A 43303-nucleotide genomic window follows, 5' to 3' on the forward strand; every position below is an offset into this window, starting at 1 on the left:
TTTATATATTTGTTATTGCTATTATTCTAGGTTTTTTAATTGGTTTAGTGATGGCCTTGTTACGGCTCGCACCTCTTAAAATTTTGAATTGGATTGCAAAGGTGTATGTTGATGCGATTCGAGGAACTCCATTTATTGTACAATTGTTTTTTATATATTTTGGAGTGAATTCGCTGCATTTGATTTCCTTAAACAGTACAACAGCGGGTATTATCACTGTTGCGATTAATGCGGGGGCATATTTTGCAGAAATTATCAGAGCCGGAATTCAATCAATTGATAAAGGACAAACAGAAGCCGCTAGATCGATTGGTTTTACAGGAGCACAAACAATGCGTTACGTGGTCCTGCCTCAGGCTTTTAGAAGAATGCTTCCTACGATTACGAACCAATCCATTATTAGTTTAAAAGACACTTCGCTGTTATCCGTTATCGGTATTGCAGATTTAACACAGCAGGGTCAAATTCAGGCTTCAGCAACTTTTGAAGCATTTAAGATTTGGCTGGCTGTAGGTGTCATTTATTTTATCATTATTTATTTGTTAACCCTTCTTGCTAATTTTGTTGAAAGGAGGATTCAGGTTCGATGAGCATTATAACAGTAAAAAACTTAAGCAAATCATTTGGGAAACTAGAGGTTTTAAAAGATATTAACGCTGAAGTGCAAGAAAAAGAAGTAATATGTGTAATAGGCCCTTCTGGATCAGGAAAGAGTACATTCCTTAGGTGCCTAAATCGCCTGGAAGAAATCTCAGGTGGTGAGGTAGTGATTAACGGACATAATATAACGGACCCAAAAATTAATATCAACAAAGTTAGACAAGATGTTGGAATGGTATTTCAACAATTTAATCTATTCCCTCATAAAACCGTTTTAGAAAATATCACTTTAGGTCCTATTAAAATTCTTTCTATTAGTAAAGAGGCGGCTGAAAAAATGGCCCTTGAGTTACTTGATAAGGTAGGACTGAAAGAAAAAGCTAGCAGTTATCCGGGAGAATTATCTGGTGGACAGAAACAGCGGGTTGCTATAGCAAGGGCCTTGGCTATGAATCCTAAAATCATGCTGTTTGACGAACCGACTTCTGCACTTGACCCGGAAATGGTCGGTGATGTATTAGAGGTTATGAAGCAGCTTGCTAAAGAAGGAATGACAATGGTCGTTGTTACACATGAAATGGGATTTGCTCGGGAAGTTGGCGATCGTGTTATTTTCATGGATGGAGGGTATATTGTAGAAGAAAATGAACCGAATCAGTTATTCGGAAGCCCTCAGCATGAGAGAACAAAGGCTTTCTTAAGTAAGGTGCTATAAACAGTTCCTAACCTCTTAAAAAGATGATCTCGCAATTACAATACGGACATGTGGTGTGAGGAGACACTAAAATGGTGTCCTAAGATATATTTAGGAAAAGTCAACCTGATTCCTTGAAAGTCGGGCTGACGTTAAGAGCGCAAAGTAACAACCTTAAATGGTCATTACTTTGCGCTCTTATTTTGATTTTGATTCTGGTATTTTCCTTAAAAGAGGGAATTTCATTTTATAACAGAGAATTGAACATTTTGTTTTTATTTTGATTGACAATGGCAAGAGTCTGTGAGAATATAATTTCATGAATTCGTTTTCAATATTTAGAAAATTCGCTCTAAAAAGAAATTGAGCAGCTTCTGTCCCCCCACATTCAATCTTAATTGTGGAAATAATGATTTCTAATTTTTTTGGTGTTAAGAATTGAGGAAATTGTAACAGTATAGGAATAATAAAATTTATGTTAGATTATCTTACCTGTTACTAGTTTTCTATTTTACATTAGGATATTCTTTACATAGAGTAATTGAATATTTTTACGGTTGATTGTATTGGGAGAGAGTGACGAATGTCGCCGCCGAAGGAGCAAATTCCATAAAATCCTTGGAATAAATCTCTCAGGTAAAGAGAACCATTACATGACGTAACTCTGGAGAGTGCATATTTCTTAATATGCCACCAAAGGGGATCTGCTTTTTTGCAGGATAAACTTTCAGGTAAAAGGACAGAGAAGGTAGAAACATTACCTTCTTCTGTCCTTTTTTTGTTGCCAAAGGGTTGTCCTGTAATTAATAAACCCAACATCAGCATAAAAAGTGACACATTTCTTTAATGCTGATAGGAAAATAATTATTTAGGAGGAGTAAAATTTGAGTAAGGAAACATTGTTAGATTGGATTAGTAAAAATGAAGAAAGATTTACAGATGTTGCGCAAAAAATCTGGGAAAATCCACAGGTTGGCTATCAAGAGATCTTCGCATCTCAATTACAAAAAAGGATTTTAAAGGAAGCGGGCTTTACGATAAAATCGAATATTGGAGGAATACCAACAGCTTTTATTGCAGAATATGGATCAAATAGACCAGTAATTGGTATTCTGGGTGAATTTGATGCACTGCCAGGCTTGTCACAACAAATAAGTTCTGAACGTAACCCAGTAGTCCAGAATGGACCTGGTCATGGCTGCGGACACAATTTATTAGGAACGGCAGGAGTGGAAGCTGTGATGGCTCTTAAGGAGCAAATGGATGAAGAAATGCTGCCTGGAACGATACGATATTATGGTTGTCCAGCTGAAGAACTACTCTCCGGGAAAACGTTTATGGCTCGCGTTGGGGTATTTGATGATTTGGATTGCTCGCTGACATGGCATCCGGGAACGAACAATGTGACGGCGAATTTCAGTATGCAGGCATTAACGGCGATTGAATTTTTCTTTTCTGGTCGAACTTCCCATGCTGGAGCAGCTCCACATCTTGGACGCAGTGCTTTAGATGCTGTCGAGTTAATGAATGTAGGTGCCAACTATTTACGTGAACATGTACCAGATGGTTCTCGGATCCATTATCAGATTACAAACGGGGGCATGGCTCCTAATATAGTGCCTGATGCTGCAAGTGTTTATTATTTCTTACGCGGTGAGAATCGTGAGCAGGTGGATGAATTAACGGAGAGATTAATAAAAGTGGCGCAGGGAGCGACTTTAATGACCGAGACTTCCGTAAAATGGGAAATCAAATCTGGTTGCTACGATACATTGCCAAATGAAACTCTAAATGATCTCATGTATCAGCAAGCTGAATCAATTGGCTCAATCGTCTATACGCAAGAAGAAGAGGCATTTGCTCAAGAGCTCTGCCAAAAAGTTGATCCATCTGTGTTGGCCGCTGCTAAACACCAAGCCATTGGTGCAGATGATAAAATACTTGATCCTGGATTTTATAATGATAAGAAGGATTTTGGTAAAACCATGGGTGGATCATCGGACATAGGAGATGTCTCATGGATTACACCGCTCGGACAAGTTATGACAACGTGCGCACCTCTAGGAGTCCAGCTCCATACATGGCAGGCAACAGCTTCTTTTGGATCATCCATTGGCATGAAAGGAATGCATTATGCAGCTAAACTAATGGCATCTTCTGCTTACGAATTATTACTGAATAAAGATGGTATTCTTGAAAAAGCAAAAGCAGAATTTACAGCTAGTACTAAAGGTGAGGCTTACAAGCCAGGTATTCCGGATAAGATTAAACCACCTGTGAAACATAGTGAGCTTTTTTCAGTGACAGTAATATAAGATTGAATTATCACTATAATATAAACATTAATTGTAACAGAATTATTAAACAATGTAATTTACATGTAAAGGAACTCTATTAAAAATAAATGATGATTTCAAGGTATAAGGGGTAGGTAGAATGGCATGGAAAAAATAATGATTCCAATACAACGACCCATTCTACCTAAAATATCTTGGACATCTAGTATATCGAGTAAATGTATAGTAGAAGAGTTATGAAAAGGAGCGTGTTGTAATGGTTGAAAAAAATAGGGCCTCGAATAGCAAGATAATATTGTCAGTTCTCTTTTTTGGCTGGATCGTATCGTACATTGATCGAACAGTTATAAGTCTTTCACTTGTGCAAATTAGCGAAGATTTATCGCTTGATGCGTCAAAATTGGGAATAATTCTAAGTGCCTTTTTTATGGGTTATGCTTTGATGCAAATTCCGGGTGGATGGCTTGCAGATCGCTTCGGATCAAGGAGGGTTATCACAACTGCTATTTTATTCTGGTCCATATTTACAGCACTTACTGGCATAGCCTGGTCACTAACCTCGTTAATTCTGATTCGCTTCCTTTTTGGAATTGGGGAAGGAGGATATCCTTCGGCTAGCACCAAAGCCATATCTGATTATTTTCCGGTTGCTAAAAGGACGAAAGCTCAATCAACCATGATGTCTTCAAATGCGCTGGGTGGTGCACTTGCCCCTATTATTTGTGCTCCTTTACTAGCTTTGTTGGGGTGGCGTCATGTATTTTGGGTTGTATCACTTCTTGGTATTATTGTAGTTGTCTGTTTCCTTCTAGCTACTAGAACTAAAGGTGAATACACTGGTTCGGATACCGCGCATAAGCCTAATAAAGAAGAATATAAACAGCTTCTTCGAAATTCCTATTTGTGGAAGGTTCTATTTGTTTTCTTCTTTATTAATATTACAAACTGGGGTCTCTCTTCATGGATGCCTACCTACTTAATGCAGGTTCTGGGAATTGATCTCAAATCAGTAGGACTTATCAGCGCCATACCTAGCTTGTTCATGGCAGTAGGAATGGTGATTAGTGGAAGAATCATCAATAAGTTTGGTTCTTATGCCAAGTATGGAGTCATCGTTGGGATTTTTATAATGGGAGTATTTCTTTATCTGATGACGCTAGCTACTAGTATTAGCCAGGTGATTATCTATCAGTGTATTACTTTTATTTTTACTTCTTTTATCATGAGCTTTATCTTCACGCTGCCCCACCGTGTTATGGAACAGAAGGTAGTAGGTACTGCCTTTGGTATCATAAATTTCGGAGGTCAAGCAGCAGGTATCTTTTCCCCGATGATCATGGGAGCTCTGATTGCTTCGTCAGGAGGATCTTACAAAAGTGCATTCTTATTCTTAACCATTTGCTGCTTAATCGCAGGAGTCATTGCATTTTCACTGCCGTCCAGTAAAAATAACCCTAAAGTAACTGAGCAACCAACGGTAAATACAGTAAGTTAAGAGCCAAAAAAAACCATTAAAACGTGGGAATTTTGGGAAAATTAATTGATTTGAGCATTAAAAGTGTGAAAGTAGGTTAATTACTAATAAGAAATAAATTTTATTATGTTAAAAAGTTATTAAATAAAAGATTTGTCTGTTATGAATTTTTTGATTATTCTGATTAGAAATTAAATATCGTGCGGAAGACGGTTGTGGTAGAGTGCAATTTTTACCCCACCGAAAGAGCAAGTTCCAAAAGGACCCTTGGAATAAATCTTCAGGCAGATGTACAGAGAACGGTAGTAGGAATTCAATACATGATAAAGTAGTTCAGTTTGGCTAAAAATATGATTGAGCCAAATTGAACTACTATTTTTATAGGAAAAAAGAATGGACAAAGGCTCCAGAAAGAAAAACATATCGACAAATAGTAGTATCGGAAAATCAATGATAGAATAGTAATAATTACCAATATATCATAGAGCATATCCCCAAGGTTATTTAGAGAAACTTTTGACAGAATAACGTAAACATCAGAATGATGAATAAGTAGACTATAATGATATTATGTAAACCGTACGAAAAAAAGCAGCTAGTGTGGCAAAAAAGAAGCATAATACAAATAACACCCCAAGAAGGAAACTCTATAATCGTAGAGATTGTCTTCAGAATGCTAAAAAATGGGCTGAACAAAACAACGGTAATAACCTTGCAAAGAGATATAGTAATTGGTTTGGAGTAGACCTATACTGTGCCATTATAGAACTAAAAATGTTGGTCTATAAATTTAAACAGTCATACAAAGAGCAGGTAAAGAAATCGCTTGAGGCAAGACAAAAACAGAAGAAGAAATGGAAGCTTGACAAAGAGCAGGTAGAAGATTTTGGGGAAGATATGTTTTACTTTGTAGCGGGATATACCGAAAACGGAGTGCCCTTTGGTTTAACAAGAGAGGAAATGGAAGAAGATTCTGAAACGTCGCCTATACTACAATCCAAAAAAAACAAAAATCACTTTAATATCAATGATGATGACTTACCATTCTGACTACCGTAAAGTGTGTAATCCTTAAAAGGGCTGAAAAACCCTATAATACCAATGTTTACACAGCTATAGAAGTATAATTCTGAATCCTTTTTTAGGGTACGAACAGGGGATTATCAAGACTGTTTTTAAAATGTTGTACTTAATCAATTGATTGACAGCTACTATGTAAAATATTAGGGGATGAAAATAAGGAAATTGGATTTTGTTACTTTGAGTAAGTATTTTACAAATAAAATGGATACCTAAATAAATAATTTAAACAGAGACTTTAAGTACCCGTTATTCATAGAACCGGCTTTTTATAACAATCAGTTTTAATTACTTTTTTTGGAATTTAAGATCGCGAGGTTCAAGTTATCAAACATAGTCGTTAGCTCGTGGAGTTTTATTAAGCTCGGGAGTTTAGTTTAACACTGAAATTATATTAAACGACAAAAAAGCGAGGTACTCCCCCGCCTAGTTTTATATTTTTGGTACATATTGATCATGGTGCCGCAGTCCGCGATCATCCTGTCGACCTTTCGGCACCAGATCGAGAAACTGATATGTTATATTCATCATGTCAATGCCACGCGCATAAGTCGAGTATGTATGATATATATTTCCACCTTCATTTTTGTAAAAAACACTTACGCCTTCCCTGTCGGTACTCATAGGATTCTGCATTGTATAATTGTAAAATGCTTGTTCCTTTTCTACTTCTTCTTCGGTAAAAGATGCTTGAAAATCATAATTAAAATCTGTTTGCCCAGATGAATACCAAGGAAATGTCCAACCCATACGTTTTTTGAATGCTTCCAACTTTTCTAAGGGTGCACGGGAAATACAGACAAAAGAGACATCCTGGTGATTTAGGTGAGGAATCATCCCACTGTAGTGATCCGCCCAAAAAGAACAATGTTTGCAGCCTTGCTCCCAACTAGGATTGAACATGAAGTGGTATACTATCAGTTGACTTCTTCCATCAAATAAGTCTGCTAGTGACAACTTACCGTGAGGACCCTCAAATGTGTAAGACTTGCTGACAGCTTCCCACGGCAAATCTCGTCTCTGTTGCGTAAGTTCATCCCGCAACTTCGTAAATTCCTTTTCTTTCTGTAGAAGATCTTTTCTGGCTTCGTTCCATTCATTCTTTGGCAAAACTTTATGTTTCATAGCAACACCTCATCATCTCGTTTTTTCCCACTTATTCTAACCAATATAGAACCTAGTATGCTTTTTTAATCTCCCGTCAAAGCAGAAAGCGTACCTAAAAATGATTTATACTTGCGTGATGCAATGGAACATTTAGAAACTAAGCCTTAGATAGCGTATAGATGAAACAGTTTATTATTAAAACTATTTTCTGATATAATAAACATCTAAAAAGGCGAGCTCTTTTTTACATATAGCAATTTCAAAAATACATTAAACTACTATTTTCAGAAGGTGAACAACTTGAATACTAGCAGCATCGATAAAGAAACTTATGAAAAATTACAAGGCGCTTTAGAAGATCTAAGAGAAATGACGTGGAAGAATCAGCAGAAACGGGAATTAAAAATGTGGAGTGATATTTTTATCCCGTTAACATTAAACGATGTACTTACGAGATTTTCTAAAGATGAATTAAGTGCTATCAGGAAACGTTTAGAGATAAAAGGCGCTAGTCAGCTAAAAAAAGGGGAATTAATAGACGTATTAAGTATAAAGATTCCACTTTCGCTTGAAAAGATTTGCATGTATCTGGACCAAGAGCGTTTCAACTTAATCAAAAAATTAGTCCATCATGGCGGGTATATGGAAGCGCCAAAATTAACGGCAAATCAACTAAACTACTTTTTCAGCATTGGGATCATCTTCACAGGAACTTTCCAAGGCAAAAAAGTCATTGCAATACCTGAAGAATTGGGTCAGAATCCGTTTATCCGAGACAACCACAAGCCATTAATCACCATTAGCAGACGTAATACAGAATGGATCAAACTTACACAAGGATTGCTCTACTATTATGGTACTTTAACCCTCACTGAGCTGCATGATTTGCTAGAAAAATACATGAATGAACCTATCAGACTTTCCGATTATCTATCAGTCATCAATCATGCTATCTCCTACTACGAGCAAATAAGATTGGATCAGTTAGGCTTTTCCAATAGTCGAGTCTTGGATTCAGAAAAAGTAAGAGGTGAACACAAAGCCAGAAAAGATCTGGCATTTTTCCCATTCTCTAAAGAGCAATTACTTAGAGCGGGTGAACCCGGATATATCGAACGAAATGATAGCTATCTTCAATTTGTTCATTTCTTAATTCAAAACTATGAAATGAGCAGGCAAGAAGCAGAGGGAATGGTAGAAGAATGCGTTTATGCGACCAACATCGGGGAGAGCCCAAATCATATTCTTCAATTTCTGCAAAGCAGACTAGAATTCGAAAATATAGAAATCGCGAAGGCCTGCTTGGACAAAGTCGTAAATCTCATGAATAACACGAGGCAATGGTTCCTCAAAGGGTATTCACCAAGTGAGCTATCGAGGGCCTATGAGCAGCAAAAATTACAGCAATACCCAAATCCTAAAGCGAAGATTGTGGATTTCACAACCAGACAGAAAATCGGTCGGAATGACCCTTGTCCTTGTGGAAGTAACAAGAAATATAAAAAGTGTTGTGGGAGATAATATATCTCTGAATCATTAAGTCTGCCTTCAATCACGAGGCAGACTTTTACAATGGAACGTACTTGCACAAAATAAATAAAGGTACAGAAGAACATTCATCAACCAAAATATCGATGCGTAATTTGAGAGGATTTTTCCATGAATACATCATTAGAAATGCTGATCCATTTATTTGAACGAGCGGCCTTGCTGTTGATTTGTCTGTTTTTCATGATTCGGATTCCGAGATTTAAGGAATCTCTTCAAAAAGATCGTCATTCTCTGACAGAGCGGCTTGTGATTACCGTCTTGTTTTGCTTATTTGCTATTTTTGGGACCTATTCAGGGATCAATGTCGAAGGTTCACTGGTGAATACCAGGATCATCGCGGTTGTGTCTGGTGGTATTTTGTTTGGACCTTGGGTGGGTATCATTTCTGGCGTCGTTTCGGGTTTACATCGCTATTTAATTGATATTGGCGGGGTCACATCGGTCCCATGCTTAATCACAAGTATAATTGCGGGAATTGTTTCTGGTTACATTAACCGAAGAGTAAAGAGGTCCTTACGTTGGATCTATGGAATTGCGGCTGGGATGTTTTGTGAAGTATTAACCATGCTGTTGATTCTTGCATTGGCTGAACCATTTTCACTTGGTTTGGACATCGTTTCTAAGATAGCCTTCCCTATGATTGCCGGAGAATTAAACATCGGTCTGATTGTATTACTGGTCATGAGTGTGGAAGGTGAAAAGGAAACGATTGCGGCAAGACACGTCAAGCTTGCATTAGATATCGCTAATAAGACTCTGCCTTATTTTCGCTCCATCAATACGGATTCCTTAAGGCAAATCTGCAGTATTATAAAAAATGATATCAAGGCCGATGCGGTTGCCATTACAGATAATGAAACTGTACTCGCCTATGTTGGTTTCGGGGAAGAAAGATATGTGACTGGACAGGAAATCATTAGTGAATTGACAAAAGAAGCGATCCGAACGGGCAAATTCATCATTCGGAATCATATCGCGGATCACCATACGCCCCAAATTCACTCTCTGTTGATTGTTCCTTTTGAAGAACATGGAGAGGTGACAGGAACATTAAAAATTTACTATCGAAAAGCTTATAAGATGACTTATTCGCTTCAGACAATGGCGATCGGACTTTCTCAGATCATCTCTACACTTATGGAGGTTTCACGGATTGAACAGATAAAGGCAGAAGCAAATAAGGCAGAGTTGAAGGCACTTCAAACAAAGATTAATCCGCACTTTTTGTTTAATGCCCTTAATGCCATTGCCTCCACGACACGAAGGAATCCGGATAAGGCCCGTGAATTGATCATCAATCTATCTGGTTATATGCGCTATAATTTAGAGGTAAGTGATGAATTGATTGATATTCATAAAGAGTTGGAGCAAGTCCGTGATTATGTAGAAATTGAAAAGGCCCGTTTCGGCAGCCGTTTAACTGTAGAGTATGACATAGACGAAGTGAATGTAAACATACCAAGTCTTCTTATCCAGCCGTTAGTGGAGAATGCTATCATTCATGGCATCTTAAAGAAAAAAGGCCCTGGCGTGGTGACGATTGCAGTTAAAGATTTGGGAGAAAAAATAAGAGTTAGCGTGAAAGATACGGGTGCAGGAATTAGTGAAGATGTCATCCACCATGTGCAGCATGACACGGTACCGGCTAACAAAATCGGCTTGTATAACGTCCATCAGCGCGTCAAACTCATCTATGGAAATGGTCTGGTGATTCATCGGTTATCACCAGGAACAGAAGTTTTTTTTGATATGGTAAAGGAGAAAAAATGAGAGCGATTATTGTAGAAGACGAAATTCCAGCTCGTGAAGAATTGGAGTACTTAATTGAAGCTTATAGTGAAATTGAAGTCACTCATTTCTTTGATGATGGCTTAGATGTTTTAAAATTTCTGCAGGAGCAAGAAACAGATGTGATTTTTTTAGATATTAATATACCATCACTTGATGGGATGCTGCTGGCTAGCACCATTAGCAAATTTACGAAAAGGCCCTATATTGTCTTTACCACGGCCTATAAGGAACATGCTGCTCAAGCGTTTGAGCTTGAAGCCTTTGATTATATCCTCAAGCCATATGATGAAAAGCGGATGGCAACGATGTTAAGCAGGCTTGAGGCTGCTTATCAACGAGATCAGACACAGGGTAATTTCCTAAACAGTAGGCCTAATGCTCCAGTACAAGAAATGGAGGTCCATGCAAAGTCTTCAAACCGAATCAATTTAAAAAAGAACGATAAAATTATTGTGACGGATGTAAATGACATTTATTATGCGGAAGCAAGTGAAAAGGTGACATTGGTTTATACGTTGAATGAAGAGTATACGATGCAGATGAGTATAACGGAGTTTCATGCCCATCTACCAGAAGACATGTTCTTTCGCTGTCACCGATCGTATACAGTTAACTTAACAAAAATCCGTGAAATTGTGCCATGGTTTAATCAAACCTACCTACTGCGTCTTAAAGATCTGAATGCAGAAATCCCGGTAAGCAGAAGTAAAGTAAAAGCGTTCCGACAAATTATGCAGCTATAATATCCATTCATTCCAAATAATAAGCATTTCATTCTGAAAACGATTTCTGTCCTTTTTTCAATGGTATGATGATCACATCAACAAGGTAATTAAAAATTTCTAATTAGAAAATGATCATTTTTATTGGGAGAAAAGAGGAGATCATAATGAAAGCAAGCATGGATCGTCGTTGGTTAATTGTAATAGGAACGATTATCGTACAAATGGGATTAGGTACTATCTATACTTGGAGTCTTTTCAACCAGCCCTTAGTCGACCACTTTGGCTGGAAGTTAAATTCAGTTGCTTTGACTTTTTCGATTACCAGCTTAGCCTTAGCACTATCCACGTTGTTCGCTGGGAAGCTGCAAGATAAATGGGGCATTCGCCGCTTACTTATTTGCGCCGGCATTGTCCTTGGTGCAGGATTAATTATTAGTTCACAGGTATCATCCTTATGGATGCTTTATATCTTGGCAGGTGTCATTGTTGGGGCAGCTGATGGTACTGCTTATATCACATCTTTATCAAATTTAATTAAATGGTTTCCTGAAAGAAAAGGACTTATTTCTGGTATTTCGGTTGGAGCGTACGGTACTGGTAGTTTGATATTCAAGTTCATTAACGGGTCATTCATCCAGTCAGCTGGAGTTACCCAAGCCTTCTTTTTCTGGGGACTAATCGTCATGATTATGGTCGTAGGTGGTTCATTTCTAGTTCGGGAAGCTAAAGTAATTCATGAATCGAAAATTCAAAATGGCAGCATTCAAAAAGACTATACTGTGAAAGAAATGTTGAAAACGAAGGAAGCTTATCTCTTATTCGTGATCTTCTTTACAACATGCATGAGCGGATTATTCCTGATTGGAATTGTGAAGGATATCGGTGTTAAAATGGCAGGGCTTGATATTGCGACGGCAAGTAATGCGGTAGCGTTAGTAGCAATCTTTAATACAAGCGGACGTATCATTCTCGGAGCATTATCCGATAAAGTAGGCCGATTACGAGTGGTATCAGGTGCATTGCTTGTTACAGCGGCAGCGGTTACGGTATTAAGTTTTGTCCACCTGAATTATGGATTGTTCTTTGCTAGTGTGGCAGCGATTGCGTTTTGTTTTGGCGGGAATATTACAGTATTTCCAGCCATCGTAGCAGATTTCTTTGGTTTGAAAAATCAAAGTAAGAACTACGGAATCATTTATCAAGGCTTCGGTATTGGTGCCATCTCAGGATCATTTATTGCTTCTTCATTGGGTGGATTTATCCCTACCTTTAAGCTGATTGCGGTTTTAAGCATTGTATCTGTTGTCATCGCCATGATGATCAAGGCGCCAGGCAATGGGACACCTAAAGCGAAGCATAAAAGGAATACTGGTAAAATTCACAGTCTGTCACCGGATACACGAGCAAGTTAATAGCAGTTTTCAATTTTAAATAGTGAAAACATAATAAAAGGCAGGAGAATACTGCCTTTTTTCGATTGAATAGGTCAGTTCCCTTTTGACAATAAAATCTTGTATTTCGTTCATATTTGAAATCCTACGGATAAGCAGACATGATTGAAGGGCTTGAAATTCTGGGTTATTCTCCTTCTGGAGCGTTAAGCGATTATTTTCAATAGAAAAACTATACATAGTTATATTTATAAATTAATACTAAAAGTTTCAGTATTTAATATGAAATAAGCCATTTGTGACGTAATTAATTATCACAAATGGCTTTCTATTTTTATAACAAGCCTACTTCTCTTGCTGCTTCAAAACTATCTCTAGCAAACTTAAACGGATCTCCTACACGCTCCCAGTGCATATACATTAATCTTGGTTCTTCAAAAAGCCAATGATTATGAACAGCCGTAACTGTAATTCCTCTTCGGCGTAATGCAGTTAGGAAAGGATTAATTTCTCTTAATAGTTTGTTCATTAATGGAAGTTTGGAATAGGCATACTAAGATGGCCCAAAAAACTATTTTTGGGAAAATTTTTATTATAAGACATTTTTATAAAGTAATAAATTTACCAAGAAAAGCTTTCACCTATCCCAATAAAGGATGGAATACATTGATCCCACCCACAATTGTATGAAAATTAAAAATCTACATCTATATCAGTATTTTGATCTTGGTCGTTTTCTTGATCTTGTTCAGATCTTACACGTGCATTGCTTCTGCTATTTAAGGTAATATCTACACGGGAATTACCTGAGTTATTAATAGTTGCTCTAGCAACATTAGTATTTCTGTCAACATTGCGTACGTCTGCTTCTGCTTCTGACTCTGAACGATTTCGAATATCGTTTTCAATATCATTATTTACATCAATGTTTACATCTGTGTTGGTGTTATTACGTTGGTTTCTTCTTGCCATTTTTTCATCCCCTTAAAATTTAAATTACTATTTTAAAGCATTTAATAGTGAACATCTATAAGAAAACTCTTAAAAATCAAAATCCACATCGATGTCTTGGTTTTGTTCGTTGTCTTGTTCTTGGTCCGATCTAACACGTGCATTACTGTTGCTGTTTAGTCGAACATTAAAACGAGTATTTCCAGAGTTATCCATAGCCGCTCTAGACTCATTGTTATTGTTGTCATCATTGCGTACTTCAGCTTCTGCCTCGGATTCCGAAGAATTTCTCACTTCATTATCAAATTCATTATCAATGTCCACAGCAACATCGGTATTTATGTTACTGTTGTTGCTCCTTTTATTGTTGTTGTTTCTGCTCCTATTCCTATTCCTGTTATTGTCGTTGTCAATGTCATTGTTTTTTGCAGAACCTCTAAACACAGATTGATTTCCTTGATTATCAAATTCTCTGTTACTTCTACCCAATTGTTTCAACTCCCTTTCCTCTGTCTATTAAGCATCTTATTCTCTAGATGTGCAGTGGATTGGACAAGTTACCGAGGATAAAGACCCATTTTCTGTGAAATAGTATTAATTTTAAATGAAAATTGCTAAGGTTAAATACGAAAGAGATGAGTGAAATGCGTTAAAGGGAGAGTGTGCTTATGGCGAAGGTAGGAAAAGATGACTTTGTAAACGGTTTTGTACCACACCATAACCATGGTTCTGTTGATTATACTTCAATGGAAGCGAGTCATGTTCATCAGTGTTTAGATGTCACTTCACCACCAATACCAACGTCTACGAAAACACACACAGTATTTTACTAAACATCTGTGTGTGTTTTATTTTATGATGGTTTAGACTTGGTTCAAATACCATCAAATACTAATATTATTCTTACTAGAACAATGTTTTAAGGGCGAGCAAATTTGGACTTTCATGTTTTTTTGTGGTTTTGCTATAACAAAAAAGATGATGGTTTTCATCATCTGAGTCTAATTAAATAATTCAAAAATCAACTTGCCAATCCAAACGGCAAAAACTATCCAAATTAAAATAAAAAGAATACCAACTAGCCAATTCTTTTGCTTTCCATTCTTTCTCATGTCTTCCGCCTTCATTCGGTTTTCCTTGATAACATGGGGAGGAATCAATCTTAATGCAAGGGAGATTCCAAGAGGAACAATGATTAGGTCGTCAAGATAACCCAATACAGGTATAAAATCTGGGATTAAATCAATGGGACTAAATGCATAAGCCACTACACTGATAGCAACGATTTTGGCATACCATGGAACTCTATTATCTTTATATGACAGAAAAAGTACAAATAAATACTGTTTCAATTTTCTTGCATAGTTTTTTAATTTCGTTATTACATTTACTTTTTCCATTCGTGTTCAAAACCTCCATTCATTATGATTATAAATAAACTTTTTAAAGAAATTATTTTATTGATCTAAGTGATTGTCTATTCAATTTTATTATCCTATACATAACTTATATTTCACCAGTTGCATATCATATCCCTATCGAACCATATTAAACTAAATTGATCAATAAACTGATTTCTTAGAATAAAGAAAAATTATGTTATATCAAGGATATATTTAAAATAAGAAATTGGTTTTTTAAAATCATATTTTGTAATTAACTAATCCTTTGATTGAAAAATTAGAAACAATACACTACAATTTGTAATGAAGGGTAGGGTGTGTTAATTGACAATAAATAATTTTCGTGTTGATCAAGAAGGGCTTAATCGTTTTTTCGGTCCACTTGAATCCAAAATAATGAATATTCTTTGGAATGGGAATGAAAGTAGTATTAAGGAAGTCCAATTAATTTTAGAAAAAGAAAAACCTATAAACTTTAATACTGTTATGACAGTTATGAATCGTCTTGTTGATAAAAACATTCTTACAAAAAGATTGGAAGGACGTACATCTCTCTTTAAGCCTCTCACCACCAAAGAGGATTTTATTAATAACCAATCAAAAAAGCTAACAGAAAACCTTTTAGATGAATTTGGGGGATTAGTTGTTAACCATATGCTCGATTCATTAAAAGAGGTGGATGATAATTTACTGGAAAAACTGGAACAAAAACTGGAACAATTAAAAAGGGACAGAAAGTAAATGGTCTGGAAACAAAAGTCAGCCGCAGTGTTTGGATTAGCCCTCTTCTTTGCGATCATTTTGTTTGTTCAAATGGGTTTGTACATATTAAATATTTTTATTGGACCAATAGAGCTATTTAATATTTTTATTTTTTGCGTGAGTTTATTTAAACCAGGTACGTTTGGATATTTTGCAGTTGAGGTTATTGTAAATACCTATATTTTTTATACGGTTTTCATTATTAGTAAAAAGGTTATTGACCAGATTGTTTTATTACGTTCATTTCAACATCAGCTTCAACAACGTATTCATATATATAAATCTAGTGAATTGAATGAAACCTTTAACAGAAAAAATAATGACATTGTGGTTATTCAAGATAAGGAACTTTTAGCATTTACCTTTGGGTTTTGGAAACCAAAAATAGTGCTTTCAACTATTTTAATTGACATGTTAGATTCGAGAGAATTAGAAGCAGTAATATACCATGAGACGTCGCATCAAAAGTATTATGATGGATTGAAGGTTTTTGTTTTACAAATAATCTCAGAAATAATGTGGTATATCCCTCTTACGAAATGGTCCTATCAGAATTATAGGATCATGGTTGAACTAGTAGCGGATGAATTTGCGATTAAAAGAATGGGTTCTGAACTTGGTTTGGGAAGTGCTTTATTAAAGTTAATCAAGAATCAATTAAAAATTGCAAATCCTTCACCAGCTCTTGTACATTTTGCGGATGAAACAGTTGATTATCGGTTAAAACAGCTATTAAATCCACAACAGACCATACCAGTTAAGATGCAGGCACGGTCAGTCATTATCTCATTAAATATGTTCGTTATCATACTTTTCATTTTAGTAATAGCATAACCATTTTTATTTTTCTAAAGGATTGGATTCAAAATCCAATCCTTTGTTTATAACCTTTATCAAATACAAGGGAAAAATTAAAATCCTTGACCAATCGTTGTGAATTACACTACAATGAGTAGTGTGTTATTTATCGCAGACTTTTTTAAAAAGGGGTTAATCACGTTTCAACACTACTAAACGTAGTGTTGGTCGTGGTTTCCTACAAAATACGTTCAATGGGAGGAGTAAATGAAATGAAAAAAACAGAAATCGGTGTATTAATTTTAAGAGTATTTTTAGGGTTATCTTTCTTTGTCCATGGTCTATCTAAGTTTCAAAATGGAATTGACAATACTGCTGGGTGGTTTGAAAGCATAGGAATTCCAGGCTTTATGGGGTACATAGTTGCGATTATTGAGTTAATTGGGGGTCTGTTGTTAATCATCGGCCTTGGTACACGATACATAGCAGCCCTCTTTGTACTGATTATGATTGGAGCAATTGTAAAGGTAAAAATAGCAGCTGGCTTTATGGGAAATGGTCAAGGAGCAGGGTACGAGCTTGAACTTGCTTTTGCAGTTATGGCGGCATTTTTATTTCTAAATTCAAATGCTACTCTTTCTCTAGATTCAAAATTGTTCTCAAAAGATCAGTTAAAGAAAGTTAATTCTTAGAGATTAGAATGAAGGTGAGTAAATGTCATCAGGAAACAAAAAAGCCAAAAAAACTAAAAAACAATCTTCGAAGTTTCTATTTTGGATTATCGGTTTTGTTACTATCTGTCTAGTTGGTTTAATTTTTTTATCAAATAACGCTAAAAAAGAAGCGATTGACTATGCGGGACAGCCATTTTTAGGAGAAAAATCCGCTCCAGTAAAAATAGTTGAATTTGGTGATTATAAGTGTCCCTATTGTAAAAATTTCAACGATTCACTTCTTCCTAGTATCGAAAAAGATTTTATTGATACAGGAAAAGCATCTTTATACTTTATGAATTATTCATTTATCAATGTGGATTCTACTCGTTCTGCTAAATTTGCAGAAGCGGTGTTTAAAGAATTAGGAAATGAGACTTTTTGGAAGTTCCATGAGCTATTATATGAAAAACAGCCCGAAGATACAAAAGCAGAGCAAATGGATGTCTATACAGAGTCTTTTCTTAAGGGGACATTAAGGGAAATTGTTTCTGAGGCAGAAGTGAATAAAGTAGTTAATTCTTTTAAAAATGACGAGTCAAAAGAGGAATGGGAAAAAGATATGTCAATGGCTAGTAAGCTAAGTATTACTAGTACCCCTGCCATTTATATCAATGGTGTTAAGTTTGAGGGGAATACGTATAACGATTTCAAGAAGAGTGTAAACGAAGCAGCCAAAGAGAAGTAACGATTTAGGAAATTAAAGGTGGATCACTGGTTTCGATAATTAGAGCTTTCCATACATATGGAAAGCTTTAATTTATTATCCTTTATGTATTTCTTACTTACATGCGTTTCTTTTAACATGGCTTTCTTTATTGGAAGATTAAACAACATGAAGAATTAGGGGGCCAACGATTATAAAAGTTGTTGGTTATGGTATTATTTTTTTTGATATTATTATATATTGATCGGATGTCACTATTTATCTCATACTATTTGCTTGGAGGGCTTACAGGTTTTAGTAGGATAAGGGAGGGGCTATTGTGAATAATGGTTGGAATCGTGTCGTTTACAAATGCTGGTCGCCCATTTACGACCGTTTTTTTAACTCAGGAATATTCTTAAAAGCTAGAAAAGAAATCTTTAAAGATTTGTCCCATAAAAAAGGAAGTAGCGTTCTCTTTGTTGGAGTTGGCACAGGTGCAGATATACCTTTCTTTACGGCCAAAGGCTATTCTATTACGGCAATTGATTATTCAGCTGAAATGTTGAAAGTGGCTAAAGAAAAGTATCCTGACTCATCGATTAATTTTCTTGAAATGGATGCACAAAAGATGGAGTTTCCTGATGAGTCTTTTGATTTTATAGTAGCCAGTTTAATTCTAAGTGTGGTCCCCGATCCCCAAAAAACATTGAACGAAATAGTAAGGGTCGTAAAGAATGATGGCACTTTCCTTATTTTTGATAAATTTGTTCCTAACAACAAAAAAATGATGAAAAAACAACGAATCCTTCGTCCGATTGTAAAAATATTTGGTACCGATATAGGTTTGGATTTTTATGATTTGTACAAAGTTGTTGAAAACAAATGCATTATAACTCAAGATGAAAGTGTTATGATGAATGGGATGTACAGAAAAATTATAGGAATTAAGAAAGGAACTGCACAATGAAAAAATTACTATTCTTATTAATGAGTTTATTAGTAATGATTCCAAGCATCGCTAGTGCACATACGGAACTTACTTCATCCAATCCAGCTGCGAATCAAGTGGTAATAGAAGACCTAAAACAAATCGTCCTTAAATATGAAGGTAAGATTGAATCATTAAGCACAATGACTTTGGCAAAAGATGGGAAGGAAATACCTTTAGTTAAGGTTACTCCAAAAGAAAATCAACTAATAGGTATAATATCAGCTCCATTAGAAAATGGCTCTTATACAATTAAGTGGAGTATAGCTGGTGAGGACGGTCATCCCATAACGGGTGAAATCCCATTTACCGTACAAAAGGGAGTAAAGGAGAACCAAAAGGCGGAAACAAAACAGCCAGTAACTCCAAATAAAGAAGAACCTAAAAAAGCGGAAGTAAAACAGGATAAAACAGATAATGTTTCTATGGATAACACTTCTAATTTGAAGACGATTATAGTTATGGCAGTAGTTGTCGTTTTGTTCATTGGTCTATTCCTGTTATTTAGAAGGAAGCGTTAAATATGGGGTTCATAATTCCTATTACTGAATTCGGAAATTATTTATTGTATTCCATCCTAGTTGGGCATGTGGCTTTACAGTTTGTACCCAATGAGAACAAACCAAAAGTTTATATCCCTAAACCAGTGTTACTCCTTTTCACACTTGGAATTATTATTCTCTCGTTAGGACCAATTGCTCAAACAGTTTCATATTTCCAAGGAGGAGTTGGATTCTTTTTAGCTGCACATTCCGTAATCTTGGACTTTCAAGTCGGGAGAGCATGGATCTTTATAAGTTTACTAGCAACATGTTTATATCTTACATTTTTCCTAAATGGCTCAAAATATATCCAAGCCATTTTCCTGTTATTAATGATATTGGCAGTTGGTTATTCTAGTCATGTTGCTTCTCTGTCATTTTGGGCGGGATTATGGTCTCACAGCACTCATTTTTTAATAGTTACATTATGGACAGGTATACTGATTAATGTTGCCTGGTTCTCAAAAGAAGACCTTAACTGGTCTAAATTTTTACGGTGGTTTACTCCTTTTGCTGTTATTTGCTTAATCATCATTATCCTTAGTGGTATCTATTTAATGTTATTTATTGTTGAACCAAAAGATTATGTAAAGGCATGGGTGTTACCTTATGGCCAAATGCTACTGTTAAAACATATCAGTATCATCCCTGTTTTAGCTTTCGCCTTTATAAATGGTGTACTGACAAAAAAAGCGTTGAAGAATTTATCCTTCAATCCAAGACCATGGATTAAAGGGGAAAGTCTTATTCTATTATTCGTGTTTTATTTCACCGCTGTGATGGGAACGTTATCGCCACCACATGATGTTGAATTCACTGTAAAGTCAGAGGGTGCATCCAAGTGGGTGGAATGGTTATTGGGTAAAGCTATTCTTACAACTTTACAAACTCATTTAGCAACTTCGTTCCAATCAGTATTGTTAATCATCCTTTCATTCATATTTTTATTTCTGATTTTATTCAGTTTCCACCAGAAAAGACTTTTACCTGCCGTTTTTTTCGGGATTGGATTTATCGCAGTCCTATATTTTGGTTTAATGTTATCGTTAGTGTAAGAAGTAAAAAAATAGTAGAATATTAAAAATGATAAAAGGGCTGAATTTCAGCCTTTTTATTTTATTAAAAAATGACGAAAAAAAGCAATTTGGCACTCATAAAATGCAAAGCACGAGCCGTCCCAATAATTAAAATAAATTTGAGGGGTTTTAAGATAGATATAAAAAAGGGGTACCCAATGTAAGCTGGGTACCGTTTTTATTTTTATTCGACTAATACTATTTTCTAACAGTCTTTAATGCGCCACTCCAAGCAATAACTTGATCAAGCATTGCATTAACATTATTTAAATGTAGATCTTTGGGTTTAAAATTAGTTCCGTTTTCGAAATCTGTAAATAAAGATAATGTTGGATGAACTCTTACATCTGCAATTTGTAATTCTCCACAAATCCCACGTAAATGTTCAGCAGCACGTGCTCCACCAGTTGATCCATAACTTACAATCCCAGCAGCTTTATTATTCCATTCATCACGAGCAGAATCTAATGCATTCTTTAATGCCCCTGTTATGCTGTGATTATATTCTGCGACAATGAAAACAAACCCATCTAAACTAGTTAACTTTTCGGACCAAGCTTTCAATCCTGGCTCATCACCTGCGGTTGTGAAGACAAATGGTAAATTGAAATCTTTAATATCAACAATTTCATAATTAGCATCTTCACGTTTATCGGCAATTCCCTTTACCCATTCACCCACTTGGGGGCTGACACGTCCTTCACGTGTGCTTCCTAAAATAATACCTATTTTTAGTTTTTCATTTGTCATTTTTTCTTCCACCTCTTTATTGTGATGTCCAGATAATTTACTTAGTAAACTCATTGATGAACCATCTTAGTTTTTCATCTAAATCATATAGTTCTCATATTTCGATACCTTTAAACATCTGAACCAGTTAATTTCGGTTAGTTTTATTAATAGCCTCTAATTGTGTTTTCTCACGGACCTAAAATTAAATTTGGTTCAAAATGATATACATGTGGAGTAATTTTAGTATGGTAAATGAAGCGATAACAGTGCATGCCATCATCAATGAAGAGAAAAGAGTAGTATAAAAAAGGCTCTTTTCGAATAAATTATTGTTTTTAGTCAAAAATAAGGACCTAGTTAGTATTAACTAAGTCTTCCAACGTTTTTCTTATCGCTTTTCTCATATTGTTCACTAAAACTTTTTCGTATTGTCAGTTCTTCCTTATATTTATTTAAACAATTTTTACAAATACAATGTTTTCTTCTACTTTCTGCGGGAACTAATTCAAAGATTTCATTTGGGAATATTTCTTTGTCACACCAACAGTTACCTTGTTCTTCAGCACCTGTCATACACTTATTTTCTTCTCCACAGATAGGACAATATTTATTAGCCAATCAGTTCCTCTCCTCAATACATCATTATATAAGTCTATTACTTATTTTTTATTATACCTCAGATTTACTCTGTGTAAAAAAGCAAAAAACACTTAGAAAAGAGCCATAAAAAGACAAAAAATAGAGAGTTGGTCATTCCAAACTCTCTATTTTTACGTCAAAGACTTATATAAATTTATCACGAATATATGTTTATTCAACGAATTATATTTTGTGGTTAAATGTTCTGTTTTATTGATATATCTTTTTTAATAGTTTTTCTAATAAAAGGGATTACCCAACGGTCTAAACCAAATTTACCTGCATTGAAACCGGAAAATAGGATAACTGCTCCTAATAATATATCTGAAGGATTGTGTGAAACAGTGCCTGCCATAACATAGGAAAAATTCATTACAAGCCCAAAGAACATCGCTGCTGTTGTTAAGCATCCGAGAATCAGTCCAAGTCCTACTAGGAACTCTCCTAAAGGAACAATGGTGTTAAAAATATCTACATTTGGTAAAGCAAAACCCTTTAAAAACGAAATGTACATACTGTAAACAACGCTGCCATCTGGACCCTTTACAGGATTTGCGATTGCACCTTTTAAAAATCCAGAAGCATCAAATCCGCCAGTTAATTTGCCCAAACCCGCTGTTAACCAAGCGTAACCTAAATATATTCGAACAATTGTTAATACTCCAGCGGCAATTGTATTTTCTCTTAATGTTTTAATCATAATCCCACTCCTTAAATATTATTTACCTTATGAATACTTTGTAAATATATATTTAATTTGAGATATTTTAAAGTGAGATATAGGATTGTTCAAAATATTGACATGAAAATTTGAACATTTTTTGAATGATGTTTTGTGTAAGATACTGAAAGAGGTAACTAAAAAGCCTACTTCTCTTGCTGCTTCAATACTGTTTCTAGCAAACTTAAATGGATCTCCAACATTCTCCCAGTGATAAACATTAATCTTGGATTCTCAAATAGCCGATAGTTATGAACAGCAGTGACTGTAATTCCTCTATGTTGTAATGCAGATAGGAAAGGATTAATTTCTCTTTGAAGTGAAACTGTTTATCCTAAATTCAGCGTTCTTCCGTCAATGTTGTTTTCGAAGGATAATATGAATGGAAGCGCAAGAGGGGATTGGGTACGGCAACCTAAATAGTAGCATCAATATTAAGAAGACATTGCACAACACAGGCAGGGGCTTTTTTGCCGTTATTTATAATTGGAGGTTTGTTAATTAGTTACAAAAAATTATGTAAAATATGGTACTCGATTTATTTTATTCATTATATGTAAATCTTTACCTAGCCTTAACAATAGATTAACAATTCTGATTTATATTTGGTATGAAGAAAGATTAAAATTTGATTAAAAAATTTAATCTGATTTTAATAAATATCGAGAGGGGTAGTTAAGAGCGGGAACACAAAGGGACATTTAAAGCTGTAAATATTTGAAGCAATGGGATTATTAAACTGGGAATCTAACGTAACAAATATTAGAAATTTGAACACTTTAATCTTGGGAGGCTAGGAGAAAATGAAATCTCGTTTTAAGAAGAAGGCAATACCTTTAATCGCAACGACAGTTCTTGCAACAACTTCACTAACAACCCAAACTATATTTAATGATGGTGGCAATCAGAACGCAAAAGCACAATCATTATCAAAAGAAGAAGTGAAAAAGAATGGTGCATCATGGCTTGCAGGTGACCACCATGTACATAGTGAATGGAGTGTAGGCTGGGACAATTCTACAAACCCTCCAACTGCCATACGAGGTGGTGATGCCATTTATCCAATTGTGAAAAATGCAGAAAATGGTAAGAAGTATGGACTTGATTGGATGATGACAACAGATCATGGGGGTCCTAACCATTCCAAAGTTAACTTAGAACAAGCTTATCCTGAATTATTAAAATCCCGTGAAGCTGTTCCTGAGGTTCTTCAATTCTACGGAATGGAGTTAGACACACCAGGAGCTGACCACAGCACGCTAATGATTCCAAAAGGGGAAAATGAATCACAAGTGCTTTATGATCTTGAAAGCAAGTTTAATTCTCGTGAAGCTTATCCAAATGACCCAAGCCGTAACACTGAATCAAAAATGATTGAAGCTCTTAACTATATGAAACAAATGGACGAACTTCCAATTTCTATCGCACATCATCCATCCCGTTCAGCGACTGGTGTTGGTGCATGGGGACAAGATACTCCACAAGAGTTCCGTAATTGGAATGATACAGCACCAAATATCTCTATTGGTATGGAAGGAGCTCCTGGTCACCAAGCAGGTGCAATTAATCCAGATGGATCTCTTGACCCTAAAGGATCTCGTGGTAGTTACTCAAACGCAAACGCTCCAACAATGGGTGGTTTCGATCAGATGAGTGCTATCGTTGGCGGTTTATGGGATTCGATGTTAGGTGAAGGAAGACACTGGTGGATTACTGCTACCTCTGACTCACATGTTAACTGGCGTGATGGAGGAAGTGACTTCTGGCCGGGTGAATATTCGAAAACATATGTAAAAGCAGAGAAAAATTATGAAGATGTAATGGAAAACCTTCGTAAAGGTAATGTATTTGTTACAACGGGTGACCTAATCTCAGAACTTGATGTTAAAGTACAAGCAGTAGGCAAATCACCATTGCATGCAGAGGCAAAAGGAAATACAGCATCAATCGGTGAAACACTTACACTTCCAAGTAAGAAATCTGATGTAACAGTAACAGTTCGCATCAAAGATCCAAACGCTGCGAACTCTCATGGGGATAAGGCAAATGTTCAACGTGTTGACTTAATCATGGGTGAAGTTAATGGAAAAGTGGAAGACCGCTCAACAGCTTCTAATCCGACAACAAAAGTCGTAAAGCGTTTCACAGAAAGTGACTGGAAAAAAGACGGTGAATACATCACAATTACTTATACTTTAAAAGACGTGGAGAAAGATAGCTATATTCGTTTACGTGGTACTAACACAGATCAATTAGAACCCGTACAGGATCCTAAAGGTGAAAATCCATGGAATGATCTTTGGTTCTATTCAAACCCAATTTTCATCAAATCTAATAAATAATTGGGTATATGGAAAATGGACGAGGGGCATTAAAAACTCCTCGTCTTTCCATTATCTTATGTTAAACATCTTTGATATAAAAACAAAAGAAATGGACGTGGATATAATGAAAAAGTTATGGTCCTTTATGTTTCTCCTCTTACTTTCATTTAGTTCTTTCCTTCCTTCCCCAGCATTTGCTCATACCAATAACAGTGAAGGTTTTTCTACAATTGAAGTCAACGAGAAATCATTAGACTATGAATTGAAGGTAGATTTGGAGGAACTCGGACATGCACTTAATAAGGCAACGGATCAAAAGGAGTTGATAGACCAAAAGATATTGCAGCATTATATCAATTCCCATATCAAGCTTTATGCAGACAGCGAATTGGTTGAGGGCAGTGTATTAAAAACGGATATAGAAACGATTAAGGAGCGTCCGTTTGCCGTTATAAACTTGGCATATAATACAAACCATAAACCAGAAAAACTAATCGTCGAATATAATATGTTTATGGATGATTCCGACCCAAGTCATGCAAATTTTGCAACAGTAAAAATGGACGGGAAACAGCAAGAAAAGATTTTGACATTCGAATCAAGGGAATTTGAGATTGGTAAAATAAGTTTCTTACAGAACGCTAAACAGTTTTTAGTTCTGGGATTAAAACATATTTTCACTGGTTATGATCATATTCTGTTTGTCATTAGTTTGCTGTTTGGGGCGAAAACCATTCGTCATATTCTTTCCTTAGTTACAGCCTTTACAATTGCACATAGTATTACATTGGCTCTGGCAACTTTAGATTTTGTTCACCTACCAACTAGATTTCTAGAGTCGGCTATTGCTTTAAGTATTATTTACGTAGCACTTATGAATATTTTTAATCAGGACTCAAAACACCAGCCATGGCTTGCCTTTGGTTTTGGGCTTATCCACGGATTTGGTTTTGCAGGAATTCTATCTGAAATGCGATTAGAAACAAACCATATGGCCGCCTCACTTGTATCTTTTAATCTCGGGATTGAAATCGGTCAATTATTAATAGTTTCGCTCGTTTTCCCGATTATTTTATGGATTAAAAAATTAACCTTGAAACCAGTTAAATGGGTAATCCCAGGAACCTCTGCAGCAATTTTAGCATTTGGACTGGTTTGGTTTATTCAAAGAGCTTTTTAATTATACTAGTTAATTTATTCAATAATTTTTGTAATTGGAATTTTATACACTTACAAAACAAAAGTAACGAAGGTTTAGTCTGCTATATGTCAGTATTTTTAACTGAAAGCAAAGACTGCAGAAAATTCACCAGTTCTGCAGTCATTATTTTAAACTAGATAAAAGATGAAGACCGAAATAGACATGGATACTTGCACCACTAAGTTCAATTATTGAAAACCCCCTTGTAATTGGTTTTTGCACGGTTTTTTTAATGTCTACCGAGCAAACTATTCTACCCTTAAATGAAATGGGCAAAAGTATACATATTTAATATGAATTGTAACCACTTCCCAAAAAACGTCTTGGACTATCCCTTAATTTTAAACTATTTATGAGAAGTAAGTCCTTTACAAATAACATAGCTGACTGAAAATATATTCAAGTATAAAAAGTTAGTAAAGTTAATAGGACAGAAGTAATTATTATGGCTATGAGTGGACGTACTGCTTTAGTGCGTAATTCTTTTAGGCTAATATTTAATCCTAAGCCGGTCATAGACATAGTTAACATAAATGATGTGAATGCTGCAATATCTGACATATGTTTTTTTGATATTACAAACTCATTTCCGATCATAAAGCTCCCCATAAAACTCATAATGATGAAACCAATTAAAAACCACGGAAACTCTAATTTTGCCTCTCCCTCTATTTTCCCTCTCTTTTTCATCCAAAGCATAAGGATAAAGCAAACCGGAATTAATAGGAATACTCGTGCAAGTTTCGCTAGTAATGCATGAGCAAGAGCATCCTGGCCAGCAGGCGCAGCTGCTAAAGCAACATGACCTATCTCATGAAGACTAATTCCAACCCAAGTTCCGTAGTCTATCGGACTAATCGGTAATATAGGGTAGATTATCGTATAGATAATTGAAAAAACTGTTCCTGTTAATGCAATGATGCCGACCCCCATAGCTGTATCTTCATCTTTTGCTTTTATAATTGGAGATACAGCAGCGATGGCAGCAGCACCACAAATTCCTGTCCCAACACTTAATAATAAAGAAAGATTAAAATCTGCTTTAAGCCATTTTGCAATGATCATCAGGACAACAATCGAAAAAATGATGGTTCCGGCTCCTCTTAGTAAAAGCGGCAAACCCTCATGGGAAATTACGTTCATGTTTAGTTTTAAACCATAAAGTATGATAGCCAATCTTAAAAGTTTTTTTGATGAAAATTGAATGCCAGTACGTAACCTTTCAGGATATCCAAAAACCTGTCGATAAATCACAGCAAGTAAGATTGCACACGCAAGTGGACCAATGTGATCTAGTCCTGGCAGCTGTGCCAAAGTAAACCCTATCACAGATATGATCAATGTAAAACTTATTCCAGTTATCAAAGAAACATTTAGTTTTTTTGCAGCTTTTTTTTGCTCATTTGGAGTGGAAATGACCAAGGCTTTTTGTTCCAATTTTTTCATCCCCTTATTTGCATTATTTAAATTTATCGTAACGAATGATTTACAATAAGGAAAATAAATGATTATTATAGTTATAATAAGTAAATTCAATACCAAGAAGGTGAACAAATGGATCAACTATTGACTGTATTTATATCTGTAGCTGATAAAAGGAACTTTTCTAGGGCAGCAGAAGAGCTTCATATGACTCAGCCTGCCGTTAGCCAGCAGATACAACAATTAGAAAAGTATATAGGTGCAAAACTGCTTCTGCGAACAAATAAAAGTGTGCAATTGACCAAAGCAGGTGAAATAATCTATTTACATGCTAAAGAAATAACGGGCCTATATAAACGAATGACTATGTTAGTGAATGAATTAAATAACGAACCTGCCGGACCATTAAAAATCGGCGCCAGCTATACATTTGGTGAATATGTTTTACCGCATATTCTTGCAAAATTAATGAACTCATTCCCCAAAATTATTCCTTCGGTTCAAATTGGCAACACCAGAGATATTGCCAATGCAATCTTAAGACATGAGATAGATGTTGGGATTGTAGAAGGTGAAATATCCCATCAGAATTTACATTTTAAAACTGTTTCCACAGATCAAATGTATATAGTGGCGGGAGGGAAATATCCCATTTATTTCAATAAGGAAGTCACACGAGGCCAGGTTGAACAAGAGAATTGGATTGTCCGTGAAAAGGGATCAGGAACAAGAGATGCAACAGAAAAATTATTCCAATCTTTGCAAATACGTCCTACCTGGTTAATTGAGTTCGGCAGCACACAACTAATTAAAGAAGCAGTTGAGGCTGGGCTTGGTATTAGTTATTTATCTGAACTTACGGTTAAAAAAGAAAGGCTCCTAGGTACCATTCAAGTATTAAATGTAAAAGGGACACCGATACAAAGAAATTTTTCCGTTATTACAGAATCGGTTGAATTACATACGAAATCGATGAACTTATTTATTGAGTTAATTGAAGATTATTTTAAGAATCATTAAGAGCGATAATTCTCAAAACGGAAAGTTTATCCTATTTTACCCACAATAACCTTTCCCCTGTTTCTGTCATCATCGCCATGATGATCAATGCGCCAGGCAATGGGAACCTAAAGCGAAGGATAAAAGAAATCCTGGAAAGATTCGCAGTCTGTCACTGGATACACGAACAAGTTAATAGCAGTCTTAATTTAAATTTTAATAACAAAATGGCAGGAGCATTCTGCCTTTTTTTGTTGTTTATACCAACAAACCTATCAATATTTTGCATCAATATGTTTCTGATTATTGTAGTTATGGAGGTTAATTCAACAATTTAAAAAACAAAATATATAAAACTTAAAAAAGGTAATTGACAAAAAAAATTATAAGTATTATGATTATCTCAGATTCAAGATACTTTAATTTTAGATTTTTTGGGGAGGTGAACTAGATGGAAAGGAAATGCTCGAATTTGCCTTTTTTGGTATTAATGCGAACATCTAAAGCGATTCATGATCGAATAAAAATAGAAATGACAAAATACAATCTAAATATAACGGAATTTTCTGTTTTAGAGGTCCTTTACCAAAAAGGGAAACAAACTATTCAACATATTGGAAATTGCATATTAATCTCAAGCGGATCGATGACTTATGTTATAGATAAGCTTGAACAAAGAGGCTTATTAAGCCGAAATGCCTGTCCAGATGACCGCCGAGTGATTCATGTGATATTAACTGATAATGGAAATGAATTAATGGAGGAAATCATGCCGAAGTATCATGCGTTAGTTGATGATATGTTTGTTGATTTAAATTCTGATGAGACAAAGACATTGGTTCATTTTTGAAAAAAGTAAGGAATAAAGTTTAAACTTGCATTTTTTTTAAAAGTAATATTTCGAATTCGAGATAAAAAACTAGGAGGATTTTAAGATGATAAATATTGGTTTATTAATAATACGTTTGGTTGTAGGTTTACTTTTTGTGGGTCACGGTGCTCAAAAATTATTTGGTTGGTTCGGCGGATATGGTTTAAAAGGTACAGGGGGATGGTTTGAATCCATTGGCATGAAACCTGGAATTACCATGGCTCTTTTTGCAGGATTAGCAGAACTTATTGGGGGAATTTTGTTTGCATTAGGACTATTAACTCCACTTGCAGGAATTATGATTGCAGGAACTATGGTAATGGCTATTATTAAGGTGCATGCACCAAATGGATTATGGTCAACATCAAATGGATATGAATATAACTTGACTTTGCTAGTCGTGGCCATAGGTATTGCTTTAATTGGTCCCGGTCAATATGCGATAGATGCTTTTTTATTCTAAAAAATCTCTAATTAAAGACTCTTAAACTAAAGAGGAAATTCATCCAGACTTTAATAACTGGAGTAAGTATAAAATAAGTTATCAAGTTTCTTTATATAACTGAATTTTACATTAAAAAGGAGTGTTGAAAAATGAGTAAGAAAACTATGGGTATTCACCATATCACAGCAATCGTCGGTCATCCACAAGAGAATGTAGATTTTTATGCTGGTGTATTAGGTTTACGATTAGTAAAACAAACTGTAAATTTTGATGATCCAGGTACTTATCACCTTTATTTTGGTAATGAAGGTGGAAAGCCAGGAACCATTATTACATTCTTTCCATGGGCAGGGGCTCGTCAAGGAATCATTGGAGACGGTCAAGTAGGAGTAACTTCTTATGTGGTTCCAACCGGAGCTTTGGAATTTTGGAAAAAAAGACTAGAAAAATTCAATGTTTCTTTTACAGTCATGGAACGCTTTGGAGAGCAGTATTTGGAATTTGATGATCCTCATGGGCTTCACCTTGAAATTGTGGAAAGAGAAGCGGGGGAAGTAAATAACTGGACTTTTGGAGAGGTAACACCTGAAGTTGCTATCAAAGGATTTGGAGGAGCTACTCTATTATCTACCCAGCCTAACAAAACGGCTGAATTGTTAGAAAAAGTAATGGGATTAGAATTAGTCGGTAAAGAAGGAGACTTCGCACGTTTCAGTTCCACTGCGGAAATCGGAAATATTATCGACCTTAAATTAACTCCGATTGGGCGTGGACAAATGGGAGTCGGAACAGTGCACCACATTGCATGGAGGGCAATAGATGATGCAGATCAATTAGATTGGCAAAAATATGTTGCCGCCAATGGATATGGTGTCACTACTGTAAAAGACAGAAATTATTTTAATGCCATTTACTTTAGAGAACATGGAGAAATACTATTTGAAATTGCAACTGATCCTCCAGGATTTGCTCATGATGAATCCCAAGAGACAATGGGTGAAAAATTGATGCTGCCAGCACAGTATGAATCTCATAGAGCACAAATTGAACAAGTTTTGCTACCGTTTGAAGTAAGAGAACTAGAAAATACTTTAAAAAAAGAAAAAGAGAATCAATAAATGAAAAAACTAATCGGAAAAAACTCCCGATTAGTTTTTTTATGGGTAAAAATAGTAAAGAATGAGGATAAAAGAGTAATCGCAATCCAAGGGGATTCTAAATTTAAGTATTAGTTAATTCTCTAATGATTCTTTCATCTCACGTTCCAGTCTTGCAATTTTTTGTTGAATCTTTATTAAATTTTCTTCGGTATCACGAATTTGTTGTAGAACATTGATTTCTTGTTGTTTCATCATTTCTAGTCGTTGAGGGATGGTATCATCCCCATCCATTGACCAATCTACAAACTGTTTAATGTCTTTGATTGGCATTCCGGTATTTTTTAAACATAAAATAATTTCCAGAAATTTAAGTGCATCTTCGTTAAAAACTCGGTCCCCTTTTTCAGTTCTTTTGAGAAAGGGGAACAGTCCTTGACTATCATAGTAGCGTAATTTAGAAATGGATAAATGATTGATTTTTGAAACTTGTCCGATCGTATAATTCATATAATTTCCCTTATGGTGTTTACCAAGGAATAATCCCATTTTTATTAAGGATTTTACCATTATAATTTGTTTCGCTTAGGGCGTATTTAACAATGATTTGTGCACCTTCCGCAGGTGTTTTGCCTCCTGGTGCATTGCCATTAAGGTCGGTAGTGGTAAAACCAGGTGTAACTCCTAAAATTTCAGGACCGTTTGTACCAAATTCTTTACCAAAGGCTAATGTTAAAGAATTTACAGCTGTTTTTGATGAATTATAGCCTAATATATTAAGATGTCCAGCATCACCATTGTCAAACATCGTTTGTGAAGCCATATCGGTAGTGACGTTTACAATTTTCCCACCCTGAGATTTTTTTACTAGTGGTAAAAAGGTTTGGATCATTTGAAATGTGCCAAAGAAGTTAACATCAAATTCTTGACGCAGGGTTTCTAATTTTAATTCACTGGGTAAAATATTGAAATCGAGTGCAATCCCTGCGTTGTTTATTAATAAATCTAGGTGATCCGTAACTTCAAGGATTTTATTTTTTGAGTTTTGAATTGATTGTGTGTCTGAAATATCAACTTGAACAATTGAAACATTGGAAAAGCCTAAAGATTGTACAGCTTTTTGTCCAAGTTCTTCATTGCGAGCTCCTAAAAATACGTGATAATTTTTTTCTGCTAATTGACGGACAATCTCATACCCAATACCTTTATTTGCGCCTGTTACAAAAGCGAATTTTGTCATATATTATTTCCTCCTATATTTTATTGATTAGATACAATTAAAAATATACAACCTAAACCTAAGTTGAGGTCAATGTGTTTTTTAAAGGAAACGATAAAATCCTTTTTATCAGTAACAATATTCTTATTTAAACAAGTCAAATTAATGATATTATCCTGCTACGATAATAATTTTTACGAAAGGTGGTAACTTGACTTTATGGTCGCAATTTCAGCAGTCACAAACAGCTTATGTTGATAATCATCCTGTCATTGCAATGGGTCGGGAAGCAAGTGCATATCCCAAAAAACTTGGTGCCCCTAAAAGAGGATTCCAGGCTTGATTAAGCTCATACTGATATCCCATAATTTCCGGGCAGAATCATGGTCATTTGCAGCTTCAGTAGTTTCTGTTTCTTTGCAGTTAACAAAGAATTTACCGCTAACGCCAAAAACATCAGGGGAGGAAGCAAGATAGACTGGTGTAACCGCACCTTTTTTCGGATTAGTTGAGAAAGTTTTGAATATCGTCCGTAGGATCCAAGGCATGTCATGCATAAGATTAGAGCGGATAATTCCTGGATGCAGGCTGTTAACGGTAACACACTTTCCATCAAGCCTCTTTGAAAATTCCTTAGTAAATAAAATTAAACCTAATTTAGTAGGACCTACTGCTCTGAAAAAAGCATAATTTTGTTTGGTCATAAGGTCATCAAAGTTCATTTTAATTCCGTTGTGCTTAGAGGCTACATTAATAATTCTTCCTTCACCACTTGCTTCAAGCGACTCCAGTAAGAGGTGGGAAAGGATAAAATGAGATAAATAGTTTGTGGCAAACGTGGTTTCAATTCCATCTTCAGTTTCAGAACGTTTTGCTAAAAAGACTGCTGCATTATTGATTAAAACATCTAACTTGTTATACTTTTTCTTAAATTGATCAGCTGCTTGTTTGACTGAACGCTGAGATGATAAATCAGCAATAATGAGATCTGCTTGGGTATTACCTGTTTCTTGAATAATATCTTGAATCGCTTTTTTGCCTCGTTCCTCATTTCTGCATAATAGAACAATTGTTGCTCCTTTTTTAGCTAATTCTAGGGCTGTTGCTTTACCAATCCCTGAGTTGCCTCCAGTAATTAAACAAATTTTCCCCTTCATCGATTTCTCCCCTTCTCAAAAGCAATTCAATATTATTTTTTTTCAATCTTTCCAAACGTTTTTCCATGGATGGCATTTAAAACAGATTCAGATTCAAGAAAATCATGTGGGAATCCCATTTCAATTTTGCTAGCTTCATTTAATTGAGTAAGATGTGTTTCTGAAAGACAGAAAGTCAAACTTCCAAGATTGTCTTTCATTTGTTCTTCTCGTTTTGCACCAATTAGCGGAATGACGGTACCAGCTTGTTGACGGACCCAGTTTATTGCAACTTGGGCAGGGGAAACTGCTAGTTCTTTTGCGATTTCTTCCACAACTGCAGCAATAGCCCGGTTGCGTTCATTTAAACGTGCACTTTGAGGAGATAATCTCCCTTTTTCAGCTGAAGGATTACTGTATTTTCCCGTTAGTGCACCACCAGCCATTGGTGCCCATGCAGTAACCCCAATATCTAAAGCGCGTGCCATTGGTAATAAATCTCTTTCTGGAGTCCGCTGCAACAAATTGTACTCCACTTGCAAGCCGATAAACGGAGTCCAACCACGGAGTGTAGACAGCATATTAGCTTGTGAAACAATCCAAGCAGGTGTATCCGAGACTCCTACATAAAGAATTTTTCCGGAACGAACTAAATCGTCAAGTGCACGCATCACTTCTTCGACCGGTGTCATAAAATCCCAAGCATGAAGCCAGAGTAAATCAATATAATCGGTCTGAAGCTGTTTTAAGCTCTGTTCAACGGATTGAACGAGATTTTTTCGATGGTTACCGCCGCCATTTGGATCGTGTGGACGAGTGTTCAGTGTATATTTAGTCGCAACGACAAACTGTTCACGCTTTTCACGAATAAATTCCCCAACATATTTTTCACTTGTTCCATTCGTATAATTGATAGCCGTATCAATAAAATTCCCACCAGCTTCAACGAAAGCATTGAAGATTTTTTTGCTTTCTTCCTTAGTAGCGCCAAATCCCCAGTCTTCCCCAAACGTCATTGTACCTAAAGCTAATTGAGATACTCGTAAGCCGCTTCTTCCTAACAATTTATAATTCATTACAAGACCTCTTTTCTAATAGTTATTTTTCAGATGGTATACCAGCTCTTCAGCACTTTCGAGGACTTGTTCGTTCGTTAAGAAGCGCACTCCCTGTTTCGTAAAAGTGGGCAAGAACCGCATGCCGGTCAAGTTGGCTGTTGCCTGAAATGGTTTGGTTAACTCGCTAATGCTGAAGTGATTGTATCCGCCAGCTTGATAAGCTTCTTCCGGTCCGCCTGTTGAAATTACTAACATAAACTCTTTGCCGCGTAATTTCGTTCCTTCTGACCCATAAGCCCAACCGTAAGTAAGAACCAAATCCTGCCATTGTTTTAACAAAGCGGGTGAACTGTACCAGTAGAATGGGAATTGAAAAACGATACGATCATGCTCCAATAGAAGCTGCTGTTCTTTTTCCACATCAATCTCAAACAATGGGTAATGTGCATATAGATTATGGACCGTAACATTTTCTTCTTGTTGAAAACGGTTCAACCACGTTCTATTTACCTTCGATTGTTCCAAGTTTGGATGGGCTACAATAACTAATGTTTTCATCTTGATCACCTTTCAATTGTTTATATACGCAAACAAAAATTATTAAAAGGTATTTCAGTGGAAGAAATACCTTTATTTATATTTTAATTAATCTTCAATTTAGGATGGTTGAAGAACGTGATTTACATATGCTTTTGCATTTTCTTCAAGTTGTTCATCTGTGACATGCATAACACCATTCAGCACAAATAACGGCATAAAACGGGTACCTATGAGGTTGCTTGTTTGTTGTAAGGGGGTTGTTAAAGTCTCCATGGTAAAATGATTGTAGCCAGTAGGCTGATAAGAATCTTCTGGTCCAAAGGTTGAAATCGCTAGACCTAGTTCTTTACCGTGAAGCTTGTCGCCGCCTTCGCCATATGCCCAGCCGTAGGAGAGCACTTCATCCTGCCATTGTTTTAACAAAGAAGGCGTGCTGTACCAGTAGAATGGAAATTGAAGAATAATACGGTCATGTGATTCTAATAGGCTTTGTTCGTGTGCTACATTTATTTTCCCGTCTGGATAAGCTTGATAAAGAGTATGCATCGTAATTTCTTCGTGTTTTTTCAATTCCTGCATCCAAGTGCGGTTAATTCGAGATTGTTCCAAATTAGGGTGGGTGATAATTACAAGAGTTTTCATTAGTAAGTCTCCTTTTGTCTTTTTTTCTTTTCTAGTATTGATTACACGTATTGTTTCATTAAGAGATTTTTTCATTTGTACATACAAATTATGTTGCAAAAAAATTTTACTTTTCTTCAAACATAATTTCTGTTTCAGTTTGATTTTCATACATACTATAAAATTTATTCGCAATATTTTCAGGTGAGAAATAGGTTCCTTCTTGTACAAACCCTTTAATCGTTAATGTTCCAACATAAATTCCTTTAGGGCTTAATTCTTGGTGCAAGCTGTAGGCTAAATTGCGAATACCTGCTTTTCCAATCGCTAATGAAGCATAGTCAGCATAGGGGTGAAGAGCTAATCCTCCGCCCGTTAATAAAATTGTTCCATTTTCCATATGAGGAATCACTTCTTTTACACTGGTAAGAGCTCCAGCTACACTGATTTTAAAATCTTCCAATAATTGATCCACGCTTAATGTTGTTGGTTTACCTGGTCTTCCTGCAGCAGCATTGTATAAGAGTACATCAATTTTTCCATAAGTTTTAATTACCGCATCAATGGCTGTTTTTAAAGATTCTACTGAAGAGACATCCCCAGGAAATCCTTTTGCCCCAATCCCATCATCTTTAAGTTCATTTTCATATTTCTTTAATGACTCCATACTGCGGGAAATCAAGGCAACATTAAAGCCTTCTTTTCCGAATTTCCTTGCTGTATTTAAGCTAATCCCAGGTCCAGCACCGACAATTAGCAATATCTTTCCTGACATAACAACTGCCTCCTAACTTATTTGTATATGCAAATGAAAGGGTAAAAAAATTACAGTTCTCTTTCTAGCTTATTGCTTGCTTCGTGAAGCATTTTACTTAAATCTTTACTGAATTCGCTTCCTAAGACTTTGGAATAGCTGGTAAACAACTCTTTTAAAGAAACCCGAAACTGCCGGTAAACATTTTCTCCTTCTTCTGTTAAAGAGATAAGGGTTTGTTTTCCATCCATTTTTCTGGTAACCAGTTTTAATTTTTCAAGTTTATCAATAAATCTCGTACTTGTGGAAGGAGCAATAGATAACTTGTGGCATATTTCCTTCTGTGTGATTTCCGGATGGAACTTCACAATCATGATCATGTAAAGATATGAAGGAGCAAGGTCACCAAAATCAAATGTTTTTTCGGTTAATTTTGTAATGTTACGAGCAAACCGGCTGGCTGTAAAGTAAAGACAATGAATTAACACCTGTTCTTCTTCATTCATTTAATCAAATCCTTTTATTCATTTGCATATACAAATTAACACGAAATTACATTAAGGTCAACTAAATCATATTTCTAGTTTCCATCAGACACGTATATATTATAAACTTTGTTCCAAAACTTATTAAGATTACATTAAAAGGATGAGAGAAATGAAAGCTATAAAAATAAGGGGCCTAAAATATGCAAGTTTTTATGCACTACTAGCGTATTTTGGCTCTTCTTACATTAGTAAAAGATACAGCCGTTTATAGCATTTTTTAATTGCCAAATACATATATGTGAATCTGTGCTGACTGTACTAGAGAAAGGATAGATGAAGAAGATATATATTAATCGTTTTAATACATATTGTTTTGGAAAATTGACGATATTAAACCTAACTTAACAAATTATAGGATGGAAAAATGAATAAAAATCCTGATAGATTAACCTCACCAGAAATAGCAAATATATGGACCCATTACATACGGGAGACAATGGGGATTTGTGTGATTAATTACATGCTAAAGATCACTCAAGATCCTGAAATCATAAAAATTTTTCAAAATGCTCAAAAACTTGGTCAAAATCATCTAAACAAATTGAAGGAATTATTTAATAAAGAAGATTTTCCCATACCTAAAGGCTTTAATGAAAAAGATGTGAATTTAGCGGCTCCCCCTTTATTTACCGAACTCTTTTGCTTAAACTATATTCATACCATGTCCATGTACGCAGCACAATCTTATAGCCTGGCTTTTACACTTTCCATTCGTCAAGACATTAGAGATTTTTATTACCAATGTAATATAAACACCATGGATTTATATAACGAATCATTGGCAATCCTTGAGAAAAAGGATCTTCTATATAAAGCTCCAATGTACTCATCACCAGATAAAATTAAATTTATCACTTCGATTGATTATGCAACTGATTTATTTGGTAATAAACGAGCGATGAATTCGCTCGAATGTGGGAATATTTATTTTAATCTAGAAAAAAGTGCGATTACAAAAGGCCTTTTAATTGCTTTTAAACAAGTATGTAAAGACAAAGAAGTAAATAAGTTTTTAGAAAAGTGTATTCAAGCAGCTAATAAACACATGAGCAATTTTTCAAATTTATTACTCACTGAAGACCTTCATTTACCTTCAACATATGACTCGGAAATAACAAACTCAAATGTATCACCCTTTTCTGATAAATTAATGTTGTTTCATGCGGGTTTTTTATTTGCTGCCGCTATTTCCTATTACGGTACTGCGGTGATTTATAGTATGAGAGCAGATATTGTAACACTTTGTGAAAAAGCAATTCTCGATGATCTGCTTGTATATGGTAGTTTTGGTAAGTTACTCATTAAAAAAAATTGGATGGAGCAACCACCAAATGCGGATGACAGGAAAATCATAAGTAACTGAATAGTAGTGAATAAGCTTTTCTTATGTTAACTGATGAAAAATAAGGTGCTAAGTAAATACCCAGAGGAATTGGGTTTACCTAGCACTTTTTAGTTTTATATTCTAATTAAGAACTTTGATAATTGAGAGAAAGAGAAGATGTTTTGTAAGCATACCTATTCTATAGCTAATTAATTGGTAGGGAATACTGATTGAGTATATATAGTGTATAAGATACTATGAATATACTAGTCTCCTTGAGCACGTGTTTTTTGGAAAAATATGCCATAGAAAGGAATTATGTTATGCGTAAACGCAGTACCTCCGTTTTGAAATCGCTTATTTTTTCGACTCTCTCACTCGTTCTTATACTAGTTGTTGGTATTTATTTTTTCGGTGGGGATAGAGGTGAGAAGCAGCCGGTCAAGAAAGTTCCCATAACATCACCTCCAACTAAGAGTAAACCATCAGATTCAAATGGAGATAAACCTTCGAGTCTAGAAGCATTGGTCCGTGAAACCTTTTCTCTATCTAAGGAAGGGAAGATAGTAAACTCTCCTTTCATTTCCGGTAAAACCAAAAAAATAGAAGTAATGAATCAATGGGGAAAACCGGACCAAACAACGAAAACTTCAAGTGTTATGTACCAAGAATATGGAAAGCACCATGTCGTCCTTGGGTATCTTGGAGAAATATTGATTGATATCAGGTCCTATGATTCGGTATTACAGACCGTTCGATTAAGTGAAATCAAGAAGTCAGGCGGTGAACCTGATCAGGTTCGGTACTATCAAGATCGATTCAATAACCAGATCATTCTTATATATCATGTTAATTCTACAACTGATTTAAAGTGGATATTACCAAAGCCTACCGAAAAGGAGCCGAATCCAAAAGTGGATCATATTTCTGTCTATACCCAAGTTCACAATCAATCAGATCAACAGAAGAGCATAGATGAAATCATTTCGGAAATGAGTTTAGATGAAAAAATTGGGCAGATGATGATTGCTGGTATTTCTGGTACAAAAATGGACACACAAACAAAAAATTTAATCACAAATTACAAAGTTGGAGGGATGATTTTTTACCAGGACAATTTAGTCAATCCTGAGCAAACCGTTCAGCTGCTAAATGAAATAAAGACTGAAAATGTTCACAATCGTCTGCCGTTATTTTTAAGTGTTGACCAAGAAGGTGGACGCGTAATCAGGCTGCCTGGAGGACTTTTCAATTTTCCTACTAATAAAGAGATCGGGGTAATCAATAATTCTCAGTTTTCTTATAAAGTTGGAACGATTTTAGGCAAGGAGTTAAATGGGTTTGGGTTCAATCTTGACTTCGCACCTGTACTTGATGTCAACAGCAATCCGAAAAACCCAATAATAGGGGACAGGTCATTCGGAAACAATCCGGACGTTGTCAGTAAGCTTGGGATTCAAACCATAAAAGGCATTCAGTCGCAAAATATAATCGCAACGATTAAGCATTTTCCCGGACACGGAGATACATCGGTTGATTCCCATCTCGAATTGCCAATCGTATATAAAAATCTGACAGAGCTAAAGCAACTCGAATTAATTCCGTTTGAGCGTGCCATAGATAACGGGGCTGATACGGTCATGGTGGCACATATCTTACTGCCAAAATTGGATGCTCATTATCCAGCATCTATGTCCAAAGTTATCATCACGGATATCCTTAGAAAACAGCTTGCTTTCGGCGGTGTTGTGATAACGGATGACATGACTATGAAGGCAATCACGGACCATTATAAAATGGGCGCGGCGGCAGTGGATTCCATTAATGCCGGCAGTGACATCATTTTGGTGGCCCATGATTATAACAAAATAATTGAAGCCATTACATCCATAAAGGTCGCTGTACAAAAAGGGGAGATCTCTGAGCAAAGAATTAATGATAGTGTCAGAAGAATTATCATGTTAAAAAAGAAATATGGAATGAACAATACGAACATGGGAAATGTGAATATTGAAGAGCTGAACCATTCGATAAAAAATCTCCTTGAAGAGTACAAAATAGAACCGAATTAAGGGGACAGCAAAATTTGCAGAAGAAGAATTAAAAAGAGACTTCGTCAAAGTAACGGGTTTCGTTCCCTATCGCAAACAAATATATAAATTCAAAATTTGGTACTGAAGAGAAATGGCAGTAAAGTGACACGAAAAATGGTTGATTGTGTTTGATAGGGGCTATGTGATAATTGACGTTGATTGTCGTAACTAAGAAAAACAAATTTAAATCGATGGAGGTACATTCGGAATGTCGGAAAACACCGCAAGTGAAGCTACAGGTAAAAGGCACTTTATGTTGAAGTCTACTCCTCCAAGAACAACTTTTCACCAGGATATGACAGTAGAAGAACGGAACATTATGATAGAACATATTGCTTATTGGACCGAAAAGCAAAACCAGGGGATTGCCTTGGTCTTTGGTCCTGTTTTAAATCCTTCAGCTCCGCACGGACTTGCGGTAATTGAAGTTGAAAATGAAGTTCAAGTCCCAAAACTTATAGCAGAAGACCCAGCAGTAATTGCTGGTATAATGACAACTGAATTTTTTCCGATGATTGCAACGCTGCCAAAATAACACGCTTGCTCTTGGCAGGCGATGTTAATTGAAAAAGAAACTTGAATAGACAAAAGCAAATGGCTAAGTATTGGAATGAGTCATTTGCTTTTTGGACTTAAACAAACTGGTGCAAGAGTGAAAGATCCAGCTGCTTAGGCAGCTTTTTGTAAAGGCCGGTTAGTAGAAGAAAGAACAGTATAAGAAGAGTATGCAACTTTAGCGATTGCTGGCTCATATTTTGCAAGGTGGGGTATTTCGGTAACTAATACATACTATAGGTAATTTCTGGGGAAGGTATTTTTAGGATAACTTTTTTTGGAGGTTACTTATGGATGTAAAAGAAAAACAGATTAGGCTAACAGCGGGTGAAATGGGTCAACTTTGGCTTCAATACTTAAATGATAGCTCAAGCATATGTATTCTTACATTTTTTCTAGAAAAAGTTGAGGATATTGAAATTAAGCCTATAATTGAATCTGCTTTAGAATTATCAAAGTTACATATTCAAAAGATTACAGCAATACTGACAGAGGAAAAAAATGTAGTTCCATATGGTTTTAGTATTAAAGAGGATGTGGATTTAAATGCTCCTAGACTTTATTCCGACAGTTTTGTGCTAAATTTTATAAACCAAATGTCTAAGGTTGGACTTACAACTTATGCTGGAAGTGTTGGATCATCTGTAAGAAGTGATATTAAATCTTATTACATGGATTGCCTTACAGAAACCATGCAATTATATGATAAGTCAACTGAATTATTATTGTCTAAAGGATTATTTATCAGGTCTCCTAGCCTGCCTAATTTAGAGAAGGTTGAATTTGTAAAAAAACAATGGTTTATGTTAGATGTGTTCGGAGAAAAAAGACCGTTAGTTGCTGCCGAAGTCGATAATTTATTTGCGAATCTACAAAGAAATGCCTTGGGAGTAGCTGCACTTACTGGCTTTAGTCAGGTTGCAAAGGATAAGGATGTAAAACAATTCTTTTTAAAGGGTTTAGAAGTTGGGAATAAACATATTAGATTATTTAGAGATAAGCTAGAGGAAAGTAAACTTCCAGCACCTATGGGTTGGGATTCAGAAATAACAAATAGTACATCCCATACTTTTTCTGATAAACTGATGATGTTCTTCACAAGTGGTTTGATTGCTTTGAGCGTTGGCTATTATGGTACAGCTGTTAGTCTAAGTCCTAGAGGAGATATTAGTGCAATGTATAACAGGCTATCCTTAGAAGTTCAGATGTATTCTGAAGATGGAGCTAATATCATGATTAAAAATGGATGGTTGGAACAGCCTCCAATGGCATCCGATAGAGATGAATTAATAAGAAAAAAGAATCACTTGTAAATCCATTTAAAGTCCTTCTGCATTTAACAGTAAGGACTTTTTTTAATATCATGATGAATTATGTTTGATATATTGTGAAGAGTTGTACTTAAACTAAACCAGCTAATAGTTTGTCAATAATTTTCAATAAAAATCTTAAAAATCACATGTTATACTAAAAATAAGCATGCCAAAGAACCTTCCTAATCTAAATTGTTGGAAGGTTTTGTATTGTTTGGTTATATTTTTAATTTAAGCTATATCTTGGAAAGTAGAATTGCTTTTTAAAAGTGCATATATCCACTGTAAAAGCTTATTTGCACAAGCTATTACAGCTACTTTATATGGCTTTCCTTCTTCGCGTTTCTTATCATAAAACTCCCGTAATCGCTTATTTCGGGGGATGATATTATCCGTCGTTTTCTTTTTGCGACAATCACGAATGGCACATTTAACAGCCATAAACAAGGCATGCCGTAATCTACTGGACCCTCTTTTAGTGATTCTGTTGACGGTTCCCTTGAATCTACCGGATTCAAATATACTTGGATCAATTCCGGCAAATGCTACTAGCTTTTTAGGGTGATTAAACCGATCTATCTCACCGATTTCAGAAATAATCGTTGCCGCGATTTTTTCTCCGATACCAGGGATTGATTGGATAATCTTATATTCTTTGATTTCTTTTGCTAAAGCATCTATCTCTTCCTCAAATGTAGATAGGTGCTTTTGGTATTCTAAAAGCATTTTAATATACATTTCTAGGGTTAAAATATGGCTTTGATATAAGGTTTCCTGAAAAGGATTCTTTTCCAAGTAAGCTTGAACCTGACTTTCACCTTTAGCTACATCCAGACCAACGACTGGATTCATTTTTAAATCTCCTCCTCCAATAAATAAATTCACCGGTACCCCTAATCCTTCTTGCAGTGTCATAGCTTCGCTTGTTATACGAGATCTATGTCCCAACCAGCCTCAAACATGTTTCTACAAGTAGGGGGCGAACTGTTTAGCTGACGAGATCTAAGTCCCACGGGTGCTTACGTTCTACCCCGGCTACCGTTATAATAAAACCATATAAAAAAAGGTCAACCAGAAATTAAAATGTACCCGATAGAGT

44 protein-coding genes, 3 pseudogenes and 1 riboswitch (1 of these 48 running past the window's edge) are annotated in these 43303 nt (G+C 35.6%); of the genes and pseudogenes, 28 read left to right on the forward strand and 19 right to left on the reverse strand.

The genetic code is table 11. From position 1 onward, the window contains the following. From COD92_RS19515 to COD92_RS19535, 5 genes are all read left to right on the forward strand, one after another. Window positions 1-590, forward strand: the 3' portion of a protein-coding gene (locus COD92_RS19515) for an amino acid ABC transporter permease (protein ID WP_098530711.1). 55 nt of this gene lie to the left of the window's left edge; the window shows 590 of its 645 coding nt (coding positions 56-645); its start codon lies beyond the left edge, outside the window; it ends in the stop codon at window positions 588-590. Next, window positions 587-1315, forward strand: a complete 729-nt coding sequence (locus COD92_RS19520) for an amino acid ABC transporter ATP-binding protein (RefSeq protein WP_098530712.1) — start codon at window positions 587-589, stop codon at window positions 1313-1315. The genes COD92_RS19515 and COD92_RS19520 overlap by 4 nt, the downstream gene beginning before the upstream one ends. Before the next feature lie 536 nt (window positions 1316-1851). Further along, window positions 1852-1953, forward strand: a riboswitch (glycine riboswitch). A gap of 225 nt (window positions 1954-2178) precedes the next feature. Further along, window positions 2179-3609 carry an amidohydrolase gene (locus COD92_RS19525; RefSeq protein WP_098530713.1) on the forward strand — a complete coding sequence of 477 codons (1431 nt, stop codon included), beginning with the start codon at window positions 2179-2181 and terminating at the stop codon, window positions 3607-3609. A 238-nt stretch (window positions 3610-3847) separates the two neighbouring features. Then, window positions 3848-5086, forward strand: coding sequence for an MFS transporter (locus tag COD92_RS19530; RefSeq protein ID WP_098530714.1), 1239 nt, complete (start codon window positions 3848-3850; stop codon window positions 5084-5086). A 579-nt stretch (window positions 5087-5665) separates the two neighbouring features. After that, a complete protein-coding gene (locus COD92_RS19535) occupies window positions 5666-6115 on the forward strand; it encodes a hypothetical protein (protein ID WP_098530715.1) in 450 nt (149 codons plus the stop codon). A 462-nt stretch (window positions 6116-6577) separates the two neighbouring features. Here the strand turns inward: COD92_RS19535 and COD92_RS19540 are convergent, their stop codons facing one another. After that, window positions 6578-7270: a DUF899 domain-containing protein gene (locus COD92_RS19540; RefSeq protein WP_098530716.1), complete on the reverse strand. Its 693-nt coding sequence runs from the start codon at window positions 7268-7270 to the stop codon at window positions 6578-6580. Between the two features lie 282 nt (window positions 7271-7552). Between COD92_RS19540 and COD92_RS19545 the strand changes: the two genes are divergently transcribed. The 4 genes from COD92_RS19545 to COD92_RS19560 all read left to right on the forward strand — a co-directional run bounded on the left by COD92_RS19545 (window position 7553) and on the right by COD92_RS19560 (window position 12731). Continuing rightward, the gene (locus tag COD92_RS19545; protein WP_098530717.1) at window positions 7553-8773 is read left to right on the forward strand and encodes an SEC-C metal-binding domain-containing protein; all 1221 of its coding nucleotides are present in this window, start codon (window positions 7553-7555) and stop codon (window positions 8771-8773) included. 138 nt (window positions 8774-8911) lie between these two features. After that, entirely contained in the window at window positions 8912-10573 is a 1662-nt protein-coding gene (locus tag COD92_RS19550; RefSeq protein WP_098996487.1) for a sensor histidine kinase, read from the forward strand. Continuing rightward, a complete protein-coding gene (locus COD92_RS19555) occupies window positions 10570-11337 on the forward strand; it encodes a LytR/AlgR family response regulator transcription factor (protein ID WP_098530719.1) in 768 nt (255 codons plus the stop codon). Before COD92_RS19550 ends, COD92_RS19555 begins: the two co-directional genes overlap by 4 nt. A 146-nt stretch (window positions 11338-11483) precedes the next feature. After that, window positions 11484-12731, forward strand: a complete 1248-nt coding sequence (locus COD92_RS19560) for an L-lactate MFS transporter (RefSeq protein WP_098530720.1) — start codon at window positions 11484-11486, stop codon at window positions 12729-12731. A 313-nt stretch (window positions 12732-13044) separates the two neighbouring features. Here the strand turns inward: COD92_RS19560 and COD92_RS19565 are convergent, their stop codons facing one another. The 3 genes from COD92_RS19565 to COD92_RS32145 all read right to left on the reverse strand — a co-directional run bounded on the left by COD92_RS19565 (window position 13045) and on the right by COD92_RS32145 (window position 14150). After that, on the reverse strand, window positions 13045-13239 hold the full coding sequence (locus tag COD92_RS19565) for a DUF1259 domain-containing protein (protein ID WP_306418553.1): 195 nt from the start codon (window positions 13237-13239) through the stop codon (window positions 13045-13047). 164 nt (window positions 13240-13403) lie between these two features. Then, window positions 13404-13682 carry a hypothetical protein gene (locus COD92_RS19570; protein ID WP_098530721.1) on the reverse strand — a complete coding sequence of 93 codons (279 nt, stop codon included), beginning with the start codon at window positions 13680-13682 and terminating at the stop codon, window positions 13404-13406. A 69-nt stretch (window positions 13683-13751) separates the two neighbouring features. After that, the gene (locus tag COD92_RS32145; protein ID WP_098530722.1) at window positions 13752-14150 is read right to left on the reverse strand and encodes a hypothetical protein; all 399 of its coding nucleotides are present in this window, start codon (window positions 14148-14150) and stop codon (window positions 13752-13754) included. Window positions 14151-14329: 179 nt separating this feature from the next. On the opposite strand from COD92_RS32145, the pseudogene COD92_RS32150 reads away from it, so the two are divergent. Next, window positions 14330-14479, forward strand: a pseudogene (locus tag COD92_RS32150) (YmaF family protein); the annotation flags it as partial. Window positions 14480-14662: 183 nt separating this feature from the next. Here COD92_RS32150 and COD92_RS19580 read toward each other — a convergent pair. Further along, window positions 14663-15061 carry a YkvA family protein gene (locus COD92_RS19580; protein ID WP_098530723.1) on the reverse strand — a complete coding sequence of 133 codons (399 nt, stop codon included), beginning with the start codon at window positions 15059-15061 and terminating at the stop codon, window positions 14663-14665. Window positions 15062-15388: 327 nt separating this feature from the next. Between COD92_RS19580 and COD92_RS19585 the strand changes: the two genes are divergently transcribed. The 7 genes from COD92_RS19585 (at window position 15389) to COD92_RS19615 (ending at window position 20571) form a co-directional block, all read left to right on the forward strand. Beyond that, window positions 15389-15805, forward strand: coding sequence for a BlaI/MecI/CopY family transcriptional regulator (locus tag COD92_RS19585; RefSeq protein WP_098530724.1), 417 nt, complete (start codon window positions 15389-15391; stop codon window positions 15803-15805). Further along, window positions 15806-16660 carry a M56 family metallopeptidase gene (locus tag COD92_RS19590; protein WP_098530725.1) on the forward strand — a complete coding sequence of 285 codons (855 nt, stop codon included), beginning with the start codon at window positions 15806-15808 and terminating at the stop codon, window positions 16658-16660. Window positions 16661-16896: 236 nt separating this feature from the next. Next, complete coding sequence (locus COD92_RS19595; RefSeq protein ID WP_098530726.1) at window positions 16897-17316, forward strand: DoxX family protein; 420 nt, start codon at window positions 16897-16899, stop codon at window positions 17314-17316. Between the two features lie 22 nt (window positions 17317-17338). Then, entirely contained in the window at window positions 17339-18025 is a 687-nt protein-coding gene (locus tag COD92_RS19600) for a DsbA family protein (RefSeq protein WP_098530727.1), read from the forward strand. A gap of 298 nt (window positions 18026-18323) precedes the next feature. Continuing rightward, window positions 18324-18953, forward strand: coding sequence for a class I SAM-dependent methyltransferase (locus COD92_RS19605; RefSeq protein ID WP_098530728.1), 630 nt, complete (start codon window positions 18324-18326; stop codon window positions 18951-18953). Then, entirely contained in the window at window positions 18950-19495 is a 546-nt protein-coding gene (locus tag COD92_RS19610; RefSeq protein ID WP_098530729.1) for a copper resistance CopC family protein, read from the forward strand. Before COD92_RS19605 ends, COD92_RS19610 begins: the two co-directional genes overlap by 4 nt. Before the next feature lie 2 nt (window positions 19496-19497). Next, complete coding sequence (locus COD92_RS19615; RefSeq protein WP_098530730.1) at window positions 19498-20571, forward strand: copper resistance D family protein; 1074 nt, start codon at window positions 19498-19500, stop codon at window positions 20569-20571. A gap of 219 nt (window positions 20572-20790) precedes the next feature. Here COD92_RS19615 and COD92_RS19620 read toward each other — a convergent pair whose 3' ends face one another. The 4 genes from COD92_RS19620 to COD92_RS32930 form a co-directional block, all read right to left on the reverse strand. Beyond that, window positions 20791-21396: an NADPH-dependent FMN reductase gene (locus COD92_RS19620; RefSeq protein WP_098530731.1), complete on the reverse strand. Its 606-nt coding sequence runs from the start codon at window positions 21394-21396 to the stop codon at window positions 20791-20793. Window positions 21397-21687: 291 nt separating this feature from the next. Next, a complete protein-coding gene (locus COD92_RS19625) occupies window positions 21688-21942 on the reverse strand; it encodes a cysteine-rich CWC family protein (protein WP_098530732.1) in 255 nt (84 codons plus the stop codon). 217 nt (window positions 21943-22159) lie between these two features. Continuing rightward, window positions 22160-22666, reverse strand: a complete 507-nt coding sequence (locus COD92_RS19630; protein ID WP_098530733.1) for a DoxX family protein — start codon at window positions 22664-22666, stop codon at window positions 22160-22162. Window positions 22667-22830: 164 nt separating this feature from the next. Further along, entirely contained in the window at window positions 22831-22992 is a 162-nt protein-coding gene (locus COD92_RS32930; protein WP_306418555.1) for a DUF1259 domain-containing protein, read from the reverse strand. A 495-nt stretch (window positions 22993-23487) separates the two neighbouring features. Between COD92_RS32930 and COD92_RS19640 the strand changes: the two genes are divergently transcribed. Both COD92_RS19640 and COD92_RS19645 read left to right on the forward strand, forming a co-directional pair. Beyond that, window positions 23488-25026 (forward strand): CehA/McbA family metallohydrolase domain-containing protein, encoded by a 1539-nt coding sequence (locus COD92_RS19640; protein WP_098530734.1) that lies wholly within the window; start codon window positions 23488-23490, stop codon window positions 25024-25026. A gap of 106 nt (window positions 25027-25132) precedes the next feature. Next, complete coding sequence (locus COD92_RS19645) at window positions 25133-26188, forward strand: HupE/UreJ family protein (RefSeq protein WP_098530752.1); 1056 nt, start codon at window positions 25133-25135, stop codon at window positions 26186-26188. A 420-nt stretch (window positions 26189-26608) separates the two neighbouring features. Here the strand turns inward: COD92_RS19645 and COD92_RS19650 are convergent, their stop codons facing one another. After that, the gene (locus COD92_RS19650) at window positions 26609-27655 is read right to left on the reverse strand and encodes a YeiH family protein (RefSeq protein WP_098530735.1); all 1047 of its coding nucleotides are present in this window, start codon (window positions 27653-27655) and stop codon (window positions 26609-26611) included. Window positions 27656-27763: 108 nt separating this feature from the next. Here COD92_RS19650 and COD92_RS19655 point away from each other — a divergent pair, with 108 nt between their 5' ends. From COD92_RS19655 to COD92_RS19670, 4 genes are all read left to right on the forward strand, one after another. Further along, the gene (locus COD92_RS19655) at window positions 27764-28651 is read left to right on the forward strand and encodes a LysR family transcriptional regulator (protein WP_098530736.1); all 888 of its coding nucleotides are present in this window, start codon (window positions 27764-27766) and stop codon (window positions 28649-28651) included. A gap of 430 nt (window positions 28652-29081) precedes the next feature. Next, on the forward strand, window positions 29082-29480 hold the full coding sequence (locus tag COD92_RS19660; protein ID WP_098530737.1) for a MarR family winged helix-turn-helix transcriptional regulator: 399 nt from the start codon (window positions 29082-29084) through the stop codon (window positions 29478-29480). Between the two features lie 85 nt (window positions 29481-29565). Beyond that, the gene (locus COD92_RS19665) at window positions 29566-29964 is read left to right on the forward strand and encodes a DoxX family protein (RefSeq protein ID WP_098530738.1); all 399 of its coding nucleotides are present in this window, start codon (window positions 29566-29568) and stop codon (window positions 29962-29964) included. Window positions 29965-30095: 131 nt separating this feature from the next. Then, on the forward strand, window positions 30096-31064 hold the full coding sequence (locus COD92_RS19670; RefSeq protein ID WP_098530739.1) for a ring-cleaving dioxygenase: 969 nt from the start codon (window positions 30096-30098) through the stop codon (window positions 31062-31064). 114 nt (window positions 31065-31178) lie between these two features. On the opposite strand, the gene COD92_RS19675 is transcribed toward COD92_RS19670, so the two are convergent. Both COD92_RS19675 and COD92_RS19680 read right to left on the reverse strand, forming a co-directional pair. Then, window positions 31179-31553: a MerR family transcriptional regulator gene (locus COD92_RS19675; RefSeq protein WP_098996488.1), complete on the reverse strand. Its 375-nt coding sequence runs from the start codon at window positions 31551-31553 to the stop codon at window positions 31179-31181. A 19-nt stretch (window positions 31554-31572) separates the two neighbouring features. After that, complete coding sequence (locus COD92_RS19680) at window positions 31573-32283, reverse strand: SDR family NAD(P)-dependent oxidoreductase (protein WP_098530741.1); 711 nt, start codon at window positions 32281-32283, stop codon at window positions 31573-31575. Window positions 32284-32512: 229 nt separating this feature from the next. Here COD92_RS19680 and COD92_RS33630 point away from each other — a divergent pair. Next, window positions 32513-32587, forward strand: a pseudogene (locus COD92_RS33630) (acetoacetate decarboxylase); the annotation flags it as partial. Here the strand turns inward: COD92_RS33630 and COD92_RS19685 are convergent. The 6 genes from COD92_RS19685 to COD92_RS19710 all read right to left on the reverse strand — a co-directional run bounded on the left by COD92_RS19685 (window position 32583) and on the right by COD92_RS19710 (window position 36877). After that, on the reverse strand, window positions 32583-33419 hold the full coding sequence (locus tag COD92_RS19685) for an SDR family oxidoreductase (RefSeq protein ID WP_098530742.1): 837 nt from the start codon (window positions 33417-33419) through the stop codon (window positions 32583-32585). The pseudogene COD92_RS33630 and the gene COD92_RS19685 sit on opposite strands and share 5 nt — an antisense overlap. A gap of 32 nt (window positions 33420-33451) precedes the next feature. Next, window positions 33452-34474 (reverse strand): aldo/keto reductase, encoded by a 1023-nt coding sequence (locus COD92_RS19690; RefSeq protein ID WP_098530743.1) that lies wholly within the window; start codon window positions 34472-34474, stop codon window positions 33452-33454. A 15-nt stretch (window positions 34475-34489) separates the two neighbouring features. After that, window positions 34490-35014, reverse strand: coding sequence for an NAD(P)H-dependent oxidoreductase (locus COD92_RS19695; RefSeq protein WP_098530744.1), 525 nt, complete (start codon window positions 35012-35014; stop codon window positions 34490-34492). A 99-nt stretch (window positions 35015-35113) separates the two neighbouring features. Next, window positions 35114-35638 (reverse strand): NAD(P)H-dependent oxidoreductase, encoded by a 525-nt coding sequence (locus COD92_RS19700; protein ID WP_098530745.1) that lies wholly within the window; start codon window positions 35636-35638, stop codon window positions 35114-35116. 106 nt (window positions 35639-35744) lie between these two features. Next, a complete protein-coding gene (locus COD92_RS19705; protein ID WP_098996489.1) occupies window positions 35745-36392 on the reverse strand; it encodes an SDR family oxidoreductase in 648 nt (215 codons plus the stop codon). Window positions 36393-36442: 50 nt separating this feature from the next. Beyond that, a complete protein-coding gene (locus tag COD92_RS19710; protein WP_098530747.1) occupies window positions 36443-36877 on the reverse strand; it encodes a MarR family winged helix-turn-helix transcriptional regulator in 435 nt (144 codons plus the stop codon). Between the two features lie 406 nt (window positions 36878-37283). Between COD92_RS19710 and COD92_RS19715 the strand changes: the two genes are divergently transcribed. The 4 genes from COD92_RS19715 to COD92_RS19730 all read left to right on the forward strand — a co-directional run bounded on the left by COD92_RS19715 (window position 37284) and on the right by COD92_RS19730 (window position 42204). Beyond that, complete coding sequence (locus tag COD92_RS19715) at window positions 37284-38282, forward strand: DUF3231 family protein (protein ID WP_098530748.1); 999 nt, start codon at window positions 37284-37286, stop codon at window positions 38280-38282. A gap of 284 nt (window positions 38283-38566) precedes the next feature. Then, a complete protein-coding gene (gene nagZ, locus COD92_RS19720) occupies window positions 38567-40315 on the forward strand; it encodes a beta-N-acetylhexosaminidase (RefSeq protein ID WP_098530749.1) in 1749 nt (582 codons plus the stop codon). 229 nt (window positions 40316-40544) lie between these two features. Then, window positions 40545-40871 carry a YciI family protein gene (locus COD92_RS19725; protein WP_098530750.1) on the forward strand — a complete coding sequence of 109 codons (327 nt, stop codon included), beginning with the start codon at window positions 40545-40547 and terminating at the stop codon, window positions 40869-40871. A 310-nt stretch (window positions 40872-41181) separates the two neighbouring features. After that, window positions 41182-42204: a DUF3231 family protein gene (locus tag COD92_RS19730; RefSeq protein WP_098530751.1), complete on the forward strand. Its 1023-nt coding sequence runs from the start codon at window positions 41182-41184 to the stop codon at window positions 42202-42204. Between the two features lie 231 nt (window positions 42205-42435). Here COD92_RS19730 and COD92_RS19735 read toward each other — a convergent pair. Then, window positions 42436-42993: pseudogene (locus COD92_RS19735) on the reverse strand (IS110 family RNA-guided transposase); the annotation flags it as partial. Window positions 42994-43303 lie beyond the last annotated feature (310 nt).

It is taken from the genome of Bacillus sp. AFS037270 (assembly GCF_002585305.1).

Bases quoted from the DNA above. Each gene is read 5' to 3' on its own strand.
- COD92_RS19520 (WP_098530712.1), top strand. From the start codon at position 587: ATGAGCATTATAACAGTAAAAAACTTAAGCAAATCATTTGGGAAACTA.
- COD92_RS19530 (WP_098530714.1), top strand. From the start codon at position 3,848: ATGGTTGAAAAAAATAGGGCCTCGAATAGCAAGATAATATTGTCAGTT.
- COD92_RS19540 (WP_098530716.1), bottom strand. From the start codon at position 7,270: ATGAAACATAAAGTTTTGCCAAAGAATGAATGGAACGAAGCCAGAAAA.
- COD92_RS19550 (WP_098996487.1), top strand. From the start codon at position 8,912: ATGAATACATCATTAGAAATGCTGATCCATTTATTTGAACGAGCGGCC.
- COD92_RS19555 (WP_098530719.1), top strand. From the start codon at position 10,570: ATGAGAGCGATTATTGTAGAAGACGAAATTCCAGCTCGTGAAGAATTG.
- COD92_RS19560 (WP_098530720.1), top strand. From the start codon at position 11,484: ATGAAAGCAAGCATGGATCGTCGTTGGTTAATTGTAATAGGAACGATT.
- COD92_RS19565 (WP_306418553.1), bottom strand. From the start codon at position 13,239: ATGAACAAACTATTAAGAGAAATTAATCCTTTCCTAACTGCATTACGC.
- COD92_RS19570 (WP_098530721.1), bottom strand. From the start codon at position 13,682: ATGGCAAGAAGAAACCAACGTAATAACACCAACACAGATGTAAACATT.
- COD92_RS19580 (WP_098530723.1), bottom strand. From the start codon at position 15,061: ATGGAAAAAGTAAATGTAATAACGAAATTAAAAAACTATGCAAGAAAA.
- COD92_RS19590 (WP_098530725.1), top strand. From the start codon at position 15,806: ATGGTCTGGAAACAAAAGTCAGCCGCAGTGTTTGGATTAGCCCTCTTC.
- COD92_RS19595 (WP_098530726.1), top strand. From the start codon at position 16,897: ATGAAAAAAACAGAAATCGGTGTATTAATTTTAAGAGTATTTTTAGGG.
- COD92_RS19600 (WP_098530727.1), top strand. From the start codon at position 17,339: ATGTCATCAGGAAACAAAAAAGCCAAAAAAACTAAAAAACAATCTTCG.
- COD92_RS19610 (WP_098530729.1), top strand. From the start codon at position 18,950: ATGAAAAAATTACTATTCTTATTAATGAGTTTATTAGTAATGATTCCA.
- COD92_RS19615 (WP_098530730.1), top strand. From the start codon at position 19,498: ATGGGGTTCATAATTCCTATTACTGAATTCGGAAATTATTTATTGTAT.
- COD92_RS19620 (WP_098530731.1), bottom strand. From the start codon at position 21,396: ATGAGTTTACTAAGTAAATTATCTGGACATCACAATAAAGAGGTGGAA.
- COD92_RS19640 (WP_098530734.1), top strand. From the start codon at position 23,488: ATGAAATCTCGTTTTAAGAAGAAGGCAATACCTTTAATCGCAACGACA.
- COD92_RS19645 (WP_098530752.1), top strand. From the start codon at position 25,133: ATGAAAAAGTTATGGTCCTTTATGTTTCTCCTCTTACTTTCATTTAGT.
- COD92_RS19650 (WP_098530735.1), bottom strand. From the start codon at position 27,655: ATGAAAAAATTGGAACAAAAAGCCTTGGTCATTTCCACTCCAAATGAG.
- COD92_RS19655 (WP_098530736.1), top strand. From the start codon at position 27,764: ATGGATCAACTATTGACTGTATTTATATCTGTAGCTGATAAAAGGAAC.
- COD92_RS19660 (WP_098530737.1), top strand. From the start codon at position 29,082: ATGGAAAGGAAATGCTCGAATTTGCCTTTTTTGGTATTAATGCGAACA.
- COD92_RS19665 (WP_098530738.1), top strand. From the start codon at position 29,566: ATGATAAATATTGGTTTATTAATAATACGTTTGGTTGTAGGTTTACTT.
- COD92_RS19670 (WP_098530739.1), top strand. From the start codon at position 30,096: ATGAGTAAGAAAACTATGGGTATTCACCATATCACAGCAATCGTCGGT.
- COD92_RS19675 (WP_098996488.1), bottom strand. From the start codon at position 31,553: ATGAATTATACGATCGGACAAGTTTCAAAAATCAATCATTTATCCATT.
- COD92_RS19680 (WP_098530741.1), bottom strand. From the start codon at position 32,283: ATGACAAAATTCGCTTTTGTAACAGGCGCAAATAAAGGTATTGGGTAT.
- COD92_RS19685 (WP_098530742.1), bottom strand. From the start codon at position 33,419: ATGAAGGGGAAAATTTGTTTAATTACTGGAGGCAACTCAGGGATTGGT.
- COD92_RS19690 (WP_098530743.1), bottom strand. From the start codon at position 34,474: ATGAATTATAAATTGTTAGGAAGAAGCGGCTTACGAGTATCTCAATTA.
- COD92_RS19695 (WP_098530744.1), bottom strand. From the start codon at position 35,014: ATGAAAACATTAGTTATTGTAGCCCATCCAAACTTGGAACAATCGAAG.
- COD92_RS19700 (WP_098530745.1), bottom strand. From the start codon at position 35,638: ATGAAAACTCTTGTAATTATCACCCACCCTAATTTGGAACAATCTCGA.
- COD92_RS19705 (WP_098996489.1), bottom strand. From the start codon at position 36,392: ATGTCAGGAAAGATATTGCTAATTGTCGGTGCTGGACCTGGGATTAGC.
- COD92_RS19710 (WP_098530747.1), bottom strand. From the start codon at position 36,877: ATGAATGAAGAAGAACAGGTGTTAATTCATTGTCTTTACTTTACAGCC.
- COD92_RS19715 (WP_098530748.1), top strand. From the start codon at position 37,284: ATGAATAAAAATCCTGATAGATTAACCTCACCAGAAATAGCAAATATA.
- nagZ (WP_098530749.1), top strand. From the start codon at position 38,567: ATGCGTAAACGCAGTACCTCCGTTTTGAAATCGCTTATTTTTTCGACT.
- COD92_RS19725 (WP_098530750.1), top strand. From the start codon at position 40,545: ATGTCGGAAAACACCGCAAGTGAAGCTACAGGTAAAAGGCACTTTATG.
- COD92_RS19730 (WP_098530751.1), top strand. From the start codon at position 41,182: ATGGATGTAAAAGAAAAACAGATTAGGCTAACAGCGGGTGAAATGGGT.